This window comes from Winogradskyella pulchriflava (genome assembly GCF_042434315.1).
GTDB lineage: Bacteria > Bacteroidota > Bacteroidia > Flavobacteriales > Flavobacteriaceae > Winogradskyella > Winogradskyella pulchriflava.
Window position 1 is genome coordinate 1 of the sequence record NZ_JBHLTQ010000019.1, and the last position, 57,671, is coordinate 57,671.

Annotated in this window: 46 protein-coding genes and 5 tRNA genes (1 of these 51 running past the window's edge); 9 read left to right on the forward strand and 42 right to left on the reverse strand. The window is 33.6% G+C overall.

Features of this window, described 5'->3' with window-relative positions; genetic code table 11:
- Nucleotides 1–4,950: CLIPPER-2 domain-containing protein (locus ACFFGA_RS15305; protein WP_386065370.1), on the reverse strand; the 4,950-nt coding region annotated here is incomplete at its 3' end.
- 415 nt (nt 4,951–5,365) lie between these two features.
- Between ACFFGA_RS15305 and ACFFGA_RS15310 the strand changes: the two genes are divergently transcribed.
- Complete coding sequence (locus ACFFGA_RS15310; RefSeq protein WP_386065372.1) at nt 5,366–6,955, forward strand: peptide chain release factor 3; 1,590 nt, start codon at nt 5,366–5,368, stop codon at nt 6,953–6,955.
- 141 nt (nt 6,956–7,096) lie between these two features.
- Nucleotides 7,097–7,327 (forward strand): (4Fe-4S)-binding protein, encoded by a 231-nt coding sequence (locus tag ACFFGA_RS15315; RefSeq protein ID WP_386065374.1) that lies wholly within the window; start codon nt 7,097–7,099, stop codon nt 7,325–7,327.
- A gap of 281 nt (nt 7,328–7,608) precedes the next feature.
- On the opposite strand, the gene ACFFGA_RS15320 is transcribed toward ACFFGA_RS15315, so the two are convergent.
- The 24 genes from ACFFGA_RS15320 to ACFFGA_RS15435 form a co-directional block, all read right to left on the reverse strand.
- Entirely contained in the window at nt 7,609–7,926 is a 318-nt protein-coding gene (locus tag ACFFGA_RS15320) for a DUF3467 domain-containing protein (RefSeq protein ID WP_386065376.1), read from the reverse strand.
- Between the two features lie 177 nt (nt 7,927–8,103).
- Complete coding sequence (gene rpoC / locus ACFFGA_RS15325; protein ID WP_386065378.1) at nt 8,104–12,405, reverse strand: DNA-directed RNA polymerase subunit beta'; 4,302 nt, start codon at nt 12,403–12,405, stop codon at nt 8,104–8,106.
- 97 nt (nt 12,406–12,502) lie between these two features.
- A complete protein-coding gene (gene rpoB / locus ACFFGA_RS15330) occupies nt 12,503–16,315 on the reverse strand; it encodes a DNA-directed RNA polymerase subunit beta (RefSeq protein ID WP_386065380.1) in 3,813 nt (1,270 codons plus the stop codon).
- A 131-nt stretch (nt 16,316–16,446) separates the two neighbouring features.
- Nucleotides 16,447–16,824: a 50S ribosomal protein L7/L12 gene (gene rplL, locus ACFFGA_RS15335; RefSeq protein WP_386065382.1), complete on the reverse strand. Its 378-nt coding sequence runs from the start codon at nt 16,822–16,824 to the stop codon at nt 16,447–16,449.
- Nucleotides 16,825–16,881: 57 nt separating this feature from the next.
- Nucleotides 16,882–17,403 carry a 50S ribosomal protein L10 gene (gene rplJ / locus ACFFGA_RS15340; protein WP_386065384.1) on the reverse strand — a complete coding sequence of 174 codons (522 nt, stop codon included), beginning with the start codon at nt 17,401–17,403 and terminating at the stop codon, nt 16,882–16,884.
- Between the two features lie 19 nt (nt 17,404–17,422).
- On the reverse strand, nt 17,423–18,112 hold the full coding sequence (gene rplA / locus ACFFGA_RS15345) for a 50S ribosomal protein L1 (protein WP_386065386.1): 690 nt from the start codon (nt 18,110–18,112) through the stop codon (nt 17,423–17,425).
- 10 nt (nt 18,113–18,122) lie between these two features.
- A complete protein-coding gene (gene rplK, locus ACFFGA_RS15350) occupies nt 18,123–18,563 on the reverse strand; it encodes a 50S ribosomal protein L11 (RefSeq protein WP_386065388.1) in 441 nt (146 codons plus the stop codon).
- 69 nt (nt 18,564–18,632) lie between these two features.
- Nucleotides 18,633–19,178: a transcription termination/antitermination protein NusG gene (nusG, locus tag ACFFGA_RS15355; protein ID WP_218547527.1), complete on the reverse strand. Its 546-nt coding sequence runs from the start codon at nt 19,176–19,178 to the stop codon at nt 18,633–18,635.
- A 17-nt stretch (nt 19,179–19,195) separates the two neighbouring features.
- Nucleotides 19,196–19,390 (reverse strand): preprotein translocase subunit SecE, encoded by a 195-nt coding sequence (gene secE, locus ACFFGA_RS15360; protein ID WP_386065391.1) that lies wholly within the window; start codon nt 19,388–19,390, stop codon nt 19,196–19,198.
- 81 nt (nt 19,391–19,471) lie between these two features.
- Nucleotides 19,472–19,544: transfer RNA gene (locus tag ACFFGA_RS15365), tRNA-Trp, on the reverse strand.
- A 63-nt stretch (nt 19,545–19,607) separates the two neighbouring features.
- A complete protein-coding gene (gene tuf / locus ACFFGA_RS15370) occupies nt 19,608–20,795 on the reverse strand; it encodes an elongation factor Tu (RefSeq protein WP_386065393.1) in 1,188 nt (395 codons plus the stop codon).
- A 69-nt stretch (nt 20,796–20,864) separates the two neighbouring features.
- Nucleotides 20,865–20,936, reverse strand: a tRNA-Thr gene (locus ACFFGA_RS15375).
- A 55-nt stretch (nt 20,937–20,991) separates the two neighbouring features.
- Nucleotides 20,992–21,064: transfer RNA gene (locus tag ACFFGA_RS15380), tRNA-Gly, on the reverse strand.
- A gap of 209 nt (nt 21,065–21,273) precedes the next feature.
- A tRNA-Tyr gene (locus ACFFGA_RS15385) sits at nt 21,274–21,356 on the reverse strand.
- A gap of 62 nt (nt 21,357–21,418) precedes the next feature.
- Nucleotides 21,419–21,492, reverse strand: a tRNA-Thr gene (locus tag ACFFGA_RS15390).
- 113 nt (nt 21,493–21,605) lie between these two features.
- Entirely contained in the window at nt 21,606–21,908 is a 303-nt protein-coding gene (locus ACFFGA_RS15395) for an HPF/RaiA family ribosome-associated protein (protein ID WP_386065395.1), read from the reverse strand.
- Between the two features lie 63 nt (nt 21,909–21,971).
- Nucleotides 21,972–22,862, reverse strand: a complete 891-nt coding sequence (locus tag ACFFGA_RS15400; protein WP_386065397.1) for a phage lytic cycle repressor MrpR family protein — start codon at nt 22,860–22,862, stop codon at nt 21,972–21,974.
- A 103-nt stretch (nt 22,863–22,965) separates the two neighbouring features.
- A complete protein-coding gene (locus tag ACFFGA_RS15405; protein ID WP_386065399.1) occupies nt 22,966–24,342 on the reverse strand; it encodes an alpha-amylase in 1,377 nt (458 codons plus the stop codon).
- Nucleotides 24,343–24,547: 205 nt separating this feature from the next.
- Nucleotides 24,548–25,714 carry an acyl-CoA dehydrogenase family protein gene (locus tag ACFFGA_RS15410; RefSeq protein ID WP_386065401.1) on the reverse strand — a complete coding sequence of 389 codons (1,167 nt, stop codon included), beginning with the start codon at nt 25,712–25,714 and terminating at the stop codon, nt 24,548–24,550.
- A gap of 13 nt (nt 25,715–25,727) precedes the next feature.
- Nucleotides 25,728–26,609 carry a ComEA family DNA-binding protein gene (locus ACFFGA_RS15415; RefSeq protein WP_386065403.1) on the reverse strand — a complete coding sequence of 294 codons (882 nt, stop codon included), beginning with the start codon at nt 26,607–26,609 and terminating at the stop codon, nt 25,728–25,730.
- 23 nt (nt 26,610–26,632) lie between these two features.
- Nucleotides 26,633–28,225 (reverse strand): alanine/glycine:cation symporter family protein, encoded by a 1,593-nt coding sequence (locus ACFFGA_RS15420; RefSeq protein ID WP_386065405.1) that lies wholly within the window; start codon nt 28,223–28,225, stop codon nt 26,633–26,635.
- 97 nt (nt 28,226–28,322) lie between these two features.
- Nucleotides 28,323–29,345 carry a potassium channel family protein gene (locus ACFFGA_RS15425; protein ID WP_386065407.1) on the reverse strand — a complete coding sequence of 341 codons (1,023 nt, stop codon included), beginning with the start codon at nt 29,343–29,345 and terminating at the stop codon, nt 28,323–28,325.
- A 2-nt stretch (nt 29,346–29,347) separates the two neighbouring features.
- A complete protein-coding gene (locus ACFFGA_RS15430) occupies nt 29,348–29,575 on the reverse strand; it encodes a PspC domain-containing protein (protein ID WP_386065409.1) in 228 nt (75 codons plus the stop codon).
- A 12-nt stretch (nt 29,576–29,587) separates the two neighbouring features.
- Nucleotides 29,588–30,859 carry a DUF2851 family protein gene (locus tag ACFFGA_RS15435; protein WP_386065411.1) on the reverse strand — a complete coding sequence of 424 codons (1,272 nt, stop codon included), beginning with the start codon at nt 30,857–30,859 and terminating at the stop codon, nt 29,588–29,590.
- A gap of 121 nt (nt 30,860–30,980) precedes the next feature.
- Here ACFFGA_RS15435 and ACFFGA_RS15440 point away from each other — a divergent pair, with 121 nt between their 5' ends.
- Entirely contained in the window at nt 30,981–32,123 is a 1,143-nt protein-coding gene (locus ACFFGA_RS15440) for an endonuclease/exonuclease/phosphatase family protein (RefSeq protein ID WP_386065413.1), read from the forward strand.
- A gap of 9 nt (nt 32,124–32,132) precedes the next feature.
- Here ACFFGA_RS15440 and ACFFGA_RS15445 read toward each other — a convergent pair whose 3' ends face one another.
- Nucleotides 32,133–33,113, reverse strand: coding sequence for a PLP-dependent cysteine synthase family protein (locus tag ACFFGA_RS15445; protein WP_386065415.1), 981 nt, complete (start codon nt 33,111–33,113; stop codon nt 32,133–32,135).
- A gap of 140 nt (nt 33,114–33,253) precedes the next feature.
- Complete coding sequence (locus ACFFGA_RS15450; protein WP_386065417.1) at nt 33,254–34,486, reverse strand: ABC transporter permease; 1,233 nt, start codon at nt 34,484–34,486, stop codon at nt 33,254–33,256.
- An 8-nt stretch (nt 34,487–34,494) separates the two neighbouring features.
- Here ACFFGA_RS15450 and ACFFGA_RS15455 point away from each other — a divergent pair, with 8 nt between their 5' ends.
- Nucleotides 34,495–35,811, forward strand: coding sequence for an exo-beta-N-acetylmuramidase NamZ family protein (locus ACFFGA_RS15455; RefSeq protein ID WP_386065419.1), 1,317 nt, complete (start codon nt 34,495–34,497; stop codon nt 35,809–35,811).
- Here the strand turns inward: ACFFGA_RS15455 and ACFFGA_RS15460 are convergent.
- The 5 genes from ACFFGA_RS15460 to ACFFGA_RS15480 form a co-directional block, all read right to left on the reverse strand.
- On the reverse strand, nt 35,808–36,245 hold the full coding sequence (locus ACFFGA_RS15460) for a hypothetical protein (protein ID WP_386065421.1): 438 nt from the start codon (nt 36,243–36,245) through the stop codon (nt 35,808–35,810). The genes ACFFGA_RS15455 and ACFFGA_RS15460 overlap by 4 nt on opposite strands.
- 161 nt (nt 36,246–36,406) lie before the next feature.
- Nucleotides 36,407–37,240, reverse strand: coding sequence for a glycerophosphodiester phosphodiesterase (locus ACFFGA_RS15465; protein WP_386065423.1), 834 nt, complete (start codon nt 37,238–37,240; stop codon nt 36,407–36,409).
- A 28-nt stretch (nt 37,241–37,268) separates the two neighbouring features.
- Nucleotides 37,269–38,111 (reverse strand): sterol desaturase family protein, encoded by an 843-nt coding sequence (locus ACFFGA_RS15470; RefSeq protein ID WP_386065425.1) that lies wholly within the window; start codon nt 38,109–38,111, stop codon nt 37,269–37,271.
- Between the two features lie 3 nt (nt 38,112–38,114).
- Nucleotides 38,115–39,005 (reverse strand): hypothetical protein, encoded by an 891-nt coding sequence (locus ACFFGA_RS15475; protein WP_386065427.1) that lies wholly within the window; start codon nt 39,003–39,005, stop codon nt 38,115–38,117.
- A gap of 55 nt (nt 39,006–39,060) precedes the next feature.
- Nucleotides 39,061–39,555 (reverse strand): YkgJ family cysteine cluster protein, encoded by a 495-nt coding sequence (locus tag ACFFGA_RS15480; RefSeq protein ID WP_386065429.1) that lies wholly within the window; start codon nt 39,553–39,555, stop codon nt 39,061–39,063.
- Between the two features lie 127 nt (nt 39,556–39,682).
- On the opposite strand from ACFFGA_RS15480, the gene ACFFGA_RS15485 reads away from it, so the two are divergent.
- Nucleotides 39,683–40,381 carry a class I SAM-dependent methyltransferase gene (locus ACFFGA_RS15485; protein WP_386065431.1) on the forward strand — a complete coding sequence of 233 codons (699 nt, stop codon included), beginning with the start codon at nt 39,683–39,685 and terminating at the stop codon, nt 40,379–40,381.
- Between the two features lie 138 nt (nt 40,382–40,519).
- Here ACFFGA_RS15485 and ACFFGA_RS15490 read toward each other — a convergent pair whose 3' ends face one another.
- The 5 genes from ACFFGA_RS15490 to ACFFGA_RS15510 all read right to left on the reverse strand — a co-directional run bounded on the left by ACFFGA_RS15490 (nt 40,520) and on the right by ACFFGA_RS15510 (nt 49,429).
- Nucleotides 40,520–42,136 (reverse strand): amidohydrolase, encoded by a 1,617-nt coding sequence (locus ACFFGA_RS15490; RefSeq protein ID WP_386065433.1) that lies wholly within the window; start codon nt 42,134–42,136, stop codon nt 40,520–40,522.
- A gap of 153 nt (nt 42,137–42,289) precedes the next feature.
- Nucleotides 42,290–44,017 (reverse strand): TonB-dependent receptor, encoded by a 1,728-nt coding sequence (locus ACFFGA_RS15495; RefSeq protein WP_386065435.1) that lies wholly within the window; start codon nt 44,015–44,017, stop codon nt 42,290–42,292.
- Nucleotides 44,018–44,047: 30 nt separating this feature from the next.
- Entirely contained in the window at nt 44,048–44,602 is a 555-nt protein-coding gene (locus ACFFGA_RS15500; RefSeq protein ID WP_386065437.1) for a T9SS type B sorting domain-containing protein, read from the reverse strand.
- Nucleotides 44,603–44,659: 57 nt separating this feature from the next.
- Entirely contained in the window at nt 44,660–47,683 is a 3,024-nt protein-coding gene (locus ACFFGA_RS15505) for a tetratricopeptide repeat protein (RefSeq protein WP_386065439.1), read from the reverse strand.
- 147 nt (nt 47,684–47,830) lie between these two features.
- Nucleotides 47,831–49,429: a right-handed parallel beta-helix repeat-containing protein gene (locus ACFFGA_RS15510; protein ID WP_386065441.1), complete on the reverse strand. Its 1,599-nt coding sequence runs from the start codon at nt 49,427–49,429 to the stop codon at nt 47,831–47,833.
- Nucleotides 49,430–49,529: 100 nt separating this feature from the next.
- On the opposite strand from ACFFGA_RS15510, the gene ACFFGA_RS15515 reads away from it, so the two are divergent.
- From ACFFGA_RS15515 to ACFFGA_RS15525, 3 genes are read left to right on the forward strand one after another with little or no spacing between them, the layout of a single operon-like run.
- Nucleotides 49,530–50,213 (forward strand): cell division ATP-binding protein FtsE, encoded by a 684-nt coding sequence (locus ACFFGA_RS15515; RefSeq protein WP_386065443.1) that lies wholly within the window; start codon nt 49,530–49,532, stop codon nt 50,211–50,213.
- A 19-nt stretch (nt 50,214–50,232) separates the two neighbouring features.
- Nucleotides 50,233–51,126 carry a glycosyltransferase family 2 protein gene (locus ACFFGA_RS15520; RefSeq protein WP_386065445.1) on the forward strand — a complete coding sequence of 298 codons (894 nt, stop codon included), beginning with the start codon at nt 50,233–50,235 and terminating at the stop codon, nt 51,124–51,126.
- Nucleotides 51,123–52,064 carry a glycosyltransferase family 2 protein gene (locus ACFFGA_RS15525; RefSeq protein ID WP_386065447.1) on the forward strand — a complete coding sequence of 314 codons (942 nt, stop codon included), beginning with the start codon at nt 51,123–51,125 and terminating at the stop codon, nt 52,062–52,064. Before ACFFGA_RS15520 ends, ACFFGA_RS15525 begins: the two co-directional genes overlap by 4 nt.
- Here the strand turns inward: ACFFGA_RS15525 and ACFFGA_RS15530 are convergent.
- Both ACFFGA_RS15530 and ACFFGA_RS15535 read right to left on the reverse strand, forming a co-directional pair.
- Nucleotides 52,050–52,454 carry a sugar 3,4-ketoisomerase gene (locus ACFFGA_RS15530; protein WP_386065449.1) on the reverse strand — a complete coding sequence of 135 codons (405 nt, stop codon included), beginning with the start codon at nt 52,452–52,454 and terminating at the stop codon, nt 52,050–52,052. The two genes, ACFFGA_RS15525 and ACFFGA_RS15530, sit on opposite strands and share 15 nt — an antisense overlap.
- A 3-nt stretch (nt 52,455–52,457) precedes the next feature.
- Complete coding sequence (locus tag ACFFGA_RS15535; RefSeq protein WP_386065451.1) at nt 52,458–53,546, reverse strand: glycosyltransferase; 1,089 nt, start codon at nt 53,544–53,546, stop codon at nt 52,458–52,460.
- 122 nt (nt 53,547–53,668) lie between these two features.
- Here ACFFGA_RS15535 and ACFFGA_RS15540 point away from each other — a divergent pair, with 122 nt between their 5' ends.
- Nucleotides 53,669–54,811, forward strand: coding sequence for a glycosyltransferase (locus tag ACFFGA_RS15540; RefSeq protein WP_386065453.1), 1,143 nt, complete (start codon nt 53,669–53,671; stop codon nt 54,809–54,811).
- Between the two features lie 5 nt (nt 54,812–54,816).
- On the opposite strand, the gene ACFFGA_RS15545 is transcribed toward ACFFGA_RS15540, so the two are convergent.
- The 3 genes in view from ACFFGA_RS15545 to ACFFGA_RS15555 are tightly spaced (at most 10 nt apart) and all read right to left on the reverse strand, a layout consistent with a single transcriptional unit that may run on beyond the window.
- On the reverse strand, nt 54,817–56,106 hold the full coding sequence (locus ACFFGA_RS15545) for an O-antigen translocase (protein WP_386065455.1): 1,290 nt from the start codon (nt 56,104–56,106) through the stop codon (nt 54,817–54,819).
- A 10-nt stretch (nt 56,107–56,116) separates the two neighbouring features.
- Nucleotides 56,117–57,424, reverse strand: a complete 1,308-nt coding sequence (locus ACFFGA_RS15550) for an O-antigen translocase (protein WP_386065457.1) — start codon at nt 57,422–57,424, stop codon at nt 56,117–56,119.
- Nucleotides 57,425–57,671, reverse strand: partial view of a DegT/DnrJ/EryC1/StrS family aminotransferase gene (locus tag ACFFGA_RS15555; protein WP_386065459.1) — the end only. The gene runs 878 nt beyond the window's last position; the window shows 247 of its 1,125 coding nt (coding positions 879–1,125); the start codon falls outside the window, past its right edge; its stop codon occupies nt 57,425–57,427. It lies immediately after the preceding gene.

Here is a 57,671-nt window from a genome sequence, read left to right on the forward strand (position 1 = left end):
ATTGTCCAAGGTCACATTTCCGGTGTTGGTCACTGTGATCGTATATTCTACGGTATCTCCTAAACTTGCTCCTACTGGTGCCACGTCGTTAGTGATTGCTACCGTCTTTACCGCTTCGATACTTGGGCAGTCCACATTATTTAAGGTTATAGGATTGTTAGATACTGCTAAACAATCTGGTGTTGACTGATACCTAACCGCAGGTGTATATGTCCCTGGCACTAAATTGTTGAACACATTTGACGTTTGCCATGGGCCTACAGCACCATTTACACTATACTCTATTGTACCACCACCATTATCCGTAGCGTCTATAGTAATAGAACCTTCATTAGTTGGACATGTTGGTTGAATTGCACTTGTTGTCAATTCTATCGTTGGAGGTGGTGTTAAGAAAGTTGGATCGTACATTACAAATACTTTTCCATCTCCACCATCTCCAGATGATGAGTTTCTAAACCTAATTCTAAATCCATAAATATCATTTCCGGCCGGTACAAATGCTGTCAATGGATAAATACTTATTTCAATATTCTGTCCCGAATAATTTACTGCATCAACTTCTATTCCTGTATCTATATAAGTTCCTGTAGATGTAACAACTAATGTTCCTATTGGATTTCCTGCTGCATCTAATGCCTGAACTCTATAAGAATTGTTTCCATTACGTTCTGATGCAACCATATATCTATTGGCTGCAGCAGTAATTGGTGCGTCATATTTTATATCAACAAAATCTACAGGATCAATATTATTATCCGTAGACAAATAATTTGTTAAATCCCTATCTCTGTATGCATCTAATAATTCTGGATCAAATACTGTTGGGCCATCGGTAATATTAGAACCCAAAGTACCCATATCATATAAGTATTGATTTGTAGCAGCTGGATTTGCAAAAGAATAACTAACAGTAGAAGGAACATAAAAATCTGTAAACGGGTTAGGCTCACCTGCTACTGTTATAGAATTTAATACTGCACCTGAAACCCCTCCTGTTCCTGTAATATCAAAAGTCACATCTGCAGAAGCTAAAGGTGCTGTAGGATTACCTGATGGTATTGCATCATCACATCCATCATCACTACACTCTGTAGGAGCCGTAAAAACAGCGGCGTCTGTAATTGAACACGTAGATGCATCAGAAAATGCTGCAGTCAAAGAAATATCATTCCCACTAGCAGAAAAAGCAACATTATTAAATGTATGTGGTGATGTTAAACCAACAACAGAAACTGTTGCTGTTCCATCACCTGTTAAATCTAATGTACCTGTTGCAGGTGTACCGTCAAAAGTAATTGTGATATCAGCGGTAAACGTATCATCAGTTATATCGCTTGGAGTACTATTATCATTACAGGCAGTTATATCTGAAGCTGTAATTGCTGTGATATTGAAGCCTGAATCTTCTAAAGTAATTGGATTGATAGAAACAGCTAAACAATCTGGTGTTGACTGATACCTGACTGCAGGTGTATAAGTTCCTGGTACTAAATTGTTAAATATGTTAGATGTTTGCCAAGGGCCTACAGCTCCATTAATGCTATACTCTATAGTACCACCTCCATTATCCGTAGCGTCTATTGTTATTGAACCTAAATTTGTAGGGCAAGTTGGTTGAACTGCACTTGTGGTAGCCTCAATAGTTGGTGGAGGAGTCAAAAAAGCCGAATCGTATAATACAAACACTTTACCATCTCCTCCATCTCCATTTGATGAATTTCTAAATCTAATCCTAAAACCATAAATATCATCACCTGATGGTACAAAAGCTGTTAAAGGATAAATACTTGCCGCTATATTCTCACCTGGAAAATTAGTAGGATCCGCTTGTACACCTGTATCAATATAGGTTGCTACAGATGTTGTTCTTTCAGTCCCAATAGGGTTACCAGCTGCGTCTAAAGCCTGAATTCTGTATGAAATATTACCATCTCTTTCGGTTGCTACCATATATCTATTGGCAGCTGCAGTAATTGGCGCATCATATCTAATGAGTACAAAATCTGCAGTAGTAATTCCTGGTGCTACACCATTATCAGCAGAAAAATAATTAGTTAATTCTTTATTTGAGTATGACTCTAGTAATTCTGCATCAAATATTGCAGGGTTATCATTGATATTAGAACCTAATACACCCATATCATACATGTATTGATTAGTCTGCGCCGGAATTCCGAATTGATATTCAACCGTAGACGGTACATATACCTCTGTAAAAGGATTAGGCTCACCAGCAACTGTTATTGAATTTAATAAAGCTCCAGCTACACCACCTGTTCCTGTAATATTAAATGTAACATCACCGGAAACCAATGGTGCTGTAGGACTCCCTATTGGTATTACATCAGAACATGTATCGTCACTACATTCGTAAAGTGCTGTAAAAACATTGCTATTATTTAAGGTACAGCTGACATCCGAAAAAGTTGCTGTTAAATCCACTGCTCCACCATCTGCTTGAAAAACAACATCGACAAAAGTATGCGGCGAGGTTAATCCAACAACAGAAACTGATGCTGTACCATCACCTGTTAAATCTAAAGTACCTGATGCCGGAGCACCTGTAAAAGTTACTGTTATATCAGCAGTAAATGTATCATCTGCTAAATCAGTTGGTGTACCATTATCATTACATGGGTCTAAATTAGAAGCACTGATATCTGTAATATCACAAGTAATACAACCTGCATCAACTAATGCAAAAGTATTTGGGCTTACATTAAGACATAAAGGAGCACTTACATACCTTGCTGCTATATTATAATTTCCAGGTGACACATTATTAAAAACATTAGACGTTTGCCATGGCCCAGCAGCTCCATTAATGCTGTACTCGATTGTTCCACCTCCATTGTCTGTAGCATTAATAGTTATTGAACCTTCATTAGCAGGACAAACTGGTTGTGTAAATGTAGAACTTAGTGATATTGTAGGTGGTGGTGTTAAGAAAAATGGATCATATACAATAAACACTTTACCATCACCGCCATCACCACCACTAGGACTTGCTCCAGTTTGTGTAAGTCTTACCCCATGAATTGGAACATTAGGGCCAACAAAAGCTGTAAGTGGATATATAGTTGCATGTACCTCTTGTCCATTATCATTATTTACACCCATCCCTATATAAGTTGTAGGACCATCCGCACCACTAACCTGATATATAGGACGTGGCGTACCAATTACGTTTCCAGTTCCATCTATGGCTTGAACCTCCATAGTGTTATTACCGCCACGCTCAGTAATTATAACATATCTATTTGAAGCGGAATTAATATCGTAATTAAATTCAAAGTTAACATAGTCCGTTGGAAATATGTTTCCATCTGTTCTATAATAATGATTAAGGTTTCTATCCGTATTAGCATCAATTAATGCTGGGTCAAAAATTGCAGGTCCATCTAAAATTGTAGCTCCATCAACGCCATTTTCAATTATTCTTTGATTAGTGGCACTTGGAGAGTTATATGAATAAGAAATATTATCTGGTACTAATAAGTTTGTAAACGGATTAGGTTCTCCAGCTATAGAAATAGAGTTGAATGTTTTTGGGTCAGTGTTTGCTCCTGGATTTGTTATATTAAAAGTTACATCAATTGCATCTATAGGTGCTACAGGACTACCTGGTGGTATTACATCTGCGCAGTCATCATCGCTACACTCATATGGAGCGTTCACTAAATTTGAATTTGTTAATGTACATGAAACTCCGTCTGAAAAAGTAGCTGTTACAGAAAGTGTTTCTCCATTTGCTGGTAACACAACTCCATTAAAAGTATGAGGTGATGTTAATCCAACAACTGACACGGATGCTGTTCCATCACCAGATAAATCTAGCGTCCCTGTTCCTGGTGCATTAGTAAAATTTACTGTGATATCTGCCGTAAACGTATCATCAGTTATATCAGCAGGTGTTGTATTATCGTTGCAGACAGATTCATTAGAAGATACAATAGAATCTATGCTGCATGCTAAAACAGTAACGGTTAAAGTTGCCTGATTAGAAGTTGCAGGTGTAGGATTTCCATCTAAAACATAATCATCTTCTACAGTATAATCTAAAGTTGCTACTCCTACAAATCCATTTACTGGTGTAAACGTTACATCACCATTTACATCCGCAGACCAAGTTCCTTGGGCATTACTGATGTTATTTTGTATTCCTGATGTAGAAACATCTAAGTCAACAGTAGAATCAACTATATTACCATCATAATCGATATCAGTTCCTGTAACATTGAAGGTTACTGGTGTATTTAATGTTGTTGTATCGGAATTATCATCTGCAACAGGAGCAGTGTTTATTGCATTTAGTGAAATTGATATCTGAATTGTTTCATAATTTACCCTTGGTTGGCCAGCTCCATTTTGACCTGGTAATAACTGTAATGTCTCTGATGTACCTGTAGCAGTAAATCTAAATCTTGTTGTACTCCAAGCATCCTGGGTAATAGTATTTATTATTTGAATTGGATTTGCACCTACCCTGTACCTAAACAAGTCAATATATGTTCCTGCATAATAATCCCCATTGTTTCCATCATTGAGTGTAGTGGCACTCAGTGTATATAAAACAACTTCATAATCTCTTCCAGCTGTTAGACCTGTCATGGTTGTTGTGACAATCTCTTCAGTAAAAGCTGGACCTAAATCCCTTAGAGAAATCCAATTCAAGTGACTATTGGGAGGTAATGGCAAAACATTACCTGGTACATTCCATGTTGCACCTCCACCTGTTAAGGGTGGTGCTGCAGCTTGTGTTGAACTAGAAACATCTGGAGTACCTGTTGTTACAACCCATCCTGTAGGAGCACATGTTGAACACGGACTAACTCCATCTGTTGGTGAAATATTCTGCGCAAATAAATTTAACGAAAAAGTTAAAATAAAGAAAAGAAAAAAGAATGATAAAATCTTTCTTAACGAGAATCGGGTAGAGATTTTCATAGTATTATATAGTTGATATAAATTCAATTTAACATAGTTTTATCGATAAAAATTTTTACCGATAAAATGCAAATATATTCGTTAAAGTGTAAAAAACAAATTAATTGTAAGATTTTTCAATAAAATAAAAACACTTAATGATAGATTTTTTACAACTAAGAGACATAAGTGTATCTTATGTCACTTAAATTTTAAATTAAACGGCCTAAATACAATTGTGAAGAGACTTGCTATTAATCAACTTCAAAATAAATTTAGTAAGAAAATTTTTCATAATATTTTCTTAATACAAATTTAGGAAAAAGATTTACACCTTTATTTTATCCTTACGAGATTATTGCCATATTGGTTTTTAATAACATTAAATTAATCTATTATTCATAGTATATTTGCATTCGCTTTTTAAAAGGACAATATGAGTTTTATTAAAGAAATTAACAGAAGACGAACGTTTGGTATTATATCTCATCCTGATGCTGGTAAGACAACATTAACTGAAAAATTACTTCTTTTTGGTGGTGCTATACAAGAAGCTGGTGCTGTAAAAAGCAACAAGATAAAAAAAGGAGCTACAAGTGATTTTATGGAAATTGAACGTCAGCGTGGTATATCTGTAGCGACATCTGTGCTTGCTTTTGAATATAATGGTATAAAAATTAATATTCTAGATACACCAGGTCATAAGGATTTTGCTGAAGACACTTTTAGAACCTTAACTGCTGTGGACAGTGTTATTGTTGTTATTGATGTTGCTAAAGGTGTTGAGGAACAAACTGAAAAACTGGTTGAAGTTTGTAGAATGCGTAACATTCCTATGATTGTTTTTATCAATAAACTTGATCGCGAAGGAAAAGATGCTTTTGATTTGTTGGATGAAGTTGAACAAAAATTAGGATTAAAGGTGACTCCACTTAGCTTCCCTATTGGTATGGGTTACGAGTTTAAGGGTATTTATAACATTTGGGAAAAGAACGTTAACCTATTTAAGGGTGATAGCAAACAGCACATTAATGATACGGTTGAAATTTCTGATTTAAATTCTGAAGAATTGGATAAACTTGTTGGTGATAAAGCCGCTCAAACCTTGAGGGATGAGATAGAATTAGTTAGTGGTATTTATCCAGAATTTAATAAAGAGGACTACCTCAATGGTGACTTACAACCTGTATTTTTTGGGTCTGCCTTAAATAATTTTGGGGTAAGGGAATTACTTGATTGCTTCGTTGAAATAGCACCAAAACCAAGACCTAAACAAAGTGAAGAACGGTTAGTAAAACCGGAAGAAAAAAAATTTACTGGGTTTGTTTTTAAAATTCATGCCAATATGGATCCTAATCATAGAAACAGACTTGCATTTATAAAGATTGTATCAGGAGAATTTAAACGAAACACTCCTTACCTACACGTAAGACATAACAAAAACCTTAAGTTCTCTAGTCCTAATGCGTTTTTTGCAGAAAAAAAAGAAATTGTAGATATATCGTATCCTGGAGATATTGTTGGATTACAGGACACAGGGAATTTTAAAATTGGTGATACACTAACAGAAGGAGAAATTATTAACTACAAGGGAGTTCCAAGCTTTTCGCCTGAGCATTTTAGATATATTAATAATGCCGATCCAATGAAAGCTAAGCAGCTTTATAAAGGCATTGACCAGTTAATGGATGAAGGAGTTGCTCAATTGTTTACTTTAGATATTAATGGCAGAAAAGTTATTGGTACGGTTGGGGCACTTCAATACGAAGTTATTCAGTATCGTTTAGAGCATGAATATGGAGCAAAATGTACTTACGAAAACTTAAATGTACATAAAGCATGTTGGGTACAAACAGAAAATGAAAAGAGTGAAGAATTTAAAGACTTTTTGAGAGTTAAGCAACGTTTTTTAGCCAGAGACAAGCGAAATCAACTTGTGTTCTTGGCAGATTCTATTTTTTCATTACAAATGACACAGCAAAAATATCCGAGTATTACATTCCATATGACCTCTGAATTTGAATAATTTGGGTATGCAGTTCATCGAATAGGCTTCAAAAAAACAACACTTCGTCGATAATATTTGTTTTTTATCGGTATTTTAATTATTCTTGATAACCAATACATAATTTCAGAATAAGATTAACCCCAAACTAATCTACTTATTATGGAGACAAACGCAAACGTTTTCAGTAATGAAGAAATTACTGTAACCTACGAACCTCGTTGTTGTGCAAATGCAGGTATTTGTGCTAAACAACTTTCAGATGTATTTAGACATTCGGTGATTCCTTGGATTGATTTAGATGGAGCGCAAACTAAAGCTATAATAAATCAGATTAACAAGTGCCCTTCTGGTGCACTGAAATATTATTTAAACAAAAAAGAAGTTGCCTAATTAAAAAACCATTCAACCACTTAAAAAAACAACCCTTTGAATTATTGATATTCAAAGGGTTGTTATATTTTATGCCTGTCCAGTTGGACCAAAATTTAATGGAATTGGTGGTTACTTGATGTAAACATTTCGAGAACCAATGTAACATATTCAAGCTTTGTAGGTATTCTTATAATTAAGCTTGACCTGTTGGTCCAAAATTTAAAGGTATTGGTGGTTGCTCGATGTAAACATTTCGAGAACCACTTTAACATGTTCAAGCTTTGTATGTATTCTTATAATTAAGCTTGACCTGTTGGTCCAAAATTTAAAGGTATTGGTGGTTGCTCGTAATCTTTGATTTCACCATGGGCTTTTTCAAAACGCGTAACATTATCACCTAAAGCTTTTAATAGTCGTTTTGCATGTTGTGGTGTAAGTATAATACGAGATTTTACTTTACTCTTTGGAGTACCAGGCATTATACTTACAAAGTCAACTACAAACTCAGAGACTGAATGATTGATAATTGCTAAATTAGAATATGTGCCTTCTGCTACTTTTTCGTCTAATTCAATATTAATTTGTCCTTTTTTAGGAGTATTTTTTTCGTCTGCCATAGCCATTCACTATTTTTTATTGTTATTATTTATTAAAAAGCCTTCAAACAAATTAATGTGTGAAGGCTTTAAATTCAATTATACTATACTTCAGAATAATGAGATCCTGAATCAAGTTCAAGATAAATTCGACTTGCAGATTTTACTTCGCCTTCGGCTTATAAATCTGAGTCTCATTTAGTTAAAGTTCATTTCTTCTTTAGCTTTCATCATTTCGTTAAACTCTTCTTTAGAACCTACAATGATGTTATCGTACTCTCTAACACCTGTACCTGCTGGTATTCTATGACCAACAATTACATTTTCTTTAAGTCCTTCAAGCGTATCTACCTTACCATTTACAGCTGCTTCGTTAAGAACCTTAGTAGTTTCTTGGAACGATGCCGCAGAGATAAATGACTTAGTTTGTAATGAAGCTCTTGTAATACCTTGTAATATCGGAGTTGCAGTTGCTGGATTTGCATCTCTTGCTGTTACAAGATTCTTATCTTCTCTTCTTAAGATAGAATTTTCATCTCGCAATTGTCTTACAGTAACAATCTGACCTGATTTTAAATTCTCTGAATCACCTGCATCTTCAACCACTTTCATTCCGAAAATTTTATCGTTTTCTTCAATGAAATCCGATTTATGAACTAGTTGATTTTCTAAGAAAATTGTATCACCAGAATCAATGATTCTAACTTTACGCATCATCTGTCTTACAACAACTTCAAAGTGCTTATCGTTAATCTTCACACCTTGTAAACGATATACTTCTTGTACTTCATTTACTAAATATTGTTGTACCGCTGAAGGGCCTTTAATATTTAAAATATCGTTTGGTGTAATTGAACCATCAGATAACGGCATACCCGCTTTTACATAATCATTTTCTTGTACAAGAATTTGATTAGATAACTTCACTAAATATTTCTTAACCTCACCTAATTTTGATTCGATTATAATTTCACGATTACCACGTTTAATTTTACCAAAAGATACTACACCATCAATCTCACTTACTACAGCAGGATTAGAAGGGTTACGTGCTTCAAACAATTCTGTTACACGAGGAAGACCACCTGTAATATCACCAGCTTTAGCAGATTTACGAGGGATTTTAACTAAAATCTTACCGATTTCAATTTTGTCTCCATCATCAATCATAATATGTGCACCTACTGGTAAGTTATAAGAACGAATAGTTTCTCCTTTTTTATCTTCAATCAATAAGGTAGGAATTAACTTCTTGTTTCTAGATTCTGAAATTACTTTCTCTTGGAAACCAGTTTGCTCATCAATTTCTACTTGGTAAGTTACACCTTGTTCAATGTTTTCATACTTCACTTTACCAGCAAACTCTGAAATAATAACACCATTATATGGATCCCATTGACAAATCACATCACCTTTCTTAACCTTAGCTCCTGGTTTCACAAAAATGTGAGAACCATAAGGAATATTATTGGTACTTAAAACAATACCTGTTTTAGCATCTACTAATTTTAATTCTGATGTTCTTGAGATAACTACATCAACTTCGTTGCCTTCGTTATCTTTAGATTTTACTGTTTTTAAATCTTCTATTTCAGCAATACCATCAAACTTAACAGTTAACTTATTTTCCTCAGAAATGTTACCTGCAATACCACCTACGTGGAATGTACGCAATGTTAACTGTGTACCTGGCTCACCAATAGATTGTGCAGCAACTACACCAACAGCTTCACCTCGTTGTACCATTTTACCAGTAGCAAGGTTACGTCCGTAACATTTAACACAAATACCTTTCTTGGCTTCACACGTTAATGGTGAACGCACCTCTATAGACTCAATTGGAGAATCACCAATTGACTTGGCTATTTTATCGTTAATATGTCCACCAGCTTCAACTAATAACTCTTCAGTTAATGGGTTATAAACATCATTTAAAGATGTTCTACCAACAATTCTAGCTTCTAATTTTTCAACGATTTCTTCGTTCTTTTTAAGTGCAGAAACCTCAATACCTCTTAATGTACCACAATCTTCTTCGTAAACAATTACATCTTGTGAAACATCTACCAAACGACGTGTTAAGTAACCTGCATCGGCAGTTTTAAGAGCCGTATCTGCAAGACCTTTACGCGCACCGTGAGTAGAGATAAAGTATTCTAAAATTGAAAGTCCTTCCTTAAAGTTAGAAAGAATCGGGTTTTCAATAATTTCACCACCACCTGCATTAGATTTTTTAGGTTTTGCCATTAATCCACGCATACCTGTTAACTGACGAATCTGTTCTTTAGATCCACGAGCACCAGAGTCTAGCATCATAAATACCGAGTTAAACCCTTGTTGGTCTTCGCGAATACGCTTCATAGACAATTCTGTTAACTCAGCGTTTGTAGATGTCCAGATATCAATAACTTGGTTATAACGTTCGTTGTTTGTTATAAGTCCCATGTTATAGTTACCCATAATGCCATCTACTTGCTTATTAGCAGCATCAATCATCGTATGCTTTTCTTGTGGAATAATAATATCACCTAAACTAAATGATAATCCACCTTGGAATGCAAACTTATATCCTAATGTTTTAATTTCATCAAGGAACTCAGCTGTTTCAGGAACAGAAGTTACTTTAAGAATACCATGAATAATATCTCTTAAAGATTTCTTAGTTAATACTTCATTGATATATCCTGCAGCTTCAGGCACTTTTTCATTGAAAAGTACACGACCTACAGTAGTCTCAATAATTTGAGTAGTTAACTCTCCTTCTTCGTTGAAATCTTTTGTTCTTACTTTAATACCAGCGTTAAGGTCTACCTTCTTCTCATTGTAAGCAATAGTTACTTCTTCTGGAGAATAGAATGTTAACCCTTCACCTTTTACAGTATAAGTTTCATCTGTTTTACGAAGCTTGGTCATATAATAAAGACCAAGAACCATATCCTGAGATGGTACTGTTACTGGTGAACCGTTCGCTGGGTTTAATATATTGTGAGAAGCCAACATTAAAAGTTGTGCTTCTAATATAGCTTCTGGTCCTAATGGTAAATGCACCGCCATTTGGTCACCATCGAAATCGGCATTAAAAGCTGTACACACTAATGGGTGTAATTGAATAGCTTTTCCTTCAATCAATTTAGGTTGGAATGCTTGAATACCAAGTCTGTGAAGCGTAGGAGCACGGTTTAGTAATACTGGATGTCCTTTAAGAACATTCTCTAAGATATCCCAAACAACAGGCTCTTTTCTATCTATAATTTTCTTTGCAGATTTTACAGTTTTTACAATTCCTCTCTCAATTAATTTTCTAATGATGAAAGGCTTGTAAAGCTCTGCTGCCATATTTTTTGGCAATCCACATTCAAATAACTTTAATTCTGGTCCGACAACAATTACAGAACGTGCAGAATAATCAACACGCTTACCAAGTAAGTTTTGACGAAAACGTCCTTGCTTACCTTTAAGTGAATCTGATAATGATTTTAATGGTCTATTAGAATCTGTTTTTACTGCAGATGACTTACGTGTGTTATCAAATAATGAATCTACAGATTCTTGTAACATACGTTTTTCATTACGTAAAATCACTTCTGGTGCTTTTATCTCAACTAATCTCTTAAGACGGTTGTTACGGATAATTACACGACGGTAAAGATCATTTAAATCTGAAGTTGCAAAACGACCACCATCTAAAGGCACTAAAGGTCTTAATTCTGGTGGAATTACAGGAACAGCCTTCATAATCATCCACTCAGGTCTGTTCTCTCTGTTTTCGTTAGAATCTCTAAACGCTTCAACAACTTGTAAACGCTTTAAAGCTTCAGTTTTACGTTGCTTAGAAGTTTCGTTATTTGCTTTATGTCTTAAATCGTATGATAACTGATCTAAGTCAATTCTTGCTAATAAATCGATAAGACACTCAGCACCCATCTTAGCGATGAATTTATTAGGATCTGTATCTTCTAAATATTGATTTTCTTGAGGAAGTGTTTCTAAAATATTTAGGTACTCTTCTTCAGTTAAGAAATCCATTTTTTGTACTGGCTCACCTTCTGCATTCATTGCATTACCTGGTTGTATAACCACATAACGCTCGTAATAGATAATCATATCTAATTTCTTAGATGGTAATCCAAGAAGGTAACCTATTTTATTTGGTAACGAACGGAAATACCAGATATGAGCTACAGGAACAACTAAGTTAATATGTCCTACACGATCTCTACGTACTTTCTTTTCTGTTACTTCAACACCACAACGGTCACAAACAATACCCTTGTAACGTATTCTTTTATATTTACCACAAGCACATTCAAAATCCTTTACAGGACCAAAAATACGCTCACAGAACAAACCATCTCTTTCTGGTTTGTGAGTTCGATAATTAATAGTTTCTGGCTTTAATACCTCACCACGAGATGCTGCTAAAACAGATTCAGGTGATGCTAAACCGATAGAAATTTTGTTAAACTTCTGTACTGTATTCTTATCTTGTTTTCTTGCCATGTCTTTTATAGTCTTCAGTTTGCAGTTTGCAGTCTTCAGTCCTTTTAAATTCGCAGATAAATACTGCTAACTGACGACTGCTAACTGCCGACTTAATTTATTCTTCTAATCTAATATCCAATCCTAAACCTTTTAATTCGTGCATAAGTACGTTGAAAGATTCTGGAAGTCCTGGTTCTGGCATTGGCTCTCCTTTAACGATAGCTTCGTAAGTTTTAGCTCTACCAATAACATCATCTGATTTTACAGTTAAGATCTCACGTAAAGTACTAGAAGCTCCATAAGCTTCAAGTGCCCATACCTCCATCTCACCAAAACGCTGACCACCAAATTGTGCTTTACCACCTAATGGTTGTTGTGTAATTAATGAGTAAGGACCTATAGAACGTGCGTGCATTTTATCATCAATCATATGACCAAGTTTAATCATATAGATAACACCAACAGTTGCTGGTTGATCGAAACGATCACCTGTGCCACCATCATAAAGATACGTGTGACCAAATCTTGGAATACCAGCTTCATCTGTATATTCGTTAATCTGATCTAAAGTTGCACCATCAAAAATTGGAGTTGCATATGTTCTTCCTAAATCTTGACCAGCCCAACCTAAAACGGTTTCATAAATCTGACCAATATTCATACGAGAAGGTACACCAAGTGGATTTAATACAATATCTACTGGAGTTCCATCTTCTAAGAAAGGCATATCCTCTTGACGAACGATACGAGCAACAATACCTTTGTTACCGTGACGACCTGCCATCTTATCACCAACTTTAAGTTTACGTTTCTTAGCGATGTAAACCTTAGCTAATTTTATGATTCCTGCAGGTAATTCATCACCAACAGAGATTGTAAACTTCTCACGTCTTAAAGAACCTTGTAAGTCGTTTTCTTTAATCTTATAGTTATGGATTAAATCTGCAACAAGCTCATTGGTATGGTCATCTGTTGTCCATTTTCCTGAAGTTAAATGCGTATAATCATCAACAGCATTTAACATTTTAAGCGTGTACTTTTTACCTTTAGGAATAATTTCTTCACCTAAATCATTATAAATACCTTGAGCTGTTTTACCGTTAACAATGTTGAATAATTTTTCAACTAGAATATTCTTAAGATCGTCGAATCTCTTATCGTAAGCATCTTCTAATTTTTCGATATCTTCTTTGTCTTGAGCTCTCTTACGCTTATCTTTTACTGCTCTTGCAAATAATTTCTTATCGATAACAACACCATTTAATGATGGAGATGCTTTTAAAGAAGCATCCTTTACATCACCTGCTTTATCACCAAAGATTGCACGAAGAAGTTTTTCTTCTGGAGTTGGATCTGATTCTCCTTTTGGAGTAATCTTACCAATTAAGATATCACCTGGTTTGATCTCCGCACCAATGCGAATCATACCATTTTCATCTAAATCTTTAGTCGCTTCTTCTGAAACGTTAGGGATGTCATTAGTTAACTCTTCGTTACCTAATTTTGTATCTCTAACTTCTAGTGAATACTCATCAATATGAATAGATGTAAATACATCTTCTCTTACTACTTTTTCAGAAATTACAATCGCATCCTCAAAGTTATACCCTTTCCAAGGCATAAAGGCTACTTTCATATTTCTACCAAGAGCTAACTCTCCATTTTGAGTGGCATACCCTTCACATAGTACTTGTCCTTTAGTAACTTTATCACCTTTCTCAACGATAGGCTTTAAGTTAATAGACGTTCCTTGGTTTGTTTTTCTAAACTTCACCAAAGGATATTCTTTAGTGTCACTATCAAAACTTACCATTGCTTCTTCTTCGGTACGCTCATACTTGATAATGATTTTTTCAGCATCAACATACTCAACAGTACCAGCTCCTTCAGCATTAATTAACACTCTAGAATCTGATGCTACTTGACGCTCTAAACCAGTACCTACAATTGGAGCCTCAGGACGTAATAATGGAACGGCCTGACGCATCATGTTAGATCCCATCAATGCACGGTTGGCATCATCATGCTCCAAGAACGGAATTAACGATGCTGAAATCGATGCAATTTGGTTTGGTGCAACGTCTGTATAATTTACATTTGAAGGATCAATAACTGGGAAATCACCTTCTTGACGAGAAATAATTTTCTCAGGAAGGATTTTTCCGTTTTCATCAACTTCAATAGTTGCTTGTGCAATCAACATATCTTCCTCTTCTTCTGCACTTAAGTATGTTGGAGCATTTTTAATATCAACAACCCCATCTTCAACTTTTCTGTAAGGAGTCTCAATGAATCCCATTGAATTTACTTTAGCAAATACAGATAAAGAAGAAATTAAACCAATGTTTGGTCCTTCTGGTGTTTCAATAGGACATAAACGTCCGTAGTGTGTATAGTGAACGTCACGTACCTCGAAACCTGCTCTTTCTCTAGATAAACCACCTGGTCCTAATGCTGAAAGACGACGCTTATGCGTAATCTCTGCAAGAGGGTTGGTTTGATCCATAAATTGAGAAAGCTGGTTTGTACCAAAGAATGAATTAATTACAGACGATAAGGTCTTAGCATTAATTAAATCTATTGGAGTAAATACTTCGTTATCACGTACGTTCATACGCTCACGAATAGTACGTGCCATACGTGCTAAACCAACACCAAACTGAGAAGACAATTGCTCACCTACTGTACGTACACGACGATTAGATAAGTGATCAATATCATCAATCTCTGCTTTAGAGTTGATAAGCTCAATTAAATACTTTATGATGGTAATTATATCTTCTTTGGTAAGCACTTGCTTGTCCATTCCGATATCAAGACCTAATTTTTTATTCATTCTGTAACGACCTACTTCACCTAAAGAGTAACGTTGGTCAGAGAAGAATAATTTGTCAATAATACCACGTGCTGTTTCCTCATCTGGTGGCTCAGCATTACGTAATTGACGGTAAATGTGTTCAACAGCTTCTTTTTCAGAGTTTGTTGGATCTTTTTGTAATGTATTATGAATGATTGCATAATCTCCTTGCTGCGCACTTTCTTTGTGTAAAAGAATAGTTTTTACTTCTGCCTCAAGAATTTCTTCAATATTATCTTTGTCTATGATTGTGTCACGATCTAATACAATTTCGTTACGCTCAATAGATACAACCTCACCTGTATCTTCGTCAACGAAATCCTCATGCCATGTATTAAGTACACGAGCAGCAAGCTTACGACCGATAACTTTCTTTAAACCAGATTTAGAAACTTTTACTTCTTCAGCAAGGTCAAAAATCTCTAAAATATCTTTATCGCGCTCAAAACCTATAGCACGGAAAAGTGTTGTTACTGGTAATTTTTTCTTTCTATCAATGTATGCGTACATTACACTGTTAATGTCCGTAGCAAATTCTATCCAAGATCCTTTAAAAGGAATTACTCTTGCAGAATATAATTTTGTTCCGTTTGCATGGAAAGACTGGCTAAAGAATACACCAGGAGATCTGTGTAATTGTGAAACAACTACACGTTCTGCACCATTGATACAAAATGTACCGCTAGGTGTCATGTAAGGAATTGTACCTAAGTAAACGTCTTGAACGATTGTTTCGAAATCCTCATGCTCAGGATCTGTACAATACAATTTCAATCTTGCTTTTAATGGTACACTATAAGTTAATCCTCTCTCAATACATTCTTCGATAGTATATCTTGGTGGATCAATGAAGTAATCTAAAAATTCTAATACGAATTGATTACGTGTATCTGTAATTGGAAAATTTTCCATGAAGGTATTATACAAACCTTCATTTCCTCTTTCTTCTGACTTTGTTTCTAATTGGAAAAAATCCTGGAAGGATTTAATTTGGATATCCAAAAAGTCTGGGTAATCTGTTCTATTTACAATAGAAGAGAAATTAATTCTTTCAGCCTTTTTTGCTAACATTGATGAACGAGATTTTTATTAAATAAAAACTAAAAATGTATATAACGTTTATATACACAAAAGGGTTTAGGTCTTATCCCGCAAAAAATTGCGGGACAAACCTAAACCATATGTTGTAGGTTAAGCTGAGCTTACTTAAGCTCAACCTCAGCTCCAGCTTCTTCTAAAGAAGATTTTAAGCCTTCAGCTTCATCTTTAGAAACACCTTCTTTAATTGTGCTTGGCGCTTCATCTACTAAACCTTTAGCATCTTTTAATCCTAAACCAGTTAATTCCTTAACTAATTTCACTACTGCTAATTTAGAAGCACCAGCTGCCTTAAGGATTACGTCGAATTCAGTTTGCTCTTCACCAGCGTCACCACCAGCAACAGCTCCACCAGCAGCAACAGCTACAGCTGCAGCAGCAGGCTCAATACCGTACTCGTCTTTTAATATAGTTGCTAATTCGTTAACTTCTTTTACTGTTAAGTTAACTAATTGTTCTGCGAAATCTTTTAAATCTGCCATTTTCTATTGTTTTAATGTGTGTTTTTTTATTTAATTTTCTAAGTGTGTACTAGTTGATTATCCTTCTCTTTCGGATAATGTTTTAACAATACCAGCAATTGTTCCTCCACTAGATTTAAGTGCTGAAATAACATTCTTAGCAGGAGATTGTAATAATGTAATAATCTCTCCAAGAAGTTCTTCTTTAGACTTAATATCTACAAGTGTGTCTAATAAATCATCTCCAACATAAATTGCTTCTTCAATGAAAGCACCTTTTAACAAAGGCTTTTCAGATTTTTTACGAAACTCTTTAATTACTTTAGCTGGAGCATTACCAGTTTCAGAATACATTACTGATGTATTTCCTTTTAAAGTCGTTGGTAACTCACCGAAATCTTTTTCCGATGCTTCCATAGCTTTCTCTAAAAGTGTATTCTTTACAACTGCTAACTTGATGTTAGACTTGAAACATGCTCTTCTTAAATTTGAAGTTGTTGCTGCATCTAATCCTGAAATATCTGTTAAATAGATATTAGTATTATCTGCTAATTGAGCAGTCAACTCTTCAATTACTTGGGATTTTTCTTCTCTTGTCATAATATTCTAAGTTTAACTACTATACTATTTTTGTATCAACTGCAATACTTGGGCTCATAGTACTAGACATATATATGCTCTTAACATAAGTCCCTTTGGCCGCAGTTGGCTTTAACTTCATAATTGTAGATAATAATTCTTGGGCGTTTCCAACAATTTTATCTGTACTAAACGATGCCTTACCTATTGGAGCATGTACAATACCAGTCTTATCTACTTTAAAATCTATTTTACCAGCTTTTACTTCTGCAACTGCTTTAGCTACATCCATAGTTACTGTTCCAGTTTTAGGGTTTGGCATAAGACCTCTTGGTCCTAATACTCTACCTAATGGTCCTAACTTACCCATTATGCTTGGCATTGTAACGATAACGTCAACATCTGTCCAACCTTCTTTAATTTTCTGTAAGTATTCATCTAACCCAACATAATCAGCACCTGCTTCTTTAGCTTCTGCTTCTTTATCTGGAGTTACAAGTGCAAGAACCTTCATATCTTTACCTGTACCATGCGGTAACGAAACTACACCACGTACCATTTGATTGGCTTTTCGTGGATCTACACCTAATCTGATTGCTAAATCGACAGAAGCATCAAACTTTGTATATGTAATTTCTTTTAGTAAAGCTGAAGCTTCTTCTAAAGAGTAAATTTTGTTACTATCAACCTTTGCTCTTGCTTCTTTTTGCTTCTTTGTTAATCTTGCCATTTCTAAAAATTTAGTTTGGAGCTTCACCTCCTTTAACAGTGATACCCATCGATCTTGCTGTACCAGCTACCATTTTCATAGCTGATCCAAGTTCAAATGCATTTAAATCTTGCATTTTATCTTCAGCAATCGCTTTAACTTGATCCCAAGTTACTTTTGCTACTTTACGTCGGTTAGGTTCTCCAGATCCTTTCTTTACTTTGGCCGCTTCTAATAATTGTACTGCTGCTGGTGGAGTCTTTATAACAAAGTCAAATGATTTGTCTTTGAAAACAGAGATTACCACAGGTAAAACTTTACCTGGTTTATCTTGGGTTCTAGCATTAAATTGCTTACAGAACTCCATGATATTAACTCCAGCGGCACCTAAAGCGGGTCCTACCGGTGGCGATGGATTCGCAGCACCTCCCCGAACTTGTAGCTTAACTACTTTGTCTATTTCTTTTGCCATTTCTTAATGTTTAGTGCGACTATCTATGTTGGAAGCTTAGACAGAACGCTATCTTTGTTGTAACAATTATTATAACTTTTCTACTTGCATATAGCTCAACTCTAATGGTGTTTTTCTTCCGAAAATCTTAACCATTACTTCAAGCTTACGCTTTTCTTCATTTATTTTTTCGATTGTACCATCAAATCCATTAAATGGTCCATCGATAACTTTTACAGTTTCGCCTTTTGTAAATGGAATTGCAACATTTGCATCAGCTTCAATTGCAAGCTCATCTACTTTACCTAACATTCTATTAACTTCAGATTGTCTTAAAGGCACAGGATCACCACCTTTGGTTTCACCTAAAAAACCAATTACATTAGTAATAGATTTAATAATATGAGGAATCTCGCCACTTAAGTTAGCTTGAATCATTATGTAACCAGGAAAATAAACTTTCTCTTTATTTATTTTCTTTCCGTTGCGTATTTGAATTACTTTTTCTGTTGGCACTAAGACTTGATCTACAAAATCATCTAAACCTAATCTTGAAATTTCATTTTCAATATAGGTTTTGATTTTATTTTCTTGACCACTTACAGCCCTAACAACATACCACTTTTTATCAGACATTCCTCTTATGTAAATTGTTAGTTAATTATCTCAAAATAAGCTTTTACCGCTCTACTAAAAACAGTATCAACACCCCAAATAGCTAATGAAAATATAATTGAAAATACAGCTACAATAACCGTAAGTCTTTGAGCTTCTGGCCAAGGCGTCCATGACACATTGTTCTTTAACTCTTCAAACGATTCTTTTATATATGTTACTAATCCTGCCATTTGATTTATTTTTTATTTCTCAATTTGAAAATATTTTCAATTCAGTTAGAAAATCATTTTCAAATTGTGGGTTTTAACTTGCACGGGTTGAGAGACTCGAACTCCCGACACCTGGTTTTGGAGACCAGTGCTCTACCAACTGAGCTAAACCCGTAAATAATAATCAAGGCATCCCGATATTTCGGGACACCTTAATCAATTATTTAATTTGTATTATTTAGTCTAAAATTTCAGTTACCTGACCAGCACCAACTGTTCTACCACCTTCACGGATAGCGAAACGTAAACCTACGTTCATTGCAATTGGTTGGATTAATTCAACTGTAATTGTTAAGTTGTCACCAGGCATTACCATTTCAACTCCATCAGGAAGCGCAATGTTTCCAGTTACGTCAGTTGTACGTACATAGAACTGAGGACGGTAGTTATTATGGAATGGAGTATGACGTCCACCTTCTTCTTTTTTAAGGATATAAACCTCAGCTTTAAATTTAGCGTGTGGTGTTACAGAACCTGGCTTAGTAATTACCATACCTCTAGAGATTTGAGTTTTCTCAATACCTCTTAATAAGATACCAGCGTTATCACCAGCTTCACCTCTATCTAATATTTGACGGAACATCTCAATACCAGTAATAGTAGAAGTTAATTTCTCAGCACCCATACCAATGATCTCTACTGGATCACCTGTGTTAGCTACACCAGTTTCAATACGACCAGTTGCAACAGTACCACGACCAGTAATAGAGAATACATCTTCAATTGGCATTAAGAAAGGCTTATCCATATCACGAGTTGGCTCTTCAATCCAAGCATCAACTTGATTCATTAATTCCATTACGGTATCCACCCATTTTTGCTCACCGTTAAGTGCACCTAAAGCAGAACCCGCTACTACAGGACCATTATCACCATCGTACTCGTAGAATGATAATAAATCTCTGATTTCCATTTCAACTAATTCTAATAACTCTTCATCATCAACCATATCCACTTTATTCATGAATACAACGATACGAGGAATACCTACCTGACGACCAAGTAAGATATGCTCACGAGTTTGTGGCATAGGACCATCCGTTGCAGCAACAACTAAGATAGCACCATCCATTTGAGCAGCACCAGTAACCATGTTCTTTACGTAATCCGCGTGACCTGGACAGTCAACGTGAGCGTAGTGACGATTAGCTGTTGCATATTCTACGTGAGAAGTATTAATTGTTATACCTCTTTCTTTTTCTTCTGGTGCGTTATCAATTTGATCAAATGATCTTGCTTCAGATAAACCTGCATCAGCTAATACTTTAGTAATAGCAGCAGTTAAAGTTGTTTTACCGTGATCTACGTGTCCAATAGTACCTATGTTAAGGTGTGGTTTTGAACGATCGAAAGTTGCCTTTGCCATGTTTAATTTATTTAATCTTATTTAATATTAGTGTTCAATTGTTTGTTCTAAACTGTAATTATAAAAAAGAGCCAATGACGAGATTTGAACTCGTGACCTCTTCCTTACCAAGGAAACGCTCTACCCCTGAGCTACACCGGCGTAAAGTGTTTAACATCTCATTCACAGTGAGATTTCTGCCTTCGCAGAAAATTAGAGCGGGAGACCGGGTTCGAACCGGCGACATTCAGCTTGGAAGGCTGACGCTCTACCAACTGAGCTACTCCCGCATTTATAATTAAGTTTCCTTAATTAATGGTTTTCAATATTTCAAAGTTTGGATTACTCTGCTGTACCCAATCTTCAATCAACTAAACTTAATTTTTGAAGATTACCTCGCTACGCTCAGTGATCCTGGATTGGTGATCCAATCCAAAGAATTTTTTTAACGCAGTTTCACAAAAGTAAGCTTTTAACAACCGCTTATAAAAATTCTTTGTGGGGAGAGCAGGATTCGAACCTGCGAAGTCGAAAGACAACAGAGTTACAGTCTGTCCTCGTTGGCCGCTTGAGTATCTCCCCAAAAATTTCAAAATTTCAATTTTTAAAACCTAAATTCCAAGCAAAAAACTTAGATTTTAAAGAGCCGATAGAGGGACTCGAACCCACGACCTGCTGATTACAAATCAGCTGCTCTAGCCAGCTGAGCTATATCGGCTTTTTCTTACTTTTTTACCATCGAAAATCGACCATAAAAAAGTCCGCTATTTCTAACGGACTGCAAATGTAATGTTTTATTTTTTTATTCAAAACATTTTTGAAAAAATTTTATCATGTTCTTGCTCTTAATTTCTCTTTTCGCTTTTTTATCTGCCTTTCTAACGAGGCAACAGCTATATCTGCGCCTTCTTCAAATGTCTTACATTGTTTTTTTACAACGAAACTATCACCAGGAACTTTAACCTTTGCTTCAAATACTTTGTTTTCTTTGCCGCTTGTGTTTTCAACCTTCAAATAGACATCTGACTGAATTATTTTATCATAAAACATATCTAACTTATCCATTCTCTTCTGAATAAAATCTATCAGTTTAATATCTGCTGTAAAATTAACGGATTGGGTGTTTACTTTCATATGTTGTTTTTTTAAGTTAAAAAATATAGTACCAAATTTTCTTTAATACCATAAGGTTACTTCTTAGCGTAAATTTCTTGGATGAGATTTTGCATACACTTTTTTTAATTCTGCTATACTATTATGTGTGTATACTTGAGTGGCTGCTAAACTGGTGTGTCCAAGAAGTTCTTTTACTGCATTTAAATCTGCACCTTGATTTAATATGTGTGTTGCAAATGAGTGCCTTAAAACATGAGGACTGCATTTAGCTTTTGAAGATGCTTCACTAAAATACTTATTTATTATTCTGTAAACAAGCATTTCGTAAATTTTAAGACCTTTTTTTGTTAAAAATAAAGTTTGTTTGTCCTCAATGAGGTCTAAATTATTTCTATAATCCAAATAGATTTGTATTGTTTTAATCAATGAGTCTATCAAAGGAATGTAACGTTCTTTATTACGTTTACCTAAAACTTTAAGTTGTTTATTACTAAAATCTATATCCGATATTCTGATATTTACCAGTTCAATACGTCTTATTCCTGTAGCGTAAAAGAGCTCAATAATAAGCTTGTCTCTTGCACTTTCAAAATCATTAACTTCTATTGCATTGTTTAAAACCTGTTTTAATTCATCTTCGGAAAAAGGCATTTGCACCTTCTTACCCACCTTTAAAGCTTTATGTTGTTTTAACGGATTGTTTTGTATATCCTGTATTTTTTGCAAAAACTTATAGTACGAATTTAATGAAGATACTTTTCTATTAATCGTTCTATTAGAAACACCACTATTAACCAACTCCACAATCCATTGTCTAATTTCAGAATAACCTACTTTTTTTACAACTTCTGAATCATGGTTTTCGTTTAAAAACTCTTGAAACATTTCCAAATCGCGAATATATGCCAGCACTGTATGTTTAGAATACTTCTTCTCTAGCAATAAATAGTCTGAAAATGTTTTAAAACTCATATATGTTTATTTGAGGAATCTAAATATAACTAAACACAACTAAAAATATTGAGTTTTAACAAAAAACCCTGCACATAGGCAGGGCATACATTTGTACTATTAATTACTTTACTGACCAGACAGAATAACTCTTCGGTGGTGCTTGTATTTTCACCCACTTTCCAGATTGTGTTGTCGGCTCCCAACCAGAATGACCTGTATAATCTTTTATAACCGTATTAGACCAGTTTGTTTCAACCCATCGCTCTAGCCATGAGTTAGAGTTATTAATGTACACTATAAGGCCAGCATTATTATATCCATTTCTTCTCGCTATATATTCATCTGTATCAGCATGAAGTATATTAGTTGTACCACCTGCAAGATTATTATGTATCCATATTAAATTATTTAACCGTTCTTTATTTAACCATTCTTCGTAGTCTTTATAAAATATACACGGATACCCTTCGTGCGTTAATATATAGGCGTAAGCTAATATTTTATTATTGATAATTTCATCCGTATCGTGGTTGGCAACAAAAGTCACAGCTTTAGATGCGTTTTGCTTCCAAAGCATATTGTCATTAAGAACACTTAAGTTGTTGCCCATAAATGCATCTTTCATTTTATAGTAACATGCAAAATCGAAAGCACTTACTTCTGCAGCACCAGTCCACCAATCTAGGGTTGTCACATTACTATCCCAATACTCACCCACTGAAAAACCACCTACTTCGTTTTTCCAATCTTTAACGACCCAAGGCTCGAATCCTTTTACATAATCAAAACGCCAACCATCAAAACCTATGACATCTCTGTAATATTTAGCCACACTGTTCGGGTTTTTCCATAACCAATCTTGAACATAATTTTGGTGATGGCACAAATCTGGAAAACCACCAAAAGCTCCACTATCATTAGAGTGCACATTGTTTGCATGAAAATCTGTTGCCGAACGATAAAAATTACCAGATAGTGGGTTGAAGTCTGTCCATGTATTGCCGCCAGTATAAGGATTTGCTTCACTAGCACCACCACTGTTGTGGTTGATAACTATATCCGCAATAACACTTAGCCCGTTTTGATGCGCTGTATTAATCATAGTAATTAACTCACTTCTTGAACCAAAACGTGTTTCAACACTTCCCATTTGGTTATACTCACCAAAGTCATAATAATCAAAAGGATCATAACCCATTGAAAAAGGACCATTTTGAGCTTTTGATGCTGGTGGTACCCATATTGCATCTATACCTGCATTGCTCCATGCCGCCACTTTAGAATTTATGGTATTCCACCACGTACCACCAGCCGGAACATCCCAATAAAAGGCTTGCATCATAACTCCTGAACCAATAGGTTTTAATCCATTCTTGGCAATTGAAGTATTTGGTTTTGTTGGAGGATTAGATTGCTGTTCCGAAACAATCTCTTCTTGGCTACAATTAAATAGGAATAACAATAAACATATTACTCCAATAAGTTTTAAATTTTTCATAATGTGTAGTTTTAGTTGTACCTAAAACTACTAGAATATAGATTACAAGCAAAATTTAAAACTTTACGAAAACGTTTTCGTGTTGATAAATTATTAAATTTTTACTACAATTACTGTGAATTATTAAAATTTATATTTAAAAAATTAAAGAATTGATAATCTCTTAAGATAATGCTTACATTTACATGTTAGCCAAATCGGAAACCTAAGTCGCTGGTTTATAAGTTTTTTTATCAATGATAATTTTAGCGAGTATTTCTTTTAATATTTCGGATGTTCCACCTCCAATAGGTCCAAGTCGGCTATCTCTAAATAATCTTGCCAATGGATACTCTTCCATATAACCATAACCACCTAAAAACTGTAAACAGTTGTAAGCAACTTCATCTGACATTTTTGTAGACTTTAATTTAGATATTGTTGCTTCTTCAACTACATAAGCGCCTTTATTTAATTGGTCAGCCACCATATAATTGTAATTTTTGCACAACTGCATATCTGCATGCATATCTACAAATCTATGACGTAATGCCTGATATTTATCTAATGATTTTCCGAATGTGGTTCTTTCGGACATATATTGTAAAGTATATTCTAAAGCATATTCTGCTCTAGCATGCGCATTGATTCCCATGATTAATCTTTCCAAAGCAAAGTGTTGCATTATATAAGGAAATCCTTTTCCCTCTTCGCCCATAAGTTGACTTGCAGGAATCTTAACATTATCAAAAGCAATCTCACCAGTGTCTGAAGCTCTCCAACCTAACTTATCTAATTTAGTTGCGGACACGCCTTTTGTGTTACTATCTACAACAAACATGCTAATGCCTTTGTTACCAAGTTCTGGGTTTGTCTTAGCAGCAACAACCATATAATCACTGTAAACGCCATTGGTTATAAATGTTTTTGATCCATTGATAATATAATGGTCACCATCCTTTACTGCTGTAGTTCTCATACCAGCAACATCACTTCCGCCAAATGGCTCTGTTACACAAAGACATCCTATTTGGTCACCAGCAATACTATCTACCAAATACTTTTCTTTTATAGCTTCGTCACCTTCTTTGTTAAGGTGGGTCATTGCCAAATACGCATGCGCCCACATAGCTGCAGCAAATCCACCAGAATTGATACGTTGTAGCTCTTCCAGAAAAATAACCGTATAAAACAAATCTAAATCAAGTCCACCATACTTTTCAGGGTATGCAAGACCGAAATAACCCATGTCCCCAAATTTTTTCCAGATGAAACGCTCAATATGACCTGTTTCTTCCCATTTCTCAATATGCGGCACGACCTCTTTTTGTAAAAAATCTCTTAGGCTTTCCCTAAATAATTGGTGCTCTTCAGTAAAATATAAATTAGACATGTATTGTTGTTTATTATAGATGCAAATATAGCTTAATTATCTCTATCTTTCTTATTGGAAAATCTTCAACTTTTGTTAATTCATCTAAAGATTTAAAGCCATCTCTGAGCGACCGTTCTTCAATAATATTATTGGCTATTTCATAATCAATATACTGAATCATTACTAGTTCATCTCTTGTTGCGGTATTGAGATTATATTTTTTAGTAGCTCTTGGTGTTTTAACAGTAAAATCATTTTTAATACGCTCAATGACTTCAGGTTCTAAACCCCAAATTTCTGAAAGTTCTACATCAGCTATAAAACCTCCTTTATGTTTGTTTCGATATTTAATGATACGTTCTGAAAGCTTCTCACCGACTCCATAAACCTTTTGTAATTGTGCTAATGTAGCAGTATTTAAATCTATTTTTTGCGCATACGTTTTTGGTGAATTGGAGTTGGAATTTGAATACGTATTCCTGTAAGAATTTGATTTGGGTTTTGGATTGGTAACCCAATCTGGAAATTTAAAATATGGAGATATTGTTGCTAATAATGAATCGGATACTTTAGTAATTTTTTGAAATTCTTTAGCCGAATTAACCCATTGATTACTTTCCCTAAACTTATGAAGTCTATCAATTTCCTCATTAGACATACCTAAGGTATAGCCTTTATAATCTGTAATATAATTAGGGTTGAATGGATAGATTTTTGGTTTTGAATTTTCAAGCTCTACAAGTCTAAGAGAATCTAATTCATTTCTAAAATCATTAAGCTCCTCTTGGTTTGAAGACACTTCAGCTTTTGAAAAATCAACAAAATAGTAAACACATTGTAAGACAACTATGATTAATAGTAATAAAAAAATCCCACTCCGTTGTTGATTTGAAAACTGGAAATGAGATTTCATATTGAAAAACTTTGAATTTTACTTTAGGCTTTTTTCACCTTTATAGCATTCATATATTTTTTAAGCTCTTCTTTTACTTTTGGTGCCAATAGGACTAATCCAACCATATTTGGAACCATCATGGCAAATACCATGGCATCAGAGAAACCAATAACAGAATCTAAACTAGCTGCAGCACCAATAATTACGAAAATACAGAAAATCACTTTATAGGTATATTCAGTTTTTTTGGATCTTCCAAACAAATATGTCCATCCTTGGAAACCATAATATGACCAAGAAATCATAGAACTAAATGCAAATAATACAACCGCAACAGTTAATACATAAGGGAACCAAGAAATTGAAGATTCAAAAGCACTAGATGTTAATAAGATTGCTTGTGCATCATTAGCTGGTGGGTTTAAAGGATCTACAAACCCAGTGATAATTAACACCAGAGCTGTCATTGTACAAACCACAACAGTATCAATAAAAGGTTCTAATAAAGCTACCATACCTTCACTTGCTGCATATTTTGTTTTAACAGCTGAATGTGCAATAGAAGCCGATCCAATACCTGCTTCATTAGAGAATGCCGCACGTCTAAATCCTTGAATTAAAACACCAACAGCTCCACCTGCGATACCTTCAGGACTAAAAGCTCCATTCCATATCGCTGCAAAAGCACTACCAATCATATCGTATTTAGCAAAAATTACAAATAAAGAAGCTGCTACATAAATAGCCACCATAAATGGCACAATTTTATCTGTTACTTTAGCTATTTTTTTAATTCCACCAATAATTACAATACCAACGAGTATTGCCATAACCAAGCCAAATGCCCAACCATAACCATTTAGAAAAGATTGTTCGCCGCCTGAAATATTCTCAACTAATTGAAAAGCTTGATTAACCTGAAACATGTTTCCACCTCCAAAGGATCCTCCAATGACGAATATGGCAAACAATACAGCTAAAACTTTACCTAAACCACCCATTCCTTTGGATTTGAGTCCTTTAGTTAAATAGTACATTGGTCCACCATACACAGTTCCATCTTCAGAAATATCTCTATATTTTACACCAAGTGTACACTCAACGAATTTTGAAGCCATACCTAAAAATCCAGCTATGATCATCCAGAACGTTGCTCCTGCTCCACCAATAGAAACAGCAATTGCAACACCTGCTATATTACCCAAACCTACTGTAGCTGATAAAGCTGCTGTTAAAGCTTGAAAATGCGAAACTTCACCTTCATGATCCTCTACAGCTATAGTTTCTCTTATATCACCTCCTGGAGTTGCATCACCTGCAGCAACTAGCGACTCATGATGGTCTAGACCATCATACTTTCCACGAACAATATTTACAGAAGTAAAAAAGCCTCTAAAATTGATAAAATTGAAGTAAAATGTGAAATAAACCGCACCTAAAATCAACGGAAATAATACCCAATAAACACTAACAGAATCTGAAAATGGTATTTGATAAAAGACCGCTTCAACAAACCATCCGGTTGCCGCACCAAACTTTTCATCAATAATTTCGTCAATGCCTTTCTCAGCCTCTTGTGCAAAATTAAGTAGTGGTAGTATAAGTGTAAAAATTGATAGAAGATATTTCTTCATAAAGAGTAGTTATTAGTTAGTTTTTAGTATTAAAGGTGACAAGATGCTAAAAATTTTTGAGTTTTTAAAGCATCAGACGTTAAAATGGATATATGGCTTAAGCTATATTAAATTCAGAGTTTAATTTTTGAATTTGTTCTGGCCTACCTAAAACAATGATTTTAGAACCAGAAACAAGTTTAGTATCTGCTTCAGGATTAACAATATACTCACCCTTATCATCTTTAAAACCAATTACTGTGCAACCGGTTTTTTTACGCAAGTCTAAATCCCTAATTGTTTTTTCTTCTGAGACATTATAAAGCTGCTCCACTTTTACCTCTTCTATATTAATATTGCGTTCTCCAACAATACCTAAATTATCAATAAACTCAACTAAATCTGGAACAACCACCAATGAAGCCATATGATCTCCTCCAATTCTATCTGGTAAAATAACATTGTTTGCTCCTGCTAATTTTAGCTTCTCATAAGAAGTTTCTTGTGAGGCTCTACTGATTATAGTCATTTTCTTATTTATTTGCCTTGCCGATAGCACCACAAACAAATTATCTGCATCACTAGGTAGTGCAGAGATTAATGTACTAGCACGCTCAATACCAGCTTCAAAAAGCACTTCGTCTTCGTTAGCATTTCCGAACACAAAAGGAATTCCTTCTTCTTGAAACTTTTCTATGATATCCTTATCTCGTTCAATAATGACAAAAGGCTTATTATACGCCAACAATTTTTGTGCAGCTTGTTTTCCGTTTCGACCGTAACCACATATAATTATGTGATTAGACATGGCATCAATTTTCTTTTGCATCTTGCGTTGTTTTATGTCTTCAAAATGATTTTTACTTAAAATATATTCTGTAATAATGGATATGGCATAACCAACAATAACTACACTGGCCAATATTAAAAATATGGTGAATATTTTAGCTTTGGTATCTAACGGATTAACTTCTGCAAAACCAACTGTAGTGATGGTGATGACCGTCATGTAAATAGCATCTATCCAACTATAATGTGAAATAAATTTATAGCCAATAACACCTATACATAATACTAAAAAAAGTAATACGAAAGCCGTATATATTTTGGACCTGAAAAGTCTTATTAGTGGATTGTTCATAGTTATAAGTCGAAAACCGAAGAACGTTTGGTATAAATAATATCTTTAATTCGTATCCAAAACGCCAAGAACAAATATAGCGCAAAGCCAAAACCAACAGTCACAAATGTGAGGTACATAAAAGATGTTCTCACGATTTTTGCTCTAATACCTAAACGGTCTGCAATACGCTGACAAACGTAGTAACCTCGTTTTTGAAAATAAAGTAGTAGCTTGTAGAACCAATTCATACCGCAATTTACTTAATTTTTAACGATTAAGCTATTGCCTATAGCACATTGCAAGCATTTATTTTTACTGCAATAATTTTGCTTTAATTGTAATAGTGCTTGTGAGTTTAGCGCATTATTATCCAAAGATTTTAATTCAAAAAACTTAGAAACTATACTGTTTTTCTCTAAATTTACTTGTTTGATAAAATTAAACACATGATCTTCAACAGGTTTACCTAATGACCTAGCATAACTGAATTGTATTGGAATTATGGTATTAATAATCAATAAGTCTATAAACGATTTTGTAAGCTCTTTTTTTACAGGCTTTGAGGTCTTAGAAAAAGTATAATGTGTTTTCCAAAACTCTGAAGTTTCTATATTAAATATTCTATAAATATCTTCTTTAGATACAACTGAAACAACCTCCGAAAACAAATTGTTATGTGTGTTATACAGTTTTGCTAATTGCGATAACCTAATCGTAGGAAAATTTGGTGGTCTTAGCCTAAAAAACTGTAAAGGCAATACACCTCTATTATTTAGTTTAAATTTTTGCTTTAAAAACTGGTAACGTTTCTGAAGATTGGTGTAATATACATCTTGCACGTCATCATGAAGCAAATCTGCCTGTCCAAAAAACAGTGCTTCTAAATCCAGAACATTAGTCCGAAGTTTTCTTACAATAGGAAAATCAAATGAATTAGCTAAACTTAAAAATGACTCACCATTAACTTTAAGTCCAAAATTTTTAGTAAGCATTTTGAACAACACAGCTTCCCAATCATTGTTTGATAGTTTTAACAATTGTTGAATGTCTTTAGATTTTCGTTCTAAACGTTCTATATACAAACGCTCTAACCAGTTATTAAGCAAAAAATCGCCCACCTCATGGAAATTGGTTTCACAATTAATCCAAGATTTAGATTGCATTAATTTTTGATAGTTATGTAGTAGAGTGATATCTACAAAGTGTTTTAACTCTAAAGTCGGAATTTCTGAATTATCATTCCTGAATATTTCGGTATCATGCTCCCATACTACATGCAAAATAACATTGTCGTACGCTTTATCTATTTCATGATTATGAACATACCAATCTGATGATTTTATATGAATTTCAACATTACCAGCCCAAAGTTGGTCTGCAATACTTATTTGTGCATTAAAAAAATCTGGACCAGCATTATAATTATGCTGACCGAGCTGCTTTATGGCTATAACTTCACTATTAGTTGTTTTTAAATTTGAAGTATTAAAAGCTTTATGTTTCCAGATGTAATGAAGGAAATCTTCTTGCATGCTTCTAAAATAGAAATCTTAGTTAAAAAAATTGGCAAATTCATAAAAAAATTACGTAGTACTACGTACAAAAATGCTGCAATATTATTTTTAACTTGTAGCAAATTATAACGCTATCATTATGAGGTACTTTGCTTTAAAGAACGATTTTCCAGAGCTAGAAGAACGTCAACGTGTCATTAAGCGATTGACGAGTCTTAAAGAAGATTTAGACGATAAAATTCCCGAAAAAATCTTTAATGAAAATGTACTCATTGCAACATGGAACATTAGAGATTTTGATTCTAATCAATATGGTTATGGTCCTCGTACCAAAGAAGCTTTTTTCTATATGTCCGAGATTATTTCGAGTTTTGATTTAGTAGCCATACAAGAAGTTAATGAGAATCTCTTTGCTTTTAACCGTCTAATGTATGTTATGGGAGATCAATGGGATTACATAATGACAGACGTTACTGAAGGTAACTCTGGCAATGGTGAGCGTATGGCCTATATTTATGATACAAATAGAGTTTCGTTTAAAAAAGTAGCTGGCGAGATAGTTTTAACAAAAAGTAATCTTATAAATGGCGAAAAGCAATTTGCGCGTACTCCATATTTGGTTGCTTTTCAGTCTGGTTGGTTTAACTTTAAGCTATGTACCGTACATATTTATTTTGGCTCGGATTCTGGTGAAAAATTAAAACAACGTATAGAAGAAATAGATGCCATAGCCAACAATATTAAAAAACGTGCAAAGCGCTATGATGAAAACCTTATTTTACTTGGTGATTTTAATATATATAGTCCTGAACATAAGACTATGAAAGCCTTAAAAAAACATGGTTTTGTAATCCCAAAAGGCATTGAAGATCATCCTTCTAATATGTATCAGACCAAGCATTATGACCAAATTGCATTTATGGAGAAAAAAGGAGAAGTTATTTATGGAGATCAAGATAACAGTGCTGGCGCTTACAATTATTACAACAGAGTATTTAGCACGCGTCAATTTAAAGATTACCAAGCGATTGTTCTAGTAAATTTAAATGACAAACTAAAACAGCAACAAGAAAAACTAGCCAAAGAAAATGATGCTGAGAAAAAAGTAAAAATACAGAAGGCCATCGATAATTTTAAAGCCATTATTGCGAGCGAAGCCAAACAAAAAGACTATTATAAAAAAGAATGGCGCACCTTTCAACTTAGTGACCACTTACCGATGTGGACGGAACTAAAGATTAATTTTAGTTTGAGTTATTTGGAAAAGATAAAGAATGAGTAGTAACAAAAACTACTCAATATAACCCATATCACGCATCCAATCGTCATTAAACATTTTACCGACATATCGACTACCATGATCGTGATATAAAACTACTACTACATCATCAGGTTTAAAATGCTCTTTTAGTTGCAAAACACCTTTTATTGCTGCTCCAGCGGAATTTCCTAAAAACATACCTTCGTCTTTAGCTAATTTTTGTGTGTAAACTGCAGCATCCTTATCTGTGACTTTGGTAAACCCATCAATAATGCTAAAATCTACATTCTCTGGTAGAATATCCTCTCCAATACCTTCGGTAACATAAGGATATATTTCGTTTTCATCAAAAACACCTGTTTCATGATATTTTTTAAATACGGAACCGTAGGTATCAACTCCCCAAACCTTAATATTAGGGTTTTGCTCTTTTAAGTACTTCCCTACTCCAGAAATGGTTCCACCAGTACCAACACCAACAACAAAATGAGTCACCTTACCTTCCGTTTGCTTCCAAATTTCTGGACCTGTACTTAAATAGTGTGCTTTTGCATTACTTGGATTATCATATTGATTTACGTACCAAGAGTTTGGAGTTTCTTCTCCCAATCGTTTAGAAACAGAATAATAACTACGAGGATCTGTTGGTTCTACATCAGTTGGACATACCACAACCTCTGCACCAACTGCTCTAAGAATATCCATTTTTTCCTTAGACTGCTTATCGCTAATAACAAAAATACATTTGTAACCTTTTATAATAGCCGCTAGTGCTAATCCCATTCCTGTGTTTCCAGAAGTTCCTTCAATGATTGTTCCGCCTGGTTTTAAGCGTCCATCAGCTTCTGCATCTTCAATCATCTGCAATGCCATACGGTCTTTTACAGAGTTTCCTGGGTTAAACGTTTCGTATTTTGCTAGTACTAAACAAGGTAAGTCCTCCACTAGTTTGTTCATTTTTACTAACGGTGTATTTCCTATTGTACCTAATATATTTTCAGCGTAGTCCATAATGTAATTTTGCGTTGCAAATTTAAGTATAAAGTAATAAGTAGAAAGTTAAAAGTCAGTTATGTTTTTTTAGTCATTAATTAGAAAAAATATAGTTCGGCAAAACTTATTACTGACAATCGACACCTAATGGCTGGAAATTAATCGAACCGAATGGCTTTAACTGGCGAAATCTTAGAAATAATTATTGAAGGTATTAAGAGCATCAACAAACAGGCTATAAACGTACCAATATTTAATAATAAAATATAATCCAAACTTATATAAACTGGTGCTTCACTTACATAATAAGTATCTGGATTTAAGGGAAATAGTTTAAAATACTTTTGGGCAAATAATATGCCTAACCCTATAATATTTCCCCAAAGCAATCCCAAACCTATTAAATAAGATGCATTGTAAAGAAATACTTTTCTTATTGACCAGTTAGAACTACCTAAAGCCTTAAGAACACCTATCATTGTAGTGCGTTCCAAAATAAGAACTAATAGCGCAGTAATCATATTAATACCAGCAACAATAATCATAATAGCAATAATACCATACGTGTTATTGTCAAAAATTTTAATCCACTCAAAAACGGTGTAATACTTTTTATCGACTGGTGTGGCATTTAACAAAGACGGAGTTTCTTTAAATACTTCTTTATATTTTTCATCTATGGCTGAAAAATCCTCTATAAAAATTTCGAAACTACCAATCTCGTCTTCTTTCCATTTATTAAGTCTTTGGATGTGTCGCAAATCTGCAATACAAAACTTCTCATCCAATTCTTGAAAACCCGAATTATAAATACCTACTATCTCGTAATTAATAATTCGTGGCATCTTATCTAAGCTTTCTGTAAATAAGGTTTGAAATTTATCACCAAGCTTAAACTCAAGTCGATTAGCCAAATAACTAGAAATTAAAATTTCTTCATTACGCTTACCTGTAAAATCTGGCACACGTCCTTCAACTAAAAATTCTTCAAAATATTCCCAATTATAATCAGCACCAACACCTTTTACAACAACACCTTCAAAATCAGTCTCTGTTCTAATCACAGCAAATTTGGTAGCAACACCTTGTATATGTTTAATGCCTTCCACCGTTTTAAACTCAGGATAAAAATCTTGTTTTAAAGAAATAGGCACTTGTGACTCATCTGACGCATTGGTATCGTAGTTGGTAATTTCTATATGACCATTAAAAGCCACGACCTTGTCTCTAATTTTTTGTTGCAAACCAAAACCTGTAGCAATAGCAATAAGCATTACAATAATGCCAATAGCAATTGCGGCAATACCAATTTTAATTATTGGTGCCGAAACACTACTTTTATACGCTTTATTGCCAATAATGCGTTTAGCTATAAACAACTCAAAATTCAAACTTATATATGCGTTTTAAGGTTTTCAAAAATACAGTTTTATTATTTGTCTTGGTAGCAATTTCTTGTGGCTCTAAAACTAAGAATGATATGTCTTCAAATAATGAGATTCCGAAACAAGTTCAGAATGACACCACAATTCAAGAAGATAAAAAAATTATTGTCGGAGCTAATAGAACGAAAGAGTATTTACCATTATTGCGAGGTAAACGGGTTGGTGTTGTGGCGAATCAGACGAGTGTTATATTCATAAAAGACATACCTATAAAATTAGAAGCACCAAAAAGTCTTTCTGGTCAACATAAACCACTAGAATCAACCGTAACATTAAATCAGCATCTAGTAGATTCTCTTTTAGCTTTAAACATCACCATCAAAAAAGTGTTTTCACCTGAGCACGGATTTAGAGGCACTGCTGATGCTGGTGAAGATGTAAAAGATGGTATAGACACTAAAACGCAATTACCTATTTTTTCACTTCATGGAAAACACAAAAAACCCACTCAACAACAATTACAGGATTTAGACATTGTCGTTTTTGATATTCAAGATGTTGGTGTTAGGTTTTACACTTATATTTCTACGTTACACTATGTTATGGAAGCTTGTGCAGAAAACAATGTGCCATTGCTTATTTTAGATCGTCCAAATCCTAATGGTAATTATGTAGATGGTCCTGTATTAGAAAAAGAGCATAGTAGCTTTTTAGGTATGCACCCAATCCCTTTAGTGCATGGTATGACTATAGGTGAATATGCCAAAATGATTAATGGAGAAGGCTGGTTAAAAGATGGATTAACATGTAATATCACCATTATAGAAAATGAAAATTACACTCACGATAGTTTTTATAGCTTACCTATACGTCCTTCACCAAATTTACCAAATGATCAATCCATAAGATTATATCCAAGTTTAGGTTTGTTTGAAGGTACTGATGTTAATGCTGGTCGTGGAACAGAGTTTCAGTTTCAACGTTATGGTGCTCCATTTTTAGACCAAACACATTATACGTTTAACTATACTCCGCAACCAAATTTTGGATCTAAATTTCCTAAGCATAAGGATGTAGTTTGTTATGGTGTAGATTTATCTAATGTACAAGCAAAAAGGGAATTTACCCTAAAGTATATCATTGACGCATACAACCATGCCACAGATAAATCTAAGGTATTTAACACAGCTAATTTTACCAAACATGCCGGAACAACAAAACTGCAACAACAAATAGAATCTGGATTGAGTGAAGACGAAATTAGAGCAACTTGGAAAGCCGATATAGATGCTTACAAAAAAACGCGACAGAACTATTTAATCTATAATTAGTTATTACCTGTTAAGGCAACTTTGGTTGGTTCTGTTGATACCACTTCTTCTGAAATAGCATTCTTATGCAATTCTTTTGGAATGTCTCTCAGTATTTTAACTACAAATACAATGCGCTTTGGTGATTGCACCGCTACCAAAACATGTTTGCCTTTTGAGAGCTTATTTAAAGGTAATCTGTAGTACGTAGTATCTATATAAAAATCAAAATCTCTTCCGTAGTCCTTGTTGATGGAATAGAGATAATTAATTTTTTTATCACTTTGAAGAATTAATGTATCTCCAGTTTTATTTAATTTATGGATTAAGCCTTTGGCTTGAATATTTTTATTCTTCTCGAGCTTAGCATAAGGTTGTTGCTCTTGCGCATTTAGCGTAAAGCCCAGTAAGAAAATGAGAATAATAACGAGACAGATGCGGATTAAATTTTTCAATATATGACAGCATAAAGTTAAACAAAGGTTTGTTTATCTCAACACTAATTAATCAATCCGTAGCAAACATAAATGCTTTTCGATAAGATGCTATAAAAATCCTATCATCTACCCAAAAAATAGAGGAACTGCAACTTATGTTCATAAGATTGTTAAAAACTTTATTCCGAAAGCAATTCAATAAGTTGGTCTGGATAATCAGTAATAATACCATCAACTTTCCATGAAATCATTTGCTTCATGTCTTCTTCTTTATTTATAGTCCAAGGGATGACTTCAAAATTTTCGGCTTGTAAATTTCTGACTTTAATGGAATCTAACAATTTATAATATGGACTTATTATTTCTGGAAGCTTTACAACATCTAGTTTGGATATTTTGTTCCAAATATCTTCATCCTCATCAACCAATAAAGCGATTTTCATTTTAGGAGATTGCTTTCTAACTTCACTGAGAATTTTAATATCAAAAGACTGCAAATTAACACGATCAAACATTTTATGCGTATTAATTTCATCTAGAACAATCTTTACATAAGCAGCTGGTTGTGGCGTGTAAATACCGTAATAATTAGGCTCTGATTTAATTTCAATATTAAATCTTACGTCAGAATTTTTAGCTTTAACTAAATCAAAAACTTCGGACAAAAGCGGCTTGTATGTTTTTAGTTTTTCTTGTTTTGGATATGAAGGATGAAACTTAGAACCACAGTCAAATTGTTTTATCTCGCCATGGCTCATTTTGTACAAATTATATGCCATACCTAGAGAATCTGGTATCTCATCACCTGATGGATCTAAACATATTTTATTATTCATGTACGGCTCATGAGACACCACAACTTCATTATCTTTTGTTATGGCTATATCCAACTCTAGCGTGCTTACACCGAGTTCTATTGCTTTTTCGAACGCTGGCAGGGAATTTTCAGGAAGTAATCCTCGGCAGCCTCTATGGCCTTGGATATCGATTTGGGTTTCTGTATTACAGCTCATAAAGAAAACAACTAAACTATAAATAAAACTAGTCTTTAGTATCAGCGGAAAGCGTTGGTTTTTCATATTTTTGGAATGGTTGTTTTAGTAAATCTACAATATTACTATTCTTCTTTTCGTCTGGAAACACATCAACTCCATAAACCAGTTTCTCTCTATCTAAATACATATACGTTCCAAAAATGCGATCCCAAATACTGAAGATATTACCGTAGTTAGAATCTGTGTACGGTAATCTATAGTGATGGTGGATTTTATGCATATCTGGCGACACAATAACATAACTAAGTATTTTATCCAAACCTTTTGGCATCTTAATATTGGCATGTGTAAATTGTGTAAACACCAACGACATTGCTTGGTAAATCATTACAATGGCAATAGGTGTACCAACTATAAAAACTCCCAATAGCGTAAATGCGAATCTAATAAGACTTTCAATTGGATGATGTCTGTTAGCCGTTGTAGTATCTACTTTATGATCTGTGTGATGTACCAAATGCACCATCCAAAGTGGCTTTACTTTGTGCTCTACAAAATGTGCTAAATATGCTCCGAAAAAATCCAAAAACAACACTCCAATCAATACATACAACCATAATGGCATTTCTGGCAACCAGTTAATTAAACCAAAATCATTGGCAACAACCCAATCTGCTGTTCCCAACAACAAAAATGCCAATGCAAAGTTGATGATAACTGTCGTTAAAGTGAAAAAGAGATTCGGGATGGCATGTTGCCACTTATTGTATTTAAACTTAAATAAAGGCAGACCTCCTTCTAACAACCAAAAAAAAGCAATACCAGAAACAAGGATTATACTTCGGTGTTCTGAAGGTATGGTTTCAAAATAATTAAAGATAGTTTCCAATAGTTAAGAATTGAGATTAATAAGCATCTGCGCTTTTTTCAAATTTACTGAAGAAATTTTAGATTTCCATTTTTCAGCTTTGTCTGCATCTTGTCGACACATATAAGCTGTATAATACAAGAACGCAATAAATTCTGAATTGGCATTAGTAATCTCATCTGCATCAATCTTTTTTAAATATCTTAAAACTTTCTTTGGACGCTTTAATAGTAAGGACTGCTGTATTTCTAATAAATCGCAACGTTGTTGTAACATTTGCTTGTCTTCTGGAGATTCTTTGTTGGTAAATCTGCGTGCTTCATTTAGGTAAATACTTGATAATGCTATGAGATCTGGTCTTAATTGCTCTATTGAATACATAGAATAATCCATATACTTTGAAGCTAAAAAATAGGACGAATAAAAATCCTTTTCGGTATGGTACCCTCTTAGCTCTGGCGTTATATACCCAGTGTTTAAACCATATTTTTGAATGAGTGTGGTAATGTTCTGTAGATCTTCATAATAAAAGTCGGATGCGTTTAAAATATTACCATTTGCATCCATAATTTTTATAGAATTATCATTGAATTTTTCGATATATTTTTGACTACGCTTCCCTTTTATTTTAGCATACAAAACACCATACCTATCTTCATTTACTATTACTGGAACAAAATGTTTCCAAATCAATGGACTTATTTCTTCATCTACGAATAAATTAGAAATAAAAACGCGTCTGCCACTATCATCATTGACAAAAACCGGATAAGGATATTCAGTAGTTCCTTCCCAAACCATAAGTACCATTTTATTTTCCACAAGTGCTAACCTTTGCGCTATATCAAGATTAGTCATCCAAGCTTGCGAAAAGCTTAATTGCACTGTAAATAAAAGGACTATTGTTTTTAGCATACTGTTTTTCATTATTTTTTTAACCAGTTAGAAATCAAAAATTATTCCGAATTATTTATAACTGAATTCGCTTTTTCATTTCTTCAACAATATTATATGCAGCTGGACAAATGGCAACATTCTTTAGCGTTAAATTAGATATTTGCTGAAACTTTTTACGATCTGTATGCGGAAATTCTCTACATGCTTTTGGGCGTACATCGTAAATTGAACAATAATTATCTGCGCCTAAAAACGTACATGGCACAGACTGCAATACATAATCATTCTCTTCGTCTAGTCGTAAATAGGTTTCAATAAACTCCTGAGCTTTCATTTTAAATGACTTTGCAATACGCTGAATATCCTTATCCGTAAAGAGAGGACCTGTGGTTTTACAGCAGTTTGCGCACTCTAAACAATCTGTCCTGTTAAATTCTTCTTCGTGTAATTCTTGCATAAGATAATCTAACTGCTTTGGCGGTTTCTTTTTTAGCTTAGCAAAAAAGGTTTTGTTTTCCTTATGCTTATCTTTGGCGAGCTTTGGAAGGTTATTGATTTGGTCTTGCATAGTGTAAAAATACAAAGTTTTGCGCAAATTGTCTGTCATTAATAATAACGTAGTGACGTGGTAATTTCCTTGTTTAGAACTATCAATAAACAGATTGCTTCACTTTTTTTTTAGCAATGACGTAATTATGAAAGACATCTTCGGAAAAGCATTATTAGATTATCAATCAGGAAACTATTCTGAAGATATTATCACTTGGACCAACATCTCCGATAAAGACGAGTTACCACTTCCCTATTTATTTAGAGATTATTCTGAAATGCCAAAACTAGAACAAAAAGCTTTACAACTTTCTAAAGGAACAATTTTAGATGTTGGTTGTGGCACAGGAAACCACACGCTTTGGCTACAAGACAAAGGTTTTAATGTTAAAGGTATTGACAGCTCTAAAGGCGCAATTGAAGTTTGTAAACAACGTGGTGTTACTAATGCAGAATTTAAGCCTTTATTAGAAGAAACCGAGAAGTTTGACACCATTTTACTTTTAATGAATGGCACTGGTATTTTTCAGGAAATTATTCAGGTTTCTAAATACTTAAAGCATTTAAAATCGCTTTTAAAACCTAATGGACAAATCCTAATTGACTCTTCTGACATATCTTATATGTACCAAGACGATGATGGTGGTTTATGGATAGATATAAACAGTCATTATCCAGGAGAACTTGATTATTACCTCAGCTATAAAGGTGAAAAAGAAGTACCAATGAAATGGCTATATCTCGACTTTGAAACTTTAAACACAGCTTGCCAAACGGTTGGCTTAAAATGTGAGAAGGTTATGGATGGTGCGCATTTTGATTATTTAGCGAGAATTTCTCTATGATTTTTTCACGCAAAGTCGCAGAGGCGCAAAGTTTTATTCTAAATTCACCTCTACTATAATTGTAACTTTAACAAACTGACAAACTGTTATTTTTTTAGTATTTGAGTCTTGGCGACTCTGCCCTTTGCGAGATCATACTCACTGTACTTCCCCTCCAACAACAGTCTTCAGCACTTTAATATTAGGAATCTCTTTTACATCAACCGTCATAATATCTTTATCCAAAATGATAAAATCAGCAAACTTACCTACCTCTATGCTTCCTTTTTCGTCCTCTTCAAAATTAGAATAAGCTGCCCAAATAGTCATACCTCTTAAGGCTTCTTCTCTAGTTAGAGCATTTTCCATTTGAAAACCGCCTTCAGGATATTGTTTTAAATCTTGTCTAGCAACTGCTGCATAAAAGGTTAAAAATGGACTAACCTGCTCCACCGGAAAATCAGTACCTAGAGCTACTTTTCCATAAGCTTTTAATAATTGCTTGTAGGCATAAGCACCTTTTATACGGTCTTCACCTACGCGATCTTCTGCCCAATACATATCGCTAGTTGCATGGGTTGGTTGTATGGAAGGCATAATGTTTTTATATAAATCGAAATCCTCTGGAGATACTACTTGCGCATGTTCTACCCTCCAACGTCTATCTTCTTTTCCTTTTAAAACCTTATTATAGGTTTGTAAAACAGCATGGTTTGCAGAATCTCCTATGGCATGTGTATTCATTTGATAGTCTGAATTTGCAATACGCTCTGCAGACTTATTCAACGTTTCTAAATCAGTAACCAACAAGCCTAAATGACCAGGTTTATCTGAATAAGGCTCTCTTAGCATTGCACCTCTTGAACCCAAAGCACCATCAGCATAAAACTTAAACGAACGCACATTTAAGCGGTCGGTTTTTATGACTCCTTTATTTAAAAAATAATCCAAATGCTCTTCTGAAGCTGAAACCATCGCATAAACACGCATTTTTAAATCGCCAGTGTTATGCAAACTGTCTATAATCTCAATAGCGCCTCTTTTTAATCCAGCATCATCAACCGTAGTTAAACCCAAATCAAAACATAGCTCCTGAGCGGCTAAAAGCGCTTCTACAACATCTACTCTACTCGGTTTTGGCCAGTAGTCCATAACCAGATTTTCAGCATTATCAACCAAAACACCTGTGAGTTCACCGTTTTCAACGACCACTTCTCCACCTTCAATTTTACTATCTACAGTAACTTTACCTAAATCTAAAGCTGCTTGATTGCATAAAATAGCATGTCCATCTATACGCGTTAATGCTATTGGTGTATCTGGATATAGCTTGTTTAAAAGTCTGTTATTTGGAAATACTTTTTCCTCCCAATCATTCTGGTCCCAACCTCTACCAATTATAAAATCACGATTATGTGCATTCTGAAAGTTGGTAACACGCTTTACAACGTCTTCAAAACTAGTAGTGCCAACTAAATTTACAGCTTGCTTATTGAAGCCTAAGCCCAAAAAGTGACAATGTGCATCAATAAATCCTGGCACAATAGTATTTCCATCTGCATTTATAGTATCTATGGCTTTGAATTTGCTTTCAATTTCGCTTTGGCTTCCTACAGCAATAATTTTTCCATCTTTTACGGCAAAAGCTTCAGCTTTATTAAAAGCATCATCAACAGTATATATGTTTGCGTTGGTAACGATTAAATCGGCTTGGTCTTTTTCTTGTTGACAAGAGAAGACTGAAATTAATACTAGTAATGCAATTAGTTTTTTCATTTGGTTGGATTTAATTGAAGCATAATGTCATACTGACAACAAATCTTAATTTTTGAGATGTAAAAATAAGAAAAGCGTTCCGGATATGGAACGCTTAAAAAATTTGTAATTCTCTGATAAGATCCTGAAACAAGTTCAGGATGACACAGCGTGTCAAAAATCAAACTGATATGTTGCTCCTGCTAAAAATTGTATGCCTTGTACTGGGAAATTTAAATAACGTTCGTAATCTTGATTGGCAATATTATTCACTTTACCAAAAACTGAAAATTGGTCATTAATTTTATAACCCAAATGTGCATTAGCATCAAAATAACTGTCTAAAGTTACTGTCATTGGAGGTTCTGGCACAAATGTACCAACTATAATACTTTGGTCTTTACGCTCTCCAACAAAAAAGGCACTAGCACCAGCATACCATTTTTCTGAGATTTGAAAATCTAAAAACACAGAACCTGTTATGTCTGGTAAATTCCATGCTTCGTCTTGCGTTTCTGTATTATAATTAAAATACTCTCCTTTGATACCTAAAGTGAAATTTCTATTAACATCTATATTTAATTCACCTGCAACAGAAAACGTCTTAACATCGTCGTAAACTAAACCAAAAGAATTGCCATATTGGTAGTCTTCTGTAGCAAAGGTTTGTCCTTCGTTAGCTTTATACAATGCTTTACCTTCTTCGGCATAATAATTTCCTCTAATGTTATAGCTTACGTTATTAGATAACTTTCCTTTTAAACCTAATAAACCTTTGTAACGTTGGTCTGTTGGACCTACAAACAATGTTGGAGATACAAAAGGATTTTCATTGGCAAAATCGTAATAAGAATTTTGTTGCAACTCACCAGTTATACCACCATAAGCAATTAAAATTTCATCCACTAAACGGTATGACGCTTCAATATTTGGATAAATAAAGAACTTATTATCACTGAACTCTGTGTCGTTAAGATATACTAACCTTATACCTAAATTAACCGTTAAATCATCTTGCTTTAACTGATATGATGGAGACAAACCAAATGTAACATTGCCATATTTGATTTCGTCAGCACCGCTAAAGTCCTGATCAAAACTTCCACCAATATAATCTATGTAAAACTCAGTGCTAACTTCTTCACCTTGTATAGGAATATTAAAATTAGTTTTAGCTATAAATCTATTTTCGCCAGAATTTTGATTATCTCCAAAACGTCTAAAACGCACACTTCCATCTTTTATAATAGCATCATCAAATTTTAATTTTCCGCCAATATAAAAGCTATTGAATGCATGTCCTGGATCTATTTCCTCGGCTGTGGCTTCATTATCAAAAAACTCAGGAAGACCATACCAATTGTAGGTCATAAGATCTAAACCTCCATCTACTTTCCATGAAAAGTCCCTTAACTTTTGTGAGTAATGCGCATTTAAACTTGTTTTAGAAAAATTGTCATCCAAAAGCAAATCTTCAATACCTCCTGCAGAAGAATGATGACTAAAATAGCCACCAACGTTTTCGGTACTACTTAACTCATGGTTAAGATACACTTCTCCTAAAACCGAAGTATAAGTGCCAACACCCAAAGAAGCATAATTATCATAAAGTTTTACAGCTTTAGCCTTATCTACGGTTGCCGCTTTTCCTTTAGCTGGTGTAAAGGTAGAAGCCACAGGAATTGAAAATATATTATACTTCACTTCCTTTTTCTTTACCGCATTAGAGTCACTTAACTTAGGTGTATCTTTTATCTTAAAGGCATCAGAAATTGTTGGCGTATATGGTTTTACTACATTCACAACCTGATCGTCTATAGTATCTTTGGTACGTTCTTGAGCAAACGTAAAAGACAAACTACTTGATATGGTGATTATAAAAATTAAAAACTTGATTTTCATATTTTGTGTTTTGATTGAATCTTTAATTACCTAAAAACCTGTTAGAATTGGGTCAAACTCTCCTTCATCTAGACATTCACTAAAATTTTGTTGTTCTATTGGTGGATTATTAGTAAATAAACAGAATGTACCTGATTTCATAAAAGTTTGCTCATCTTCAATTACAATCTTGTATTTATAGGTACCATCTTCATGGGTAGTTATTCCAAATTCTGTTTGCTCACCATTTGGAAAAAGAGCCTCTTGATTACCTAAACTTCCTACATAATTAGTACTTTCAAAAACTACTTCATCCATAGAATTATAAATTGTAACGGAATGATTTGGGTAGTTCTCTATATTTGTTACTCCGAATAAATCTCTATAAGCATCATTATTTGGCGTCACTATATCTGAAACTGAAATCTCACCTCCAACAGATTGGTCTAGGTTATCCACATTAGGTCCAAAAACTGGATCATCAGAACAGCAACCAGCGAATACATCTATCTCTTCTTGGTTACTATCATCATCCCCACAAGATGTGAATGAAATCATTAATAGTGTTATGATAAAAAATGGTATGTAATATTTAGAGTTTTTCATTGCTGAAATTAAGTTTTTGATTTTCGACTATGAGATTCCTGCCTTCAAAGGAATTTGTTAATTATCGTCTGTTTCGATTGATGAATTTGTTTTTGCTTCTTCGGCTTTAATTTTATTCAGTTCCGTTCTTGCTTCTTGTACGACATCGTCAAAGTCTGGGAAATTAGAAATAACACTTTCTAGAATATATGTGGCTTGAAAAGCATCACCTAGAGCGTAGAAATTCTTCGCCATTACAACCAAACCTTTAGCGCTGTAGTATTTATAACTGCTATAATCTTTTGCTAATTTTTGAATGGTTGCATTTGAAGCTTCATACTTACCTTCTTTATTTTTAAAGTAGCCATTGTAGTACAATGCTTCTGCAGCAACACTTCCTGTTGCAATTTTTTCTACATCAGCATAAGCCTCTTTTGCCTTGGATTCATTACCCGTTTTTATTGCCGAACGTGCAATGATAATCTTAGCATCACTCTTTACTTTATTGTCTAAGTTAGAATGACCCAAAACCTTCTCTGCATAAGTTTCTGCTGCATTAAAATCTTCTGTTTGGTAGTAGGCATTCATTAAATTAGATTGCGCATACAACACGTTTTGAGGATAATCTGCTTCTGCTTCTAAGGTTTTTAAAACCGGAATTGCTTTAGACCAATTAGAGTTGTTCAGATAGATTTCGCACAACTTTACAGTGGCTTGCTCTGTATATTCACTTTTTGATGCATCCACTACATATTTGTAATGTGGTTGTGCGTTTTCAAATAAGCTCTTTTTGTAATACATCTGTGCTAAATAAAAGTGAGATTTTAGTGCATGTATTCCATTTGGAAACTGATTTAGATACTTGTTAAACTGCTTAATTGCATTGTCTGTATCATTATCTAAATACGGCTTTTCAGCTGCTAAGTACATGGTATTATCCAATTCAACATCTGTAACCTCAACATAACCTAAGGACTGTACCCAACGTGCATATTCATCTACGCGTCCTAAATCAATATAAATTAAACGCGCTGTAGAAACCGCCTGAACCGCTTCACCAGAACCTGGAAAATCATTAGCCACTTTTTTGAACTTGGTTAAAGCACGCTCATTATCATTAGTATTATAATACACTAAACCTTGTCGTAATAAAGCTTTTGAAGTAAAAGCACTACGCTTGTACTCAGAATTTAAGCGATCGTACATTTGCATCGCTTTATTAGTTTCATTAGACTTTACATAAGAATTTGCCAGTTCATACATAGCATCATCTCTTAAAGCTGATTTAGGATAACCTTCAATAAACGTATTTAATTCAGAAATTTTTGTAGAACTCTTACCTAAATATCCTTGGCTCATTGCTTTTTGAAATGCTGCATAATCTGTTTCTATTTCATTGATTTGAATAGCTTTATCATAAGCATTAATAGCGCTTTGGTACTTGCTCGACACAAAGTATCCATCTGCTAATCTTAAGTAAGCATCATTTCTACGTTGTCTGTCACTAGAGTTTTTATCAATAAATTTTTGAAAATATGTAGAAGCGTTGTTATAATCTTTCAACTTAAAATACGTATAAGCTAGGTTATAATCCAGATTATCATTTTCTGGTAAATCTGAAGCCTCAGACATACCTGCGAACTGCTTAAAACCTATTAAGGCATCATTATAATTGGTTAGGTTATATTCTGTTTCAGCTTTCCAAAACGTCGCTTTTGCAACAAAAACAGGATCTCTAGGTTCTTTCAACGAACTATTAAATAAATCCAAAGCTTCACTGTATTTTGTTTCGTTATATAACTCAATACCTCTAAAAAATGCTACTTTTTGATAAGCCACTTTGTTTTCAAAACTTTTCTTGCCTTTTAAAAGCTCTAAGGCTTCTTTGTAGTTTTTTGAAGTGATATAAGAATCGATTAGTAACGTTTCAATTTCTTCCTTGTAACTTGTTTCTGGATATTTATCTAAATAACCAGCTAATACCTGAGGAACCGATTGATAAGGGTTACCAATCTCATAACTAATCTTAGCATAATTTAACCAAGCATCTTCCTGAATCTTTGTGTCATAGTCCATCTCTGAAGCATTTCTGAATGCGTTCAGTGCTTCTTGTTTCTTATCTAAATTAATATAACTCTCACCTAAATGGTAATAGGCATTTTGTGCTACGGAATTATTACCATCAATGATTTTATTGAATTCGGAAATTGCAGCTTCAAAATCATTCTGTTTATAGTAGGTGTAACCTAATTGATAGTAATCGGTATTATTCCATTTGCCTTGTTTGCCTTGATACGCTTTAAGATATGGTAATGCCTCAGCATATTGCTCTAGATTAAAATAACTTTCTCCTATTATTTTTGAAAGTTCAGATTCTTCAACTCCTCTGCTATTTGGAAGTTGTTCTTTGGCTAGTTCTATAGCTTTATCAAATTTTCCTAATTTGAAATTTAAATCGGCTTGATAGTAAGATAACTTCTCTTTGTATTTTTCGTTATCGCTTACCTGATCAAAATACTCATTGGCTGTATCATAATCATCACCTTCGTAAGCCATATAACCAATGTAATATTTGGCTTGCGAACCATATTCTTTAGACGTAGTAACACGATTTAGATATTTTGTAGCTTGTGTTTTGCTTTTAGTTGCGTACAAGCTATATCCATAATTAAAATTGAAGCGGTCGCGCTCTGAACGTGCAATACTAAGTTCATCAACTTTTTGATACCATTTGCGAGCATAAGCATATTTTGAATTCTCAAAATAGTAATCTGCAACATCGAGATAGGCTGTATTGCGCTTGGTACTTGTTGGATATTCTTCTACAAACTCTGTTATTAAATCATCCGCATTATTTTGGTTTAAGCGCACAGCACAATTAGCAATATAATAGGCGCAATCTGATTTTATTGTAACATCGCTTGTGTTATACTTAATATCGTCAAACAAAGACTGCGCTGCTTTGTATTGCTTATTGTTGTATAATGTCAATGCTTTCTGATAATCTTGTAAATCACTTGTGTAAACTGCCGACTTTTGGGCAAAGCCAAGTAATGAAAAGGTAAGAAAAACGATGATGAATTGTTTTTTTGAAAGTAGCATTAGTTTCGTTTTTATTGATGATTCAAATATAATTCAATACAAAATCTATAACGCTAGAAATTGTGTATAATTATAAACGGATTTATTAAATATTTTTTTACTTCTATTATTTTAGTTTACTTCAATCTGCTAAACCTTCTTCTCTAATTAAAATAGCCAACCGAATAATCTTTTAAAAAAGCTCATTTTATACTTTTGCTTTTCAAATTCAATTCTAAAGACACCAAAGTTATCAGCAGACTTTGTAGCTACTGTATTATGCAAAGGTTTTTCGAATGCTGAAAGTGCCATTGGAAACATAACCTTCTTGTTGTCCGAAATTTTTCCAGATTTTACAACTACTGCTCTATTTTCAAGATCATATATTTTATACGAAGTTCCTTCTTCAATACCATATTCAGAAAAATCCACTAGAACATCATTTCCTTCCTTTTGTAAAAGTGCTACATTGTAATGATTGGGTTTGGTACTTAATTCTGAAACCATTAAAACGGGATCAATTTCAAAATCTGTGAGGTGGTTCCATTCGCTATTAGTATCGATATTATAGATTTTTTGCCAATCGGTGAGTTTGTAGTCTTTATATTTTAAGATTCTTAAACCAGCCGTTTTCCTAGTATGAAACTTATTGTAATCAAAATTCATAGCACCTGACTCTAATGCTGGTAATGTTGATTTTTCAAAATGCACATAACCTGTATAAACTGTATTGTGCTTAAACTCTACAGACTTAGCATGAAGAATGTTTAAGGTATTGTTTCTCCCAATTATAATGTTATCAATAATTGATATATCCTCAACCAAAGCTCTTGCTGTAAAGCCTAGAGTTAATGAGGATCCATAACCGAAATTTTTTGTGTCACTAAAATCGGTATTGTGATAAAGCACGTTATTTTTTACTGTAATGTCTTTAGCTACGTTTATGCCATCAGCATCTCCGGATGCAATAATGAGATTATCCCAAGGCTTACCAGATGGAGCACCATTATTGAATATTACATTATCTGTAAGGGTTACATTTTTAACAAACTCTTTTTGTGTTTTTGAAGTTGCAGACCATACTTCAATACCCTTATAGTAATTATTAAAAATTATATTATTTCTTATGTGACGTATTTTACTACTTTGATTCTGAACATAGATACCAACGCCATGTCCTCTTTGGCCTTGATAACCATTATTGTATATAACACAATCTTCGATACTGGTTCCACCAGTAAGCTTCCAAGAGCCCATTCCAGAACTCGGCACATTATGTATTACTAAATTTTGAAACTTACAGTCTTCACCTTTTACATGGTTAATACCAGTAACGGTTTTAAAATTTTCATCAGATGCTAAACGTGGATAACTACCTAAGAAAGTAATTTCAAAATTCTTATAAATCACTCTATCTCCATTAACTTCTAAGACATGAGGTTCTTTACTTTCAACATTTCCGTTTAGAACTACCTTATCATTTTTATAAGCAGTAACGGTAATATATTTATCTTTAAGTGTAGATGCTATTGTACTTTTGTAACGTCCGTTATAAATTCCATTATGCAGCCAAATAATATCGCCTCCATTTACACGTTGTGATGTTTGTGAAAGAGCGGTTTGTAGATCCCATGGTTTAGTAATACTACCATCGCCATTAGGTGAACCCTTTATTGTTTTGCCATCAATTGGAAAGACGTGAAACTCTTTTTGGGCAAAAGAATACAGGCCTAAAAACAAGAATACTATTAGAATTAGTTGTTTCATAAAATAACTTTTCCAATTACTATGCCAAGTTATAATAAGTATTTGGGATTTGAAATTTTAAGCAATACATTTACGCATACTTAAATTGAAGTAAAAAAATATGTCCGAAACGGTTTTACAACTCAAAGATGCAACCATTTATCAAGGTGATAGTATGGTACTAGCCAATGTAAATTTTGAAATGGAAAAAGGTGACTTTGTCTATCTTATTGGAAAAACTGGTAGTGGCAAAAGTAGCTTTATGAAAACGCTTTATGGTGATCTAGAACTTACCGAAGGAGAAGGCCATGTTGTAGATTTTAACTTACGAACAATGAAGGAAAAAGACATTCCTTTTTTACGCAGAAAGTTAGGGATTGTATTTCAGGATTTTAAGTTGTTACCAGATAGAACTATTAACGGAAATTTGGAATTTGTGCTTAAGGCAACGGGCTGGAAAGATAAAGACAAAATAAAAGATAGAATAGAAACCGTTCTCGACAAGGTGGCAATGAAAACCAAAGGTTTTAAATACCCACACGAGCTTTCTGGAGGGGAACAGCAACGTATAGCCATTGCGCGCGCATTGCTTAATGACCCAGAATTGATTTTAGCAGACGAGCCTACTGGAAATTTAGATCCACAGACCAGTATTGAAGTTATGGAAGTCTTGCAAGACATCAATAAAAATGGTAATACTATTTTAATGGCTACACACGATTACGCACTACTTTTAAAATATCCGAGTAAAACTTTGAAGTGTGATGAAAACAAAGTTTTTGAAGTAGTGCAACGCAAAAGCTAAACTATACAAGAAACAAACCATGCTGTCTATACTGATACCAGTATATAATTATTCCATTAACAGCCTATTAACTTCATTAAATAAGGCTGTTGAGAGCTTAGACTGTACTTATGAAATTCTATGTTTAGAGGACGGTTCTAAATCATACTTAGATGATAATAAAGTTGCTTGTATTTCCACAAAAAATACTGCTCATATCATTTCAGATGAGAATATTGGCAGTGTAGCATCACGTAAACTACTTGCACAAAAAGCCAAATACGATTGGTTGCTTTTTTTAGATGCCGATGTTAAACTAATAGACAATAGTTTAATTCATAATTATTTAAATTGTTTTAAAAGCACATACGATGCTATTTATGGTGGTTGCAGTTATGATTCAGTTAGACCTAATGATGAGAATATTCTACGATGGAAGTATGGGTCTGTGTATGAACAAGTTAATGCGAAATCACGAAACAAAAATCCTTTTAAGCATTTAGTTTCTGCTAATTTTTTTATTAAAAAAAGTATTTTTTTAGAGGTTAGTTCTGAAATTAAAAGCAAAAGTTATGGCAATGATTTATTTTTTGCTTCAATCATGAAATCTAATAACGTTAAGGTTTTGCATATAGATAATTTTGTTATTCACCAAGGGCTCGATAGTAATGAAAAGTTTTTGCAAAAAGTAAAACAAGCTGTTTATAATCTTTATAAACATTACCAATCAAATACAATAGAACCATACGAAAACAGCCTTTTAAAAACTTTTAAAAAGGCTGAGAAGCTTTATCTGAACAGACTTATTGCTTTACTATTTCATCTAACCGAAAGCCCTATAAAAAAGCACCTGTTAGGAAGTAATCCGAGCATTAAACTACTACAGTTTTATAAATTAGGTTACCTTTGCTCATTAAGTATCAAAAAAAAATGACTCCTTTTTTTTCGGTTGTAGTTACTGTCTATAATAAGTCACATTTTGTAGAAAAAACAATTTCAAGCATTCTTAATCAATCTTTTAGTGATTTTGAACTCATTATCATTGATGATGGTAGTACAGATAACAGTGTAGAAGTTTTAAACAGAATAAAAGATAAAAGAATCTCTATATATCCAACTAAAAACCAAGGTGTATCCGCTGCTCGAAATCTAGGTTTAACTAAGGCAGAATCTGAATATGTTGCACTTTCTGATGGTGATGATATTTGGTTAGAAAATCATTTAGAAGAACTTAAGCGTCTTATAATGGACTTCCCAGACTGTGGTATCTACGCAACAGCTTACGAAAAGCACTTTTTTGAAAACTATATAACCAAGCCCAAATTTCAACATGTAGACCATCCATTTTTTGGCATTGTGGATGATTACTTTAAATCTAGCATGATAGATAGCATACTTTGGACATCAGCAGTTGCAATTCCTAAAACAATTATTGATAAAGGATATTGCTTTGATGAAAGCTTAGGCTGGGGAGAAGATAATGATTTATGGATACGCATAGCCAATGACTTTAAGGTTGCTTTTTCATCTACACCAACAGCAAATAAAATGGTTCATACAAAGGATAATCATCTATCGCTAACGAAAGATATTCCCAATCTTATAATGATGATAGATAAACATAAAGATGCCGAAACCCAAAATCCGTCGTTAAAGGCCTATTTGGATGTCAATAGATTTATGATTGCAATGGAAGCTAAGTTGAGAAATGATTACTATAACTTTAAAAAAGTAAGTGCAGATATAAAACCTGAACATCTTAATTCAAAATTGAAGATACTATTGTGGTTACCACCTGGTGTTTTAAGAGGGTTAAAAAGGTTAAAGTTTTTCCTGTTAAAAAAACGCCTTTACATATCACCTTTTAGATAATAAAAAATCATCATATTCCCTTACATATTCACTTTCATTGTAATTAGTAGAAGCTAACACTAAACACACAGCACCTGAAGAAAAGTTGTCTATCTCTCGCCAAATATGGGTCGGAATGTATAAGCCTTGAGTAGGTTTGTTTAATGTAATGCGCTTTTTTAATTTACCATCATCTACAATAACCTCAAAACTACCACTAAGTGCTATAATTACAGATTCTTGTTCCTTATGTGCGTGTCCACCTCTATAACTATCACTTGGTACATCGTAGAGATAATATACACGTTTTATAGCAAAAGGTATTGCGTCTTTTTCAATTACAGCGAGAGAGCCACGTTCATCGTGTACCTTTGGAATATTAATTATGGTTGTATCTTTTATTGTACTCATCAGCTATTTTAATAAGGTTTTCCATTGCTGTTTAATATCGTCTTTAGAAAACTTCTCAACACTCTTTTTAGCATTAGACTTGCATTGTAAATATAAATCTTTATCCTCTAACATTCTATTCATAGCTTTTGTAAGCGCTTCTATATTATCATTCTCCACCAACAAACCATTTTCCTCATGAATAATAACTTCGTTAGGACCAGATTTACAATCCACAGAAACAACCGGAGTGCCCAAAGCTAAAGACTCAGGTATTACCATCGGAAAACCTTCATACCTACTTGTTAGCACTGTAAAATAAGCATTTTTGACAATATTGTATGGACCAGGATTAAAAGGTAAAAATTCTACAAATTGGCTAAGGTTCATCGTTTTAACTTTTTCCTGAAGCATGTCCTTATCCTCACCATCACCTAAAATCTTTAACTTAACGTTATTTTTTTTCAAAACAGATATATCATATGCATCGATAAGTAGGGAAATATTTTTCACTTTATCATCTAACCTTCCAAAATACAATATATAAGGTTCATAGGAAGTATCATCAATGATTTGCTGTGTTGTTAAATCTGGTATAGGATTGTATATGGTTGTTATTCTGTTGAAACCATATTTATGTTTTAATTTATCAGCAATTGCTTTAGAAACAGAGACAATTCTTGTTACTGACCCATAAAGGTATTTCCCGAGTAATCGATTAGGGTTTATATAATTATCAGTATTATAACTATGAACATAATAAATAACGTTTTGATTAGAATAAACCCATTTAGAGATTACTAATTCCTTAAAAAAACCTATTCGTGTTCTATTGTCAATAACATAATCAAAATCGTGTTGTTTTATATAATTATGAAATACTCTTAAGCGTTTAAGCCTACCTAATCTAGAGTCATCTTGTAATTTCAACTCACCAAGATTCAATAATTCTCCTTTATATGGGTAATCTACATAGTGCAATACTGATACAATATGAACTTGAAATCCTAAATCAAAAAGTATCTCAGACAATAAAGCAGATGAACGTTCTGCACCACCAATGCCAAGTGAAGAAACCACAATACATATTTTTTTGGTGCTCGTTTTAATCATTTACATTTATATTTGAAAACAAATGTAACGATATAAATGAAACATCCACACAGCACATCATCGTTAAGTATAATTGCAAAAGGGATGTAACAAATGTCTTATAAAACCCTATAAACTATCGTATGAAAATTTTATTGGTAGGTGAATATAGCAGGCTTCACAATTCTTTAAAGGAAGGATTGCAATCCTTAGACCATGATGTAACGATTGTTGCAACAAAAGATGGATTTAAAAATTATGAGCTTGACCTACCAATACAAAAAAAATATGAAAAAGGATTTTCAAAAAAATTAAAGAATCTAATTTATAGGCTTACAAAAATTGATCTAGAATCGCTTCAGATAAAAAAACAGATTATAGATTTAAAGCCTAAAATAAGCGATTTTGATGTTGTACAATTTATAAACGAAGCTTCTTTTGGTTGTACTGCCAGTATAGAAAAGGACATCTTTGATTTAATTTCAAATTGGAATAAAACTGTTTTCCTTTTGTCCTGTGGCACGGATTATATTAGCATAAAATACGCAAATGACAATAAACTGAGATATTCCATACTAACTCCATACAAAAATGGAAAGGACAGAACTTTTCTAAGTGCATATGGATTGAAGTTTTTACAGCCAGATTTTATTAAACTTCATCATCATATTTACAACTCTATTATTGGAGTAATTGCTTCAGACTTAGATTACCATTTACCTTTAAAAAATCATCCTAAGTATTTAGGACTCATTCCCAATCCTATAAATACAGAACAATTAGAATTTCAGAAATTAAATATTAAAGACAAAATTGTAATTTTTCATGGTATTAATTCTAATAATTATTTCAAAAAAGGGAATGACATATTTGAAGAAGCATTAAAAATTATAACAAAAAAACACTCTGACAAAGTAGAGGTCTTAACCGTCAGAAGCTTACCTTATAAAGATTACATCAAGGCTTATAACGAAGCTCATATTCTTTTAGATCAAATCTACGCGTACGACCAAGGGTATAACGCTTTAGAGGCTATGGCTAAAGGAAAAGTGGTGTTCACTGGAGCAGAACAAGAATGGTTGGAATATTATAATCTTACAAAAGACACCATTGCAATTAATGCACTCCCCAATGCTGAACATATTGCTAAAAAACTTGAATGGCTTATTGAAAATCCCGATAAATTGATTGAGATATCATCTAATGCAAGACGGTTTATAGAAGAGCACCACGATTATAGAAATTCAGCTAAAACTTATTTAAATACTTGGCAAAAGCATTTATAAAAAGTTTATTCTTGGTTTGAAATTTTATTACTGTAATAGATTTTAACTACAAAAATTACAATAATGAAATAAATAAGATACCTAACAAAATGTGCTATTACAACGCCTTCTGTCCCATAGTAAGGAATAAAAACTTTTGAAAGTATAAAAAACAATCCCAGAGAAACTACTTCTGTAAACACAAAACTCTTTACCAGTCGTTTTGCCAAAAACTGATGGGCTAAAACTAAAGCACTCAACCTCACAAAATCTCCTAATAATTGCCACTTAAACAATGGCTCCATTCCTGTAAATTCAGGATAAATGATTTGTATAATTACATTTCTAAAAAAATAAACCAAAAGCATTCCTATTCCAAATATTGGCAGAATGGTTTTATAAATATTAAAAACTTCATTTTTAAAGTCTATTTTATTAGTGATACTAGCAAATTTTGGTATCACATAAAGTGAAAATAAACCTGTTGCAAATACCATATAATTTTTAGAAATAAATGAAATTGCTGTCCAATAACCAGCTTCGTTTACATTAATTTCATCGGTTACTGTTGTTCTAATATTAATCTCAATATAGTTAAGTAAAAAAGCGGAAACGAAAGACATTAAGCTAAATGCTAAAAGCTTGTTTTTATAATTGAGAGTCAGTTTTAAATCTTTAAAATCAATATATTTTTTTAGTGTCTTACCAAAAACAAAGCCCACAACAACTAGTTGTAATATTGGTGCAATGGCTATGGCAATAATTACACCTTCTAACCAAGCTGCATATAGTCCAATAAGAATTGCTACGGTTGCCAATAGGTAGCTTATTAATTCTATTTTAGCATACTTTTTATAATCCGAAAGTCCACTTACAACTCCATTAATGACTCTATTGACAGCTATAAAAGGCACTATTACGGCTAACAGCTTAAATACATAAACAAAATCGTAAGAAGAAAAAAGATAGTTTGAAAAATAGTTAGAACCAAAAAACAATACGACTCCAGAAATAAAAGAACCAATGATTATAAAAACGGTTGAAGTTGAAAACAATTTTGCCAACTCTGGCTTATTTTCTTTGTGCTGAGCCACATATTTTATAACACCACTGAACGTCCCTAATGTAGAAGTACTTGTAAGCATTACCATAACATTACGTACTTGCCCAATACTAGCAATACCAGCTTCACCGACAGTAACAGCTAATAGACGCTGAATAAATACTGAAACAATCAATCTTATGGTAATAACCACAGCATTAAGAGACGTAATCTTAAGAACAGTATTACCACTAAGTAATTTAGGAAGTTTCACGTAAAATTATTTAATATTCATCAAGACCATCATCATTCAATACTCCAAACAAAGAACTACCAAAAATTAGCAATATGATTGCAAAATGCATGAAATAACTTAAGCAATGTCCCATAACTGCTCCTTCAACACCAAAAATATCTATGAGATAAACGCTGGAAACATACATAATTACAAATAAAAACACCTCTAAGATTATAAAATGCGCAAACATCTTTTTTGCCAGAAACTGATAAGCAATAACCATAGACATCACTCTCATAAAGTCTCCTAATATCTGATAGCCAAATAAATCTTCAATTGGCCTAAAATCCTCAGTAAACAAAATAGTTACCAACCATGATCTACACAAATACACAAGAATTAATAATGCAGCAAATACAGGTAATACAGTTCTATAAAAACTGAAAACTTCCTTTCTAAATTCCTTTCGTGATTCAATTTCAGCAAAACGAGGTAAGATATATAGCGTCATTAGAGAATAAATAAACATAAGATAGTAATCCGACACTCGGTTTACAGCCTGCCAATATCCTGCTTCTTTAATACCAATCTCAGTAATAATATAATTTCTAATAATTATTAAAACAAATGGTATTGCAATTGATGACACCAAAGCCATAATCATATTAGGACTTAAATTTTTAAGTACTGAAAAATTGATATGGTCTATCTTAATTTGAGTCATTAAATTTTTTCTAAACGCAATACCAACTACAGTAATTAAAAGGTTTAAGGCTGGTGTTATAACTACAGCAACTAATGCTCCATCAATGTTATCTTGTCTAATTAAAAGTAACGTTACTAATAAACCAAGAATCTGGCTTATAATGTTTATTATTAAAAGGATTTTATATTTTGAGAAGCCATTCATTATAGAAAACGCAAACATATTTAGTGCGTAAAATGGCAACACAATAGCCATAGTCTCTATAACATAAGTATAGTTGTTATTGAAAAAAATGATACTATTTATATAATCTGCATTATAGTAGCACAGAAAAGCCAGTAATAATGATGAGAAAAAGCCAAAGTAAAATACCGTTGAAAGTATTTTAGTCAATTCAACGATATTGTTCTTAAATTTACTTATTTGTTTAACAACACCCTTGTAAAGACCAGCAATAGCTATAGATTGAATAGCGGCTAAGAAGTTTCTAAGATTTCCTATAAGTGCCATTCCCTCAGGACCAATAAAAATGGCAATAAACTTAGAAATAAGAATACCTGCAATAATTTTAATACTGATATTAGCTGTGTTTAAGCTCGCAGCCTTTACCAATACCTCATTATTTATATAGTGAAAAAACTTTTTCAATTAGTAGGTATTTAAAGTGTTTATCAGAGATTTAACTTCATCATCCGTTAATATAGGGCTTATTGGCAAACTTATAATTCTTTTATGAATATGTTCTGTAATAGGCAATTTTAAATCTGAAAACTGAGAAAGTGCCTGTTGCTTATGTGGTGGAATAGGATAATGAATTAACCATCCAATATTATTTTTATCTAAAAATTTTGTAAAATCCAATCTATCTTCAACTTCTACTACAAAGGCATAAAAC

Coding starts and splice junctions, on each gene's coding strand:
- ACFFGA_RS15475 (WP_386065427.1), bottom strand. CDS start 39,005: ATGCTAAAAACAATAGTCCTTTTATTTACAGTGCAATTAAGCTTTTCG.
- rplJ (WP_386065384.1), bottom strand. CDS start 17,403: ATGACAAGAGAAGAAAAATCCCAAGTAATTGAAGAGTTGACTGCTCAA.
- ACFFGA_RS15420 (WP_386065405.1), bottom strand. CDS start 28,225: ATGAAGAAATATCTTCTATCAATTTTTACACTTATACTACCACTACTT.
- rplA (WP_386065386.1), bottom strand. CDS start 18,112: ATGGCAAGATTAACAAAGAAGCAAAAAGAAGCAAGAGCAAAGGTTGAT.
- secE (WP_386065391.1), bottom strand. CDS start 19,390: ATGGCAGGATTAGTAACATATATAAAAGAATCGTTTGAAGAGTTAAAG.
- rpoC (WP_386065378.1), bottom strand. CDS start 12,405: ATGGCAAGAAAACAAGATAAGAATACAGTACAGAAGTTTAACAAAATT.
- ACFFGA_RS15435 (WP_386065411.1), bottom strand. CDS start 30,859: ATGCAAGAAGATTTCCTTCATTACATCTGGAAACATAAAGCTTTTAAT.
- ACFFGA_RS15455 (WP_386065419.1), top strand. CDS start 34,495: ATGCGTTTTAAGGTTTTCAAAAATACAGTTTTATTATTTGTCTTGGTA.
- ACFFGA_RS15500 (WP_386065437.1), bottom strand. CDS start 44,602: ATGAAAAACTCTAAATATTACATACCATTTTTTATCATAACACTATTA.
- ACFFGA_RS15440 (WP_386065413.1), top strand. CDS start 30,981: ATGAGGTACTTTGCTTTAAAGAACGATTTTCCAGAGCTAGAAGAACGT.
- rpoB (WP_386065380.1), bottom strand. CDS start 16,315: ATGTTAGCAAAAAAGGCTGAAAGAATTAATTTCTCTTCTATTGTAAAT.
- ACFFGA_RS15490 (WP_386065433.1), bottom strand. CDS start 42,136: ATGAAAAAACTAATTGCATTACTAGTATTAATTTCAGTCTTCTCTTGT.
- ACFFGA_RS15465 (WP_386065423.1), bottom strand. CDS start 37,240: ATGAGCTGTAATACAGAAACCCAAATCGATATCCAAGGCCATAGAGGC.
- rplL (WP_386065382.1), bottom strand. CDS start 16,824: ATGGCAGATTTAAAAGATTTCGCAGAACAATTAGTTAACTTAACAGTA.
- ACFFGA_RS15480 (WP_386065429.1), bottom strand. CDS start 39,555: ATGCAAGACCAAATCAATAACCTTCCAAAGCTCGCCAAAGATAAGCAT.
- ACFFGA_RS15530 (WP_386065449.1), bottom strand. CDS start 52,454: ATGAGTACAATAAAAGATACAACCATAATTAATATTCCAAAGGTACAC.
- tuf (WP_386065393.1), bottom strand. CDS start 20,795: ATGGCAAAGGCAACTTTCGATCGTTCAAAACCACACCTTAACATAGGT.
- ACFFGA_RS15315 (WP_386065374.1), top strand. CDS start 7,097: ATGGAGACAAACGCAAACGTTTTCAGTAATGAAGAAATTACTGTAACC.
- nusG (WP_218547527.1), bottom strand. CDS start 19,178: ATGTCTGATAAAAAGTGGTATGTTGTTAGGGCTGTAAGTGGTCAAGAA.
- ACFFGA_RS15405 (WP_386065399.1), bottom strand. CDS start 24,342: ATGAAAAATTTAAAACTTATTGGAGTAATATGTTTATTGTTATTCCTA.
- ACFFGA_RS15535 (WP_386065451.1), bottom strand. CDS start 53,546: ATGATTAAAACGAGCACCAAAAAAATATGTATTGTGGTTTCTTCACTT.
- ACFFGA_RS15415 (WP_386065403.1), bottom strand. CDS start 26,609: ATGAAATCTCATTTCCAGTTTTCAAATCAACAACGGAGTGGGATTTTT.
- ACFFGA_RS15395 (WP_386065395.1), bottom strand. CDS start 21,908: ATGAAAGTAAACACCCAATCCGTTAATTTTACAGCAGATATTAAACTG.
- ACFFGA_RS15525 (WP_386065447.1), top strand. CDS start 51,123: ATGACTCCTTTTTTTTCGGTTGTAGTTACTGTCTATAATAAGTCACAT.
- ACFFGA_RS15410 (WP_386065401.1), bottom strand. CDS start 25,714: ATGTCTAATTTATATTTTACTGAAGAGCACCAATTATTTAGGGAAAGC.
- ACFFGA_RS15495 (WP_386065435.1), bottom strand. CDS start 44,017: ATGAAAATCAAGTTTTTAATTTTTATAATCACCATATCAAGTAGTTTG.
- ACFFGA_RS15425 (WP_386065407.1), bottom strand. CDS start 29,345: ATGAACAATCCACTAATAAGACTTTTCAGGTCCAAAATATATACGGCT.
- ACFFGA_RS15505 (WP_386065439.1), bottom strand. CDS start 47,683: ATGCTACTTTCAAAAAAACAATTCATCATCGTTTTTCTTACCTTTTCA.
- ACFFGA_RS15430 (WP_386065409.1), bottom strand. CDS start 29,575: ATGAATTGGTTCTACAAGCTACTACTTTATTTTCAAAAACGAGGTTAC.
- ACFFGA_RS15400 (WP_386065397.1), bottom strand. CDS start 22,862: ATGAGTTTTAAAACATTTTCAGACTATTTATTGCTAGAGAAGAAGTAT.
- ACFFGA_RS15520 (WP_386065445.1), top strand. CDS start 50,233: ATGCTGTCTATACTGATACCAGTATATAATTATTCCATTAACAGCCTA.
- rplK (WP_386065388.1), bottom strand. CDS start 18,563: ATGGCAAAAGAAATAGACAAAGTAGTTAAGCTACAAGTTCGGGGAGGT.
- ACFFGA_RS15515 (WP_386065443.1), top strand. CDS start 49,530: ATGTCCGAAACGGTTTTACAACTCAAAGATGCAACCATTTATCAAGGT.
- ACFFGA_RS15310 (WP_386065372.1), top strand. CDS start 5,366: ATGAGTTTTATTAAAGAAATTAACAGAAGACGAACGTTTGGTATTATA.
- ACFFGA_RS15510 (WP_386065441.1), bottom strand. CDS start 49,429: ATGAAACAACTAATTCTAATAGTATTCTTGTTTTTAGGCCTGTATTCT.
- ACFFGA_RS15540 (WP_386065453.1), top strand. CDS start 53,669: ATGAAAATTTTATTGGTAGGTGAATATAGCAGGCTTCACAATTCTTTA.
- ACFFGA_RS15485 (WP_386065431.1), top strand. CDS start 39,683: ATGAAAGACATCTTCGGAAAAGCATTATTAGATTATCAATCAGGAAAC.
- ACFFGA_RS15320 (WP_386065376.1), bottom strand. CDS start 7,926: ATGGCAGACGAAAAAAATACTCCTAAAAAAGGACAAATTAATATTGAA.
- ACFFGA_RS15445 (WP_386065415.1), bottom strand. CDS start 33,113: ATGGACTACGCTGAAAATATATTAGGTACAATAGGAAATACACCGTTA.